Source organism: Asaia sp. A2, assembly GCF_057319415.1.
In genome coordinates this window covers 57,115-114,086 of record NZ_JBXWTO010000007.1, presented here as the reverse complement: position 1 = coordinate 114,086, position 56,972 = coordinate 57,115, and the positions used below count along the sequence as shown (strand labels likewise).

The 56,972-nt window shown below is 60.3% G+C and carries 48 protein-coding genes (2 of these 48 only partly in view); 25 read left to right on the top strand and 23 right to left on the bottom strand.

The genetic code is table 11. From position 1 onward, the window contains the following. The 3 genes in view from ACWNRM_RS07850 to ACWNRM_RS07840 are tightly spaced (at most 2 nt apart) and all read right to left on the bottom strand, a layout consistent with a single transcriptional unit that may run on beyond the window. A protein-coding gene (locus ACWNRM_RS07850) for a DUF4159 domain-containing protein (protein WP_485170287.1) crosses the window boundary here: on the bottom strand, positions 1-2,480 show its 5' portion. 334 nt of this gene lie to the left of the window's left edge; only the first 2,480 of its 2,814 coding nucleotides appear in the window; it begins with the start codon at positions 2,478-2,480; its stop codon lies off the left edge, out of view. After that, complete coding sequence (locus ACWNRM_RS07845) at positions 2,477-3,412, bottom strand: DUF58 domain-containing protein (protein ID WP_485170286.1); 936 nt, start codon at positions 3,410-3,412, stop codon at positions 2,477-2,479. Before ACWNRM_RS07845 ends, ACWNRM_RS07850 begins: the two co-directional genes overlap by 4 nt. Before the next feature lie 2 nt (positions 3,413-3,414). Then, positions 3,415-4,443, bottom strand: coding sequence for an AAA family ATPase (locus tag ACWNRM_RS07840; RefSeq protein WP_485170285.1), 1,029 nt, complete (start codon positions 4,441-4,443; stop codon positions 3,415-3,417). Between the two features lie 221 nt (positions 4,444-4,664). Here ACWNRM_RS07840 and ACWNRM_RS07835 point away from each other — a divergent pair, with 221 nt between their 5' ends. The 3 genes from ACWNRM_RS07835 (at position 4,665) to ACWNRM_RS07825 (ending at position 8,459) form a co-directional block, all read left to right on the top strand. Further along, positions 4,665-5,264, top strand: a complete 600-nt coding sequence (locus tag ACWNRM_RS07835; protein ID WP_485170344.1) for a DUF1285 domain-containing protein — start codon at positions 4,665-4,667, stop codon at positions 5,262-5,264. Between the two features lie 69 nt (positions 5,265-5,333). Then, positions 5,334-6,605: a CCA tRNA nucleotidyltransferase gene (locus ACWNRM_RS07830; RefSeq protein ID WP_485170284.1), complete on the top strand. Its 1,272-nt coding sequence runs from the start codon at positions 5,334-5,336 to the stop codon at positions 6,603-6,605. An 81-nt stretch (positions 6,606-6,686) separates the two neighbouring features. Continuing rightward, positions 6,687-8,459: an ABC transporter ATP-binding protein gene (locus ACWNRM_RS07825; protein WP_485170343.1), complete on the top strand. Its 1,773-nt coding sequence runs from the start codon at positions 6,687-6,689 to the stop codon at positions 8,457-8,459. A 135-nt stretch (positions 8,460-8,594) separates the two neighbouring features. Here ACWNRM_RS07825 and ACWNRM_RS07820 read toward each other — a convergent pair whose 3' ends face one another. The 5 genes from ACWNRM_RS07820 to ACWNRM_RS07800 all read right to left on the bottom strand — a co-directional run bounded on the left by ACWNRM_RS07820 (position 8,595) and on the right by ACWNRM_RS07800 (position 15,157). Beyond that, the gene (locus tag ACWNRM_RS07820; RefSeq protein ID WP_485170283.1) at positions 8,595-9,092 is read right to left on the bottom strand and encodes an RNA pyrophosphohydrolase; all 498 of its coding nucleotides are present in this window, start codon (positions 9,090-9,092) and stop codon (positions 8,595-8,597) included. Positions 9,093-9,173: 81 nt separating this feature from the next. Further along, complete coding sequence (locus tag ACWNRM_RS07815) at positions 9,174-10,715, bottom strand: S41 family peptidase (protein ID WP_485170282.1); 1,542 nt, start codon at positions 10,713-10,715, stop codon at positions 9,174-9,176. Positions 10,716-10,907: 192 nt separating this feature from the next. Continuing rightward, positions 10,908-12,491, bottom strand: coding sequence for a murein hydrolase activator EnvC family protein (locus tag ACWNRM_RS07810; protein WP_485170281.1), 1,584 nt, complete (start codon positions 12,489-12,491; stop codon positions 10,908-10,910). Positions 12,492-12,498: 7 nt separating this feature from the next. After that, a complete protein-coding gene (gpmI, locus tag ACWNRM_RS07805) occupies positions 12,499-14,037 on the bottom strand; it encodes a 2,3-bisphosphoglycerate-independent phosphoglycerate mutase (RefSeq protein WP_485170280.1) in 1,539 nt (512 codons plus the stop codon). Positions 14,038-14,218: 181 nt separating this feature from the next. After that, entirely contained in the window at positions 14,219-15,157 is a 939-nt protein-coding gene (locus tag ACWNRM_RS07800; protein ID WP_485170279.1) for a YncE family protein, read from the bottom strand. A 387-nt stretch (positions 15,158-15,544) separates the two neighbouring features. Between ACWNRM_RS07800 and msrB the strand changes: the two genes are divergently transcribed. Genes msrB through ACWNRM_RS07785 form a run of 3 tightly spaced genes read left to right on the top strand, consistent with a single transcriptional unit; the run spans position 15,545 to position 16,847 of the window. After that, positions 15,545-15,943 carry a peptide-methionine (R)-S-oxide reductase MsrB gene (gene msrB / locus ACWNRM_RS07795; RefSeq protein WP_485170278.1) on the top strand — a complete coding sequence of 133 codons (399 nt, stop codon included), beginning with the start codon at positions 15,545-15,547 and terminating at the stop codon, positions 15,941-15,943. A 32-nt stretch (positions 15,944-15,975) separates the two neighbouring features. After that, on the top strand, positions 15,976-16,617 hold the full coding sequence (upp, locus tag ACWNRM_RS07790; protein ID WP_023978953.1) for a uracil phosphoribosyltransferase: 642 nt from the start codon (positions 15,976-15,978) through the stop codon (positions 16,615-16,617). 2 nt (positions 16,618-16,619) lie between these two features. Continuing rightward, the gene (locus ACWNRM_RS07785; protein ID WP_062164139.1) at positions 16,620-16,847 is read left to right on the top strand and encodes a hypothetical protein; all 228 of its coding nucleotides are present in this window, start codon (positions 16,620-16,622) and stop codon (positions 16,845-16,847) included. A 142-nt stretch (positions 16,848-16,989) separates the two neighbouring features. Here the strand turns inward: ACWNRM_RS07785 and ACWNRM_RS07780 are convergent, their stop codons facing one another. From ACWNRM_RS07780 to ACWNRM_RS07770, 3 genes are all read right to left on the bottom strand, one after another. Continuing rightward, entirely contained in the window at positions 16,990-19,782 is a 2,793-nt protein-coding gene (locus ACWNRM_RS07780; protein WP_485170277.1) for a M16 family metallopeptidase, read from the bottom strand. Between the two features lie 128 nt (positions 19,783-19,910). Continuing rightward, positions 19,911-21,293, bottom strand: coding sequence for a hypothetical protein (locus tag ACWNRM_RS07775; protein ID WP_485170276.1), 1,383 nt, complete (start codon positions 21,291-21,293; stop codon positions 19,911-19,913). Beyond that, the gene (locus ACWNRM_RS07770; RefSeq protein WP_485170275.1) at positions 21,290-22,144 is read right to left on the bottom strand and encodes an ABC transporter ATP-binding protein; all 855 of its coding nucleotides are present in this window, start codon (positions 22,142-22,144) and stop codon (positions 21,290-21,292) included. Before ACWNRM_RS07770 ends, ACWNRM_RS07775 begins: the two co-directional genes overlap by 4 nt. A gap of 297 nt (positions 22,145-22,441) precedes the next feature. Between ACWNRM_RS07770 and ACWNRM_RS07765 the strand changes: the two genes are divergently transcribed. Beyond that, on the top strand, positions 22,442-22,966 hold the full coding sequence (locus tag ACWNRM_RS07765) for a hypothetical protein (protein WP_485170274.1): 525 nt from the start codon (positions 22,442-22,444) through the stop codon (positions 22,964-22,966). Between the two features lie 157 nt (positions 22,967-23,123). On the opposite strand, the gene ACWNRM_RS07760 is transcribed toward ACWNRM_RS07765, so the two are convergent. From ACWNRM_RS07760 to ACWNRM_RS07730, 7 genes are all read right to left on the bottom strand, one after another. Continuing rightward, the gene (locus tag ACWNRM_RS07760; RefSeq protein WP_485170273.1) at positions 23,124-23,549 is read right to left on the bottom strand and encodes a GlcG/HbpS family heme-binding protein; all 426 of its coding nucleotides are present in this window, start codon (positions 23,547-23,549) and stop codon (positions 23,124-23,126) included. A gap of 84 nt (positions 23,550-23,633) precedes the next feature. Beyond that, positions 23,634-24,641 (bottom strand): alpha-ketoacid dehydrogenase subunit beta, encoded by a 1,008-nt coding sequence (locus ACWNRM_RS07755; protein WP_485170272.1) that lies wholly within the window; start codon positions 24,639-24,641, stop codon positions 23,634-23,636. Between the two features lie 14 nt (positions 24,642-24,655). Continuing rightward, a complete protein-coding gene (locus ACWNRM_RS07750; RefSeq protein WP_485170271.1) occupies positions 24,656-25,645 on the bottom strand; it encodes a thiamine pyrophosphate-dependent dehydrogenase E1 component subunit alpha in 990 nt (329 codons plus the stop codon). A 1,064-nt stretch (positions 25,646-26,709) separates the two neighbouring features. After that, positions 26,710-27,240, bottom strand: a complete 531-nt coding sequence (locus ACWNRM_RS07745; RefSeq protein WP_485170270.1) for a hypothetical protein — start codon at positions 27,238-27,240, stop codon at positions 26,710-26,712. Beyond that, on the bottom strand, positions 27,240-28,253 hold the full coding sequence (locus tag ACWNRM_RS07740; protein WP_485170269.1) for an L-threonylcarbamoyladenylate synthase: 1,014 nt from the start codon (positions 28,251-28,253) through the stop codon (positions 27,240-27,242). The genes ACWNRM_RS07745 and ACWNRM_RS07740 overlap by 1 nt, the downstream gene beginning before the upstream one ends. Continuing rightward, positions 28,250-29,056 carry a 3'(2'),5'-bisphosphate nucleotidase CysQ family protein gene (locus ACWNRM_RS07735; protein WP_485170268.1) on the bottom strand — a complete coding sequence of 269 codons (807 nt, stop codon included), beginning with the start codon at positions 29,054-29,056 and terminating at the stop codon, positions 28,250-28,252. The genes ACWNRM_RS07740 and ACWNRM_RS07735 overlap by 4 nt, the downstream gene beginning before the upstream one ends. A 122-nt stretch (positions 29,057-29,178) precedes the next feature. Next, a complete protein-coding gene (locus ACWNRM_RS07730; protein WP_485170267.1) occupies positions 29,179-29,856 on the bottom strand; it encodes an NUDIX domain-containing protein in 678 nt (225 codons plus the stop codon). Positions 29,857-29,921: 65 nt separating this feature from the next. On the opposite strand from ACWNRM_RS07730, the gene ACWNRM_RS07725 reads away from it, so the two are divergent. From ACWNRM_RS07725 to ACWNRM_RS07700, 6 genes are all read left to right on the top strand, one after another. Next, a complete protein-coding gene (locus tag ACWNRM_RS07725) occupies positions 29,922-30,404 on the top strand; it encodes an NADH-quinone oxidoreductase subunit B family protein (protein WP_485170266.1) in 483 nt (160 codons plus the stop codon). Beyond that, a complete protein-coding gene (locus ACWNRM_RS07720; RefSeq protein WP_485170265.1) occupies positions 30,401-31,309 on the top strand; it encodes an NUDIX hydrolase in 909 nt (302 codons plus the stop codon). The genes ACWNRM_RS07725 and ACWNRM_RS07720 overlap by 4 nt, the downstream gene beginning before the upstream one ends. Before the next feature lie 151 nt (positions 31,310-31,460). Beyond that, positions 31,461-32,438, top strand: coding sequence for a quinolinate synthase NadA (gene nadA / locus ACWNRM_RS07715; RefSeq protein ID WP_485170264.1), 978 nt, complete (start codon positions 31,461-31,463; stop codon positions 32,436-32,438). A gap of 11 nt (positions 32,439-32,449) precedes the next feature. Beyond that, entirely contained in the window at positions 32,450-34,024 is a 1,575-nt protein-coding gene (locus tag ACWNRM_RS07710) for an L-aspartate oxidase (RefSeq protein WP_485170263.1), read from the top strand. Beyond that, positions 34,021-34,881 carry a carboxylating nicotinate-nucleotide diphosphorylase gene (nadC, locus tag ACWNRM_RS07705; protein ID WP_031240957.1) on the top strand — a complete coding sequence of 287 codons (861 nt, stop codon included), beginning with the start codon at positions 34,021-34,023 and terminating at the stop codon, positions 34,879-34,881. The genes ACWNRM_RS07710 and nadC overlap by 4 nt, the downstream gene beginning before the upstream one ends. 463 nt (positions 34,882-35,344) lie before the next feature. Continuing rightward, on the top strand, positions 35,345-37,672 hold the full coding sequence (locus ACWNRM_RS07700) for a TonB-dependent receptor (protein WP_485170262.1): 2,328 nt from the start codon (positions 35,345-35,347) through the stop codon (positions 37,670-37,672). Between the two features lie 66 nt (positions 37,673-37,738). Here ACWNRM_RS07700 and ACWNRM_RS07695 read toward each other — a convergent pair whose 3' ends face one another. The 3 genes from ACWNRM_RS07695 to ACWNRM_RS07685 are packed head-to-tail and all read right to left on the bottom strand — an operon-like array spanning position 37,739 to position 40,421. Then, positions 37,739-38,887 (bottom strand): redoxin family protein, encoded by a 1,149-nt coding sequence (locus tag ACWNRM_RS07695; RefSeq protein ID WP_485170261.1) that lies wholly within the window; start codon positions 38,885-38,887, stop codon positions 37,739-37,741. Between the two features lie 48 nt (positions 38,888-38,935). Further along, on the bottom strand, positions 38,936-39,895 hold the full coding sequence (locus ACWNRM_RS07690) for a mannitol dehydrogenase family protein (protein ID WP_485170342.1): 960 nt from the start codon (positions 39,893-39,895) through the stop codon (positions 38,936-38,938). A gap of 52 nt (positions 39,896-39,947) precedes the next feature. Next, positions 39,948-40,421, bottom strand: a complete 474-nt coding sequence (locus ACWNRM_RS07685; protein ID WP_485170260.1) for a mannitol dehydrogenase family protein — start codon at positions 40,419-40,421, stop codon at positions 39,948-39,950. 180 nt (positions 40,422-40,601) lie between these two features. On the opposite strand from ACWNRM_RS07685, the gene ACWNRM_RS07680 reads away from it, so the two are divergent. The 7 genes from ACWNRM_RS07680 to ACWNRM_RS07650 all read left to right on the top strand — a co-directional run bounded on the left by ACWNRM_RS07680 (position 40,602) and on the right by ACWNRM_RS07650 (position 49,031). After that, positions 40,602-41,882, top strand: coding sequence for a TIGR03862 family flavoprotein (locus ACWNRM_RS07680; protein WP_485172187.1), 1,281 nt, complete (start codon positions 40,602-40,604; stop codon positions 41,880-41,882). 100 nt (positions 41,883-41,982) lie between these two features. Further along, a complete protein-coding gene (locus tag ACWNRM_RS07675; protein ID WP_485170258.1) occupies positions 41,983-43,413 on the top strand; it encodes a helicase HerA domain-containing protein in 1,431 nt (476 codons plus the stop codon). A 193-nt stretch (positions 43,414-43,606) separates the two neighbouring features. Next, positions 43,607-43,822: a hypothetical protein gene (locus tag ACWNRM_RS07670; protein ID WP_485170257.1), complete on the top strand. Its 216-nt coding sequence runs from the start codon at positions 43,607-43,609 to the stop codon at positions 43,820-43,822. Between the two features lie 28 nt (positions 43,823-43,850). Then, a complete protein-coding gene (locus ACWNRM_RS07665) occupies positions 43,851-45,722 on the top strand; it encodes a potassium transporter Kup (protein WP_485170256.1) in 1,872 nt (623 codons plus the stop codon). Positions 45,723-45,845: 123 nt separating this feature from the next. Continuing rightward, a complete protein-coding gene (locus ACWNRM_RS07660; RefSeq protein ID WP_485170341.1) occupies positions 45,846-46,160 on the top strand; it encodes a hypothetical protein in 315 nt (104 codons plus the stop codon). 340 nt (positions 46,161-46,500) lie between these two features. Next, positions 46,501-47,688: a glycosyltransferase gene (locus ACWNRM_RS07655; protein WP_485170255.1), complete on the top strand. Its 1,188-nt coding sequence runs from the start codon at positions 46,501-46,503 to the stop codon at positions 47,686-47,688. A gap of 14 nt (positions 47,689-47,702) precedes the next feature. Continuing rightward, the gene (locus ACWNRM_RS07650) at positions 47,703-49,031 is read left to right on the top strand and encodes a lipopolysaccharide biosynthesis protein (protein WP_485170254.1); all 1,329 of its coding nucleotides are present in this window, start codon (positions 47,703-47,705) and stop codon (positions 49,029-49,031) included. A 114-nt stretch (positions 49,032-49,145) separates the two neighbouring features. On the opposite strand, the gene ACWNRM_RS07645 is transcribed toward ACWNRM_RS07650, so the two are convergent. Continuing rightward, positions 49,146-49,424 carry a hypothetical protein gene (locus ACWNRM_RS07645; RefSeq protein WP_485170253.1) on the bottom strand — a complete coding sequence of 93 codons (279 nt, stop codon included), beginning with the start codon at positions 49,422-49,424 and terminating at the stop codon, positions 49,146-49,148. Between the two features lie 355 nt (positions 49,425-49,779). On the opposite strand from ACWNRM_RS07645, the gene ACWNRM_RS07640 reads away from it, so the two are divergent. The 4 genes from ACWNRM_RS07640 (at position 49,780) to ACWNRM_RS07625 (ending at position 55,562) form a co-directional block, all read left to right on the top strand. Then, positions 49,780-51,012, top strand: coding sequence for an MFS transporter (locus ACWNRM_RS07640; protein ID WP_485170252.1), 1,233 nt, complete (start codon positions 49,780-49,782; stop codon positions 51,010-51,012). Positions 51,013-51,024: 12 nt separating this feature from the next. After that, a complete protein-coding gene (locus tag ACWNRM_RS07635) occupies positions 51,025-52,263 on the top strand; it encodes an SLC13 family permease (RefSeq protein WP_485170251.1) in 1,239 nt (412 codons plus the stop codon). 101 nt (positions 52,264-52,364) lie between these two features. After that, positions 52,365-53,843, top strand: coding sequence for a DUF2252 domain-containing protein (locus ACWNRM_RS07630; protein WP_485170250.1), 1,479 nt, complete (start codon positions 52,365-52,367; stop codon positions 53,841-53,843). Between the two features lie 192 nt (positions 53,844-54,035). Next, positions 54,036-55,562 carry a glycoside hydrolase family 32 protein gene (locus tag ACWNRM_RS07625; RefSeq protein ID WP_485170249.1) on the top strand — a complete coding sequence of 509 codons (1,527 nt, stop codon included), beginning with the start codon at positions 54,036-54,038 and terminating at the stop codon, positions 55,560-55,562. Positions 55,563-55,625: 63 nt separating this feature from the next. Here the strand turns inward: ACWNRM_RS07625 and ACWNRM_RS07620 are convergent, their stop codons facing one another. Further along, positions 55,626-56,687: an oxidoreductase gene (locus tag ACWNRM_RS07620; protein ID WP_485170248.1), complete on the bottom strand. Its 1,062-nt coding sequence runs from the start codon at positions 56,685-56,687 to the stop codon at positions 55,626-55,628. Positions 56,688-56,938: 251 nt separating this feature from the next. Here ACWNRM_RS07620 and ACWNRM_RS07615 point away from each other — a divergent pair, with 251 nt between their 5' ends. Next, positions 56,939-56,972, top strand: the beginning of a protein-coding gene (locus ACWNRM_RS07615) for a DMT family transporter (RefSeq protein WP_485170247.1). The gene runs 281 nt beyond the window's last position; only the first 34 of its 315 coding nucleotides appear in the window; it begins with the start codon at positions 56,939-56,941; the stop codon falls past the right edge of the window.

The window sequence follows — 56,972 nt, the reverse complement described above, 5'->3', positions numbered from 1 at the left end:
AGCGGCGGTACCACCAGACCTGCTGTGGCGCGCCGCAGGGCCGAGCGCATCTGCCCTTCATCCTGCGTGGAAAGATCGGAGCCCGTGCCCTGTGTGTCGAGCATGAGAATACCGCCATGCGCCATGAAGCTGTTGAGGGCCGCAGAACGTCTGGAGTCCTCCTGCACATCGTCGGTGATGGGCCAATAGATCAGGGGGTAATAGGCAAGATCGTCCTTGCCGGGGACCAGCCCGTCTGGATGGCCCATCACGGCGGATGAGCGATCGGACGCGTAGTTGGACAGGCCTTGCAGACCCTCACGGGAGGCCTCGTCGATATCGTCATGACCCGTCAGCACATAGCCAAGCCGTGTTTCAAGCGCGGCACCGGGAACGACGCCGTGGGTTACCCCGGCATGTTTCGGGCTCTCGTCATCTTCCTGCGCGGTCGCCGGAGAGGCATACACAGTGCTGAGCAGGATCAGTGCTGACAGGGTGATCCCTGCGCCTTTCGCGCCAGTGCGGTTTCTGCTTCCGGCATGGCCCTGACCCTGACTCTGGCCGCCCCCCAACAGCCCACGCAGCCACAATGCCACAAGGCAGTCAGCCAACAGCATCACCAGAGCCATGCCCAGAAGCCACGGCGCAAGAGGCCGGTCGGGCGAGACATGGTCGGGCGTCAGGCTGCGCCCCATCAGAGGCGCTGCTGCGATCGGGGGCAGATGATCGCCCAGATTGAAGGCCCGTCGCGACAGATGCGGACCATAGTAACCAGGCGGGTGCTGGGCGTCGGGTTGCGTTGTGGCAAGTGTGCCCACGTCGAGGGGGCGGGCGGCTTCGGGCGGCGGAACAAGCTGGCCATTGGCATCGAGCATGGTGAATGGAACAAGCTGGCGCAGGGCCGTCTCGTTCTGCTGGCCGAGCGAGCGCCCAACCAGACGTTCAAGCATGGCAGGAAACAGGCCAGACAGTGGTAGGCTCGACCAGTCTGCGGTGCCGGTAACGTGGAACAGGACCAGCTCTCCCTGTCCGAAGGGGCTTGCCGTCACCAGAGGGGTTCCGTCACTCAGTCGGGCCCAGACATGCGCACCGAGATCGGCGGTGGGTTCAGCCAGAACCTGTCGTGTCACCGTCACCTCATGGGGCAGGGGCAAGCCCTCGAAGGGAGAATGCTCGGCAAAGGCGGCAAGTACCTGTGGCTTGCCCCACGACATCGGGCCGCCAAGCTGGCGCATGCCGCTCATGAGTGGCACCGGCAACAGGGTACGCGCCATATCATGCGCGCTGGCCTGTGCATCGGCCGCCAGAACGGGGCCGGCGAAACGGATCAGCACCCCACCATGACGAACCCATTCTGCCACACGCTGGCGTGTCTGCTCATCGGCGAGGGTGCCATCTGTCGCGATCAGTACCGAGAGCTTCCCTCGCAGCAGGTCATCAGCAGCGCCACGGTGCAATTCACCCACCTGGCTGATGGCCTGAGACAGAAAGAAGCCCTGTCCCGTCAGTGGGGTATCCTGCGTGCCGGGGGTGAGCAGACCGACCGGATGCCGGTGCTCGCCTGCATCGAGCAGGGCAATGGCGGCGGGACCGGGGAGAGGCGTTGCATCGCGTTCAAGCACGAAGCGGGCGGCGCGATTACGCAGAAGCGGGGGCAGAGGCAGGTTCAGCGGCGTGGTCTGACCGGAGGGCAGCGGGAAGATACCGAGCGTGCCACCATTTTCCGACCGTGCCCTGATTTGCAGTCCGCCCGATGCTGTAGCGGGGCAGGACAACCCGCTTGTGGTCGCGGTGAAATTATTGTCGGCAGCGCGATGAACGCTCAGCATCATCGTGTCGCAGCCCGGCCAGCGCATGTCACTCACCGTGCCATTGAAGCTGGCGAGCGCCCTCGCAAGGCTCGTATCGCCGCCTGTCGCCACGCCGTCCGAAATGAAGACCAGATCGGAAGGCGTCAGGGCAGGGCTGTGGCTCAGGGTATCGATCTGGCTCGCTGTGTGGCCATGATCCGTGGGCCATGAATGCGGGGCTAGGGCAAGAAGACGCTCCTCGAAACGCGGGCGATCGCGTGTGGTGAAGGGAGAAGGGGACGCACCATCAGGGTCGGGGGCAGTCAGAACCAGCGTGACGGCGTGTCCTGCGCGAAAGCTGCGCTCGGCCAGGCTGCGCGCTGCGCGAATGCGCTCCTGCCAATGCGGCACGGCGGCCCAGCCATTATCGAGCACCAGAACCAGATCATGCCCACCGCCAGCGCTGACCTCGCGCCCCAGCCAGACGGGCTGCGCCAGACCGAGGACAAGCAGGGCAACGGCGAGTAGGCGCAGCAGGAGCAACCAGAGCGGTGAACGCGCCGTATCGGTGTTTCTGGCTTGCAGGCGGCGCAGGATCTGGAGCGAGGGATAAGCCAGATCCTTCGGCGGCGGTGGGGTCGCCTTCACCAGCCAGTAAAGCAGGGGCAGAGCGATCAGCCCCGCCAGGGCAAGGGGGGTCAGGAAGATCATGGACGCAGGCTTCCCCCGCTCGTATGGCCCCCGCTCAACCTTGCATGCAGGCCCAGAAGGGCGGGCATGAGCGGCTGGTCCGTATGATGAAGGGTAAAGCCGGCGCGATGCGCCTCGGCCAGGGTCGCCAGCTGATCGAGATGGGCCTGCATGGCACGTTCATAGGGCTCCGCCAGAGTTTGGACCGCTGGCAGAACAAGCTGTCCCTCATCCTCAAGGCTGTCAAAGCTGATCCGTCCCGCGTAAGGCAGGCTTCGCTCGGCGGGGTCGAGGATGCAGAGAAGCTCCGTACGGGCTGGTCGGGCTGCAATATCGCGCAGGATCCGGTCCAGGGTTTCGGGGGGCATCAGGAAATCACTGACCAGAACGAGCTGCCCATAGGCGCGCAGCGTGTCGAGCTGGGGCAGGGGCGTCGAGGCGGCAAACGCCAGATTCTGCCCGAGGCGGGAGAGGGAGTGAGGCCCACTGACGGAGCGACCTTGTTCTGGCCCATTGAGCAGCGTCACGCGCTCGCCACCATGCAGCGCGGCGGAGGCCAGCGCCAGAGTGGCAAGCTGGGCCTGCGTGGTCTTGAGCGGCAATTCGGGGCGTGAGCGCCAGTTCATCGAGGGCGAAGGGTCGCACCAGAGGGAGAGGATCTGCGCCCCTTCGGCCTCACGCTCACGGACCCAGAGCTGGTCGCTGCGGGCGGACTGACGCCAGTCGATACGATGCGCCGGTTCATGGTCATGGGCCGGGCGGTATTGCCAGAAATCTTCACCTGCGCCAGCGCGGTGCTGATGATGCACGCCAGCACGCAACTGCCGCCCAATGCGCTCTGCCTCGATGACCAGAGACGGGAGGAGGGCTTCCGCCTCCGGGTATGACCCGGCCTGCGCAGCGGGAGATGGCTTTGCCTCGCTACGCCGCCATTTGCCGAAGAAACCGCTCACGATCAGAGAAGCGCCTCGACAGCCGAGGCAATCAGCGCTTCCACCTTCTGTCCCGCGGCGCGCGCGGGGAAGCTCAGCGCCATACGATGAGCAAGAACCGGCTCTGCCAGTTCCGCCACATCATCGAGGCTGGGCGCCAGACGCCCATCGAGAAGTGCCTGCGCACGGCAGGTCAGCATGAGCGCCTGCGCCGCGCGCGGGCCCGGCCCGTAGAGCAGCGACGTGCCGATCTCGGGCTTGTAGGCTGTCTCGGGGCGCAGACCGCGCACGAGGGTCAGGATGGCTTCGAGGACTTTTTCCCCTACGGGCAGACGCCGCACCAGGGATTGCGCCTCGATCAGATCGGCCGGGGTGAGAAGGGTCGGGGCGCTGGCTGTTACGGCACCAGTCGTCTGGAGCAGCATGTCGCGCTCGGCATCGCGCTCAGGGAAGGTGAGTGCAATACGCAGCATGAAGCGGTCGAGCTGGGCTTCAGGCAGGGGGTAGGTGCCTTCCTGCTCGATGGGGTTCTGTGTTGCGAGAACATGGAAAGGGCGAGGCAGAGGGTGATTTGTGCCTGCCTGGGCCACTTCATATTCCTGCATGGCCTGAAGCAGGGCGGATTGCGTCCGCGGGCTGGCACGGTTGATTTCATCGGCCAGGAGAAGCTGTGTGAAGATTGGCCCGCGGACGAAGCGGAAGAAACGACGGCCGTTTTCGTCCTCGTCGAGAATATCACTGCCCGTAATGTCCGAAGGCATCAGATCCGGCGTGAACTGCACGCGACGTGTATCGAGCCCCAGAACGCGGGCTGCGGTACTGACAAGAAGCGTCTTGCCGAGGCCCGGTGCGCCGATCAAAAGCGCGTGACCCCCGGAGAGGATCGTGACCAGCAGACGGTCGATGACATCGCGCTGACCAAGAACAACCTGGCTTATGGCCTGCCTGACGGCACCCAGCTGGGCGGTCAGTTGCTCGACATAAGCGAGATCAGCCGGGTTTTCATCCGGGCGGTATCCGGCGGGGAAGGAAGAGTGATCGTTCTGGCTCATATTTGCCAATCTGACAGTTCCGGGGGTTTCATCAAGCCATAAGACGACCCAACTTGCAGCAGGAGACCAGATTTTTTGGACCGTGAGCGGAGAGAACCTTGAAGGACGGCGTGGTTAAACAGGCGACAGACGGCGCAGAGCGTTCTGCGACTCATGAAGCCGGGTTCCCGACCCGTGCAGGTTGCGAGGGCCGGTCATCCGCTGGTTTTGTTCCTTCCGGCATGGATCATGCCAACGCGATGCGAGCGGAAGGGATTGCGGGCCCGGGCGCGTCCGATATCGGGCTTGCCCCGCTGGAAAGGATAGGGGGCGAGCAGACCCCCCGTGCCCTGCCTTTTGTCATCCGACGCGACGGGACGTGGCTGTATCGGGGCTCGCCCATACGTCGCAAGGAAATGCTGTGTCTGTTTGGCTCCATGCTGACACGTGACGCCCAGGGGCAGTTCTGGCTCAGAACGCCCACCGAGTCAGGTGTCATACAGGTGGAAGATGCCCCGTTCATCGTGCGGGAACTCGATTTTCGTGGCGGCTGTGGCCGTCAGCAAAATCTGTGCCTGCGCACCAATATGGATGAGCTGCTTTGCGTTGGGCCCGCCCATCCCCTGATTGTCGATTGGGATCATCCGCCATCGGAAGATTGCGCGGCCATACCCTATGTTCAGGTCCGTCGCGGCGAGGGCGACCAGCCCGTGCTCGCCCGGCTGTCGCGCCCGGTCTATTATGAACTCGTGGCCCTTGCTGTGCCCGGTCATGTTGGCTGCCGCCCCTGCATGGGCGTATGGAGTCATAATCGCTTCTTCCCGCTGGCCCCCATGCCCTGACTGGGCTTGGCGTGGGGCGGCGGGCACGAGAGCCGTTTTTTCTTCTGTTCCGGAATCTGATCAACAGCCGTGTCTCATCTGAGCCTTCTCGACAAACTGCCTGATCGTTCGGGCCTCGACCGCCTCTGGCGTATTCTGCCGCAAGCGCGTCTCGTTGGTGGGTCAGTGCGTGATCTGCTCATTGGGCGTGATGCGGTGCATGATCTCGATCTGGCAACCCCGGAGCCCCCTGAGATGGTTCAGGTCCTGTGTGAAACGGCGGGGATCAAGACGATACCGACCGGACTGGCTCATGGCACCGTCACAGCGCTGATCGATCATGTGCCCTATGAAATCACGACATTGCGGCGTGACGTGCAAACGAACGGACGTCATGCCGATGTTGCCTGGACGACAGACTGGCAGGAGGACGCAGCGCGACGCGATTTCACGATCAATGCGCTCTTCTGTGACCGTCATGGCGATATTCATGATTATTTCGGGGGGCTTGAGGACCTCGCGACGCATCATGTGCGCTTTGTGGGCGATGCCGCCCGACGCATTGAGGAAGATGCGCTGCGTATCCTGCGGTTCTTCCGTTTTCAGGCGCGTTTCGGGGGCACCGGTCCGCAGGATCGACCCGATGCGGAAGCGATACGGGCAATCACCAGCCATGCTGCCCTGATTGATGGGCTCTCCGCCGAGCGTGTGACCAGCGAGATACTGCGTATTCTCACAGGACCCAATCTCATGCGCAGCCTGCATCTGATGGCCGATACCGGTATCCTGCCTCGCCTCCTGCCTTCGGCAGACTTGCCGCGTCTGGCCCGCGCACTCGATACCGATGTGCCGCCCGACGGAATCCTGCGTCTTGGGCTGCTTGCGGATACGCCGGATCTGGCCGAGCGGCTTCGGCTGTCGGGCAAACAGGCGCAGCGCCTTGCCCGTATGAGCCCGTCCACCCTGCTGCATGGTTTCGACGCACAAGGGTATGAAACACAGAACCCGTTGATCCTCGCCCCCTCATTGGGTGACCATGAGCTTCGCATGCTGCTGTCCTGTCATGACCGGCAGACATTGACTGACCGCAGCTGGTTTGCACAGGCCGAGGGGATAGCCGATGTCTCTTCGCAAGCATGGAACACATTGAGAGGCAGGCTCGCACAGCTTGAGCGCCCGGTCTTCCCGCTGGCCGGGCGTGATGTGATGGCTGCCGGTGTACGGCCAGGACCGGCAATAGGGGAGACGCTCGCCCATCTGGCGGCCTGGTGGCGCAGCCAGGGCTGCCTGCCTGACCGGGTGGCCTGTCTCGCCGAACTGAAAACGCGCCTGCCTCTTTCGTCGCAGGGCGCAGGGGGGTAAACCGCAGGGATGAAAACAGCGCAGCCTGCAGCCCCGACCCCCTTGCGACGTATCGACCCGCAAGGGACGCAGGGACGTCAGATGATCTTCCGGATCTGGCGCGAGGAAGTCCGTCATCATGTCGGGCGGCTGGCCGCCGTCGTGGTGCTCACGGTTCTGACCGCCGGGCTGACGGCTTTGTATCCGCTCGTCATCAAGCGCGCAGTGGATATGTTTGCGGTGCACGACCCTCGCATCCTCTATCAGGTTCCTGCTCTGGTGGTGCTGGTGACGGGGCTCAAGGCGGCCACGCAATATGGTCAGACCCTGTCTGTGCAGGGGCTCGTTCTGATTGTCATACGCGGTTTGCAGTCACGCATGTTCGGTCATGCCCTCACAGCCGATATCGCCCGTATCGAAAAGGAAGCACCCGCGCAGTGGGCCGCTCGCTTTACCACCGATGCGGTCTCGATCCGTGAGGCCATGATCCGCGCCGTCAATGCGCTGGGAGATGTCGTGACCGTGGTCGGGCTTGTTGCCTCCATGATCTATACCGACTGGGAGCTGAGCCTGATCGCGCTCGTGCTTTATCCGGTGGCTGCCGTGCCGATACAGAAACTTGGCAAGCGTGTCCGTCGCGCCTCGGGGGGTATGCAGGAGCAGATCGGTGAGACGGCGACATTGCTCAATGAGAGCTTTGCGCTGGCCCGTCAGGTGCGCGTGTATCGTATGGAGGATAGCGAAGCACGACGTGTGGATGGGTCGCTGGATCTGCTGCACAACGCCTTCTGGCGGATTTCACGCGGGCGGGCGCGTGTCGATCCTGTGCTTGAGGTGCTGGGGGGCACGGCTATTGCTGCGGTGCTCGGTTTCGCCGGCTGGCGTGCCGCGATGGGTGGCGCGACGCTGGGCGATTTTACGGCCTTCATCGCCGCTCTTTTTGCGGCTTCGCGCCCCTTGCGCGCCCTTGGGTCGCTCAATGCGGCGCTGCAGGAAGGTCTCGGTGGGCTGGAGCGCGTTTTTTCAGTCATTGACGAGCCGCCAGCTGTGGCCGAACGCACGGATGCGCGTCTCCTGCCGCCGGGGCGAGGGCGCCTGGTGTTCGATCAGGCCGGGTTTGTCTATCCCGATGGTCGCACGGGTTTGCGTGGCCTGAGTTTTGATGTGCGACCCGGCTGGACGGTGGCACTGGTCGGGCCGTCAGGGGCCGGTAAATCCACGGCATTGTCGCTCATCCCGAGATTGCATGATGTCAGTGCGGGGCGGATTCTGCTCGACGGGGTGGATCTGCGTGATCTGAAGCTGTCCGAGTTGCGCGACGCCATTGCCTATGTGAGCCAGGACACCACGCTTTTCGACATGTCCGTGCTTGAAAATATTCGCATCGGTCGCCCCACGGCCAGCCGTGCAGAAGTCGAGGCGGCTGCCCTTGCGGCGGCAGTCGATTTTGCCGACACCCTGCCGCAGGGGCTCGATACACGGGTTGGCCCAGGTGGTCAGCGTCTTTCGGGGGGGCAAAGGCAACGTGTGGCGCTGGCGCGCGCGCTGCTGCGTGATCCGCGTCTGCTGCTGCTGGATGAAGCGACAAGCGCGCTGGATTCAGAAAGCGAAGCCAAGGTCCAGGCCACATTGGCCGATCTGCGCCGTGACCGTACCACCATCATTGTGGCGCATCGTCTGTCGACAGTTAAAAGTGCGGACCTGATCATTGTCATGAGCGAAGGCGCGGCCGTTGAGATGGGCACCCATGCCGAGTTGCAGGCGCAGGGCGGACTCTATGCCCGCCTCGTGCGCAACCAGTCGCTCGATCTGGTTGAGGCTGCACCGGAGGTTGTGCCGGAAACTGTCACGCTTGAGATTATCGACGCCCCCTGAAACGCCAGGTGCGAGGCTGATTCGGCTGATGCACCCCATGCTGGATGCCTGAGGCATGCATGATCAGCCGTGCTGCTTTTGAGGCGGCAGAGACACAGGATCAGGGCTCTCAGCGAGATCCCCTGCTGAAAATGATCAGATCCCCTGAACCATCGGCGGGGCCAGAGCCGCCAGGGCGGGTAGGATCTGCTCGTAAAGCGGGCGCTTGAAGCCGAGATTATAGGTTGTCACGTCTTGAGGGCGTACCCATACCCAGCGATCGAACTCGGCAGGTTCCGTGCCATCTCCTGCCAGATCGATGGCGCTGTCGGGCTCGGCCATACGCATGGCAAACCAGCGTTGCGTCTGACCGCGATATCGTCCCCCAAGTGCCTTGCCAATCAGATGAGGGGGCAGGTCATAGGGCAGCCAGCCGGGATAGCTGCCCAGAAGGGTGGCGTGACGAAGCCCGGTCTCCTCACGCAATTCACGATGTGCCGCTTCTTCCGGAGACTCGTTCTCGTCAATCCCACCCTGAGGGCATTGCCAGACATCACGCAGATCGGTCCGTCTGGCGAGGAAGAGGGCGCCCTCGCGGTTGAACAGCATGATGCCCACATTGGGGCGATAGGGAAGCGTGGCCGGATCGATCATGGCGTAGGGCTCAGATGGAGTTGAAGCGTCAAGCGGAAGATATGAAACCGGCCCCTCGAAAGGGGCCGGTGCCAGGAAAGATTAGTGCTGCGTGGAAGAAGAACCCGGAGCAGGGGGCTTCTGATCCTTGCCTGCCGCTTTTTCTCCAGCGGCCTTGTCGTCAGTCGCTTTTTCCGGGGTCTTCGCCTCTGCGGTCTTTGCAGCAGTCTTGTCAGCAGCCGGTTGCCCCAGCGGAAGCGCTTCATCAGGCAGGGATGCCATGGCGCGCACGACACGCAGCCCCTGTTGCAGCTGGAAGTCCGTCGCCGGTTTGGCCGGGTCGAAACGCGGCCAGTTATCCGCGGGGGCGTGGGGGATGCTGGCCGAGATGGAAGGCAGGTCGGTCCGTGTCGGGGCCTTGTTCTTGTTACCACCCGTATTGGTAATGATATGGGCCAGATCGGCTTCACGATAGCCGTAGCCGTCGTCGTCCTTGCTTTCCTTGACCACGATATCGGGCGCGATGCCCAAAGCCTGAATGGAGCGGCCCGATGGCGTGTAGTAACGCGCCGTTGTCAGACGCACGGCACCATGGCCCGGCACGGGGATGAGCGACTGCACGGAGCCCTTGCCGAAGGATTTCTCGCCTACCAGCACGGCGCGGCGATGGTCCTGAAGCGCACCGGCCACGATTTCGGAGGCCGAGGCCGATCCGCCATCAATCAGCACGACAATCGGCAGCTTGCCCGTGATATCGGTGCCTTTGGCATCCCAGCGACGGTTGTTTTCGGCGTGACGCCCACGGATCGAGACGATCTCGCCTTCGGGGATGAAATCATCGCTGACAGCAATGGCCTGATCGAGCTTGCCGCCGGGGTTCAGACGCAGATCGAGCACAAGACCCTGTAGCTTGTTGCCAGACTTTGCCTTCAGCTTGTCATAGGCCTCATGCAGTGCGGTCTCGGTGTCGTCATCGAATTCGGAAATGCGGATATAGCCGATATTGCCATAAAGCGACGAGCGGACGACCTGCACATGCACGACCTCGCGGGTCATGGTGACCTTGAGCGGCTTGGGCTCTTTCGCGCGAATGATGGTCAGGGTGATCTTGGTGCCCGGATCGCCGCGCATCTTGGTCACGGCCTGGTCGAGCGTCAGACCCTCAAGCGACTTGCCATCGACTTCGGTAATGTAATCACCCGGCTTGAGCCCCGCGCGCGAGGCAGGGGTGCCATCGATGGGCGAGACCACACGGATATGGCCGTTCTGCTGCTGAACCTGCACGCCCAGACCGCCAAACTTGCCGCTGATCTGGATCTGCATCTCCTTGAACTGCTTCTCGTTCATGTAGGAGCTGTGGGGATCGAGACCGCCCACCATGCCATCCAGGGCGTTGTTGATAAGGTCCTTGTCGCTGACAGGCTCGACATATTCGGCGCGAACGAGGTCGAGCACGGTTCCGAACAAGGTAAGCAGGCGCAGGGTTTCGCTGTGGTTGTCGGGGTCGGCCGCGACTTCCTTGGCGAAGGCCTTGCTGCTGATCATCTGCCCAAGGCTCGGGGCCATGGCGGCTTCCAACGCCGGACCGGCGGTGATTCCGGCCAGGAATGCCGTTCCGAGCAGCAGACCAGTGCGGAGCTTCATGCAATTCATCCCTTGAATCCGGTACGGAGCCTGAGGTCCGGTGCCGATCCTGTTAGCGTCTGTCTTTCAGCGGAGCCTGAACACCAGAGCCTCCACCGCACTAAGATCTGAAATCTATAGCGATATTAACGCAGTCTGTCGAAACAACACAGAATCGCCAAGAGGGGTTCTGGTGTCCCGTGAGGTTACCCTTCAGAGATAGGGGCCGGGATCGATGATTTTACTTCCCGAGCGCAGTTGCACGAAGAGTGCCCCGCCGCCATCGCCCATGGTGCCGAGCGCAGCATGGCGGCTGATAGTCTGCCCCGTCGAGACCGAAAGCCCGCCCAATCCAGAGAGCACGAAGCGGAAATGACGTCCGCAATCGAGAATGATCATGTTGCCAAATGACCGGAATGGGCCAGCAAAGTCGATCTGTCCGGCACAGGGCGCGCTGACAGGACTTCCGGCGCTTGCCTGATAGGTGATGCCGCTCGCGGGTCCACTCTCGGTCGCCTGGTGCCAGGCAGTGAGTACGCGACCGGCTACAGGGCCATGCCCGCCGCCGCGGGAGACCCCCTTACCGGAACTGCTCAGGGCGCGGGCCTGTGTGCTGAGCGCACGCGCCTTTGCCTGCTGGTTCTGCCTTTCCAGCTCTCTGGCCTCGGCTTCCATTCGTGCCTTAATGCTGGCCTGCGCCTTGTCGATGGCTGTCAGTGCATCCTCAAGCGTCGCGGCTTTTGCCGTTGCCGCGGCGATTTCATCATGGGCCTGACGGGCTCTTGCCTCAGCTTCGGCCTGTTGATGGGTGGCGGTTTCCATCCGGCTGGCGTTGAGATCGCGCAGAGCGGCCAGTTTGCGTCTCGCATTTCCGAGCGCCGTGTTGCGGTCTGCAAGTTCGTGAGCCGTCTGATCCAGGAGCGTTTTCTGGCTGCGCAAATCTTCCGCCTGTCGGGTGGTCAGTCGTGTCAGCCCCGCAATCACGCTCAGGCCCTGAACTGCATCATCAGCCTGCCCCGAGAGAGCCACGACAGACGTGCCGGGATAGCGGGCAAGGCGCAGGGCGACAGGCAGAATGGTCTGGAGGGCGGCGCGGCGTCGGGCAAGCGCCAGACGCTGCTCGTTCTGTCTTACCGTGAGTAAGGCGATATCGGCCGTCAGGGCGTCGATCTGCTTTTGCGTTGCGTCCAGTTCGTTCTCGGCCTGATTGGTCAGGGCAGAGTAACGTCTTGCCTTCTGAGCCTGTAACGCCGCCTCCTGAGCGGCGCGCGCCTGATCCTTGCGGCGGGTCTCGATAAGGGCTGCCTCATTGGCCTGACGGGCCATCAGGGCCTTCTTGTCTGCAATGGCCTTGTCGAGCGCCTTCTGGTTGGCGTTGCCCTGTTTCGTATGGAGTGTCGCCCCCGTTGCTGGCGATAACGCGGCCAGCGCAAACCCAAAGCTCAGCGTCACGCAGCCAAGGCAAAACGCCCTTGTGAAACGTGTTGCGCCAAATGGCACAGCTTCAGGCGCGGCGGCATGATGGGTATCGGCAAGAGAAGAGGCGTCACCTCGTGATGTATCTCGCCCTACGGGGTGCAGAGGCGCGAAGAGGGTGATGGTGCATCGCCAGTCGGAGGAAATCGGAACAGAGAGCGAGTGGGAGGCATCCTGAGGCAAGCCCCCGCTCTGACCTGATGTCTCGCGGGGTGTTTCTCCCCGACGGTCTTCCTGACGGGCAGGATGAACCCGCCCGCCTGTGAAGCGCATTTTACCGAGGGCTGAACAGCCGGTCAGGACGCGGCTCGCGACCGGCATGAAGGGTTCAGCCGTTGATCAGGCACTTGCCGGTCATCTCGGCAGGCTTGGTCAGGTTCATCAGGGTGAGCAATGTGGGAGCCAGATCGGCCAGACGTCCGTCATGGATGGCAGTGACGCCCTTCGCACCATGCAGCAGCACCGGCACCCGGTTGAGGGTGTGGGCCGTATGAGCGCCACCGGTAACCGGGTCGCGCATGGTCTCGCAATTGCCGTGATCGGCCGTGACGATCAGCGCGCCGCCCATCTTGTCGATGGCATCGACAATACGGCCGAGCCCGGTATCCACGGTCTCGCACGCCTTGATGGCGGCTGCCAGCACGCCGGTATGGCCCACCATGTCGGGATTGGCGAAGTTCAGAACGATCAGGTCGAACTTGCCGCTTTCGATGGCAGCCACGGCCTTGTCGGTCAGTTCCGGGGCAGACATTTCCGGCTGCAGGTCATAGGTGGCCACTTTGGGTGAGGGGACCAGAATACGCTCTTCACCGGGCAGAACAGCTTCGCGGCCACCATTGAGGAAGTAGGTGACGTGCGGATATTTCTCGGTCTCGGCCATGCGCAGCTGTGTGCGTCCAGCCTGTGAAACGACATCGCCCAGCAGGTGCTCCATCGATTCCTTGGGGAACATGACGCTCATGAACGGCGCCAGAGCCGAGCTATAGGCGGTCATGCCGCATACAGCGGCAAATTTGATGGTTTTCGAGCGCGCAAAGCCATCGAAATCGGGGAAAACCATCGCATCGAGCAATTCGCGGATGCGGTCGGCACGGAAATTCGCGGACAGGATGCCATCGCCATCCTTCATACCGGCGTAGGACCCGATCACTGTCGGCTCGACGAACTCGTCTGTCACGCCCTGGGCCTGGCTGGCGGGCAGAACGCTCAGCGCGTCATCCGCGTGCTTGCCGGTTGCGGAGACGATCGCATCATAGACGCGGCTGACGCGTTCCCAGCGATTGTCGCGGTCCATGGCGTAATAGCGCCCGCTGACCGTGGCGATGCTTGCGCCAGCCGGGAGGGCGGCAGCGAGAGTGCGGATGAAGCCGTCGCCGGAATCGGGTGCAGTGTCGCGCCCATCGGAGAACACATGCACGGCCACGGGAATACCGGCCTGTGCCACGATTTGGGCGAGCGCAATGACGTGGTCCATATGGGCATGGACGCCGCCCGTGGAAACCAGCCCCATCAGATGGCAGGTGCCTTTGCTGGCCTTGAGCGCGTCGATCAGGGCACACAGGGCAGGGTTGCTGGCCAGCGACCCATCACGCGCGGCGCGGCTGATGCGCGGCAGGTTCTGCATGACGACGCGACCAGCACCGATATTGAGGTGACCGACTTCCGAATTGCCCATCTGCCCTTCCGGCAGGCCAACATCCTCGCCGCACGCCTTCAGATAGGCATGAGGGGAGCTTGCCCAGAGACGGTCGAAATTCGGCGTATTGGCCAGAGCTACGGCGTTGTCCTCGCGGGTGGCGCTATCGCCGAAACCGTCGAGGATGACGAGCATGACCGGGCGCGGCACGCTGGAAGGGGATGCGGACATGAGTAGTCTCCTGCAATTTTGCGCCCATGATGACGCATTTTGCGTGCTCTGCGAACTCTCCCCCGGCGGGTTCACGCCATTTTCTGGCTAAGAATGCTGTGAGTGGCGAATGGTGGCCACCCTGTCGGTATCCGCGTGCTGATGCATCAGGGCAGGGTGGCTCATCATGAGTCGCGCCCCGTCAGCGCCGGGGAATCAGAAAGACACCGGTTGTGGAGGATTGATGGCGCAGGATCACGGCCTCACCGCTTGCGATGTCAATACGACGTATGCTGCCGCCCAGATCACTGACAAAAGCCGTTTTCTCCTGCGGATCGATGGCCAGTCCGATTCCTTCTTCCAGCCCACGGAAGATGACCCTGTGATTGCACAGGCTATCGGCAGTCACCTCGGCCACATTGAGGCTGTTCCCGTCTGGCGGCGCGCCACGATCCGTCCAGTAGAGACGGTGCGAAGCCGGGCAGAAATGCAGGTCGATAGGCTCAGGCAGGTGATCGGCCAGAAGGGTCACATCGTCACGTGAAGCAGGATCGGCCCCTTCGGGCAGGGCGAGCGCCATACGGAAGATGCGCCCCTTGCCTCCCTTGGGTGGCCCCTTCTGGGTCCAGTAGAGGTGGTTGCGCTCAGGGTCGAGCGTAATGCCCACGCAATGGCGTGTGATATCGCGTGTGTCTCTTGGGTAGGTGCCGTTCTGAAGCAGAACCTGCAAATCGGCGCCATCGAAACGGCTGCGCATGATGCGCATGCCCTCGCGATCGCACCAGTAGAGCCACCCCGCCTGCGGGTCCGCCGCGAGCTGTTTGGGCGTGACGACAAGCCCGTGTCCAACCAGAACCTCATGAGCGCTGCCATCATGACGGGCACGTTCTATGGTGCCATCGGCCACATTGTAATCGGCGCCCATATTGGTCCAGTAGATATGTGTCCGGTCGAGCCAGATGCCGTCGGGTGTGCCCCAGCGCGCATCGCACCGTGAGACGACAACACCTGTTTCCGTGAGAAGCGCCGTGATCTGGGGCGGATCGGTTTCCAGCGTGTAAAGCACGTCATAGGCAGCGAGCGGGCCAGCCCCGGTTTCTTCTGCGCTGTCTGTGTGAGAGTGCGGGGTGTTGCGGCTCATGATGCCTACTCCTTGCTGATGGCACCATTGAAACCCTGCATGCCGTGCCCGCCAAGACGCGTTTGCGCGATCACCGTTTGCATCCCCCGCTTCTGGGCCAATGGAGCAAGGGCAGGCTTGGGTAGCTTGCGAAAACATTCGCCAGTGGCCCCGAAGGTGGTCTGCGAGGGGATAGTTACATGGCGGCATCATGGCCCGCAGGCGGATGATACCGCCCATCCCTCAGCGAACCTGCCCCGCAGCCTTGAGCCGGAAGGGCGGTCATCAAAGTAACTGTAAGGGCGGTTGGGTGAAACACTCTGGAAGCGGCGCGTTGAGACGCCATATCCTGTGGGCCCGAGCGAGATTTTTTCCGCATGGCCGATGATTAGCAAAGGAAGCGTCCTGATGACCGACAACACCCGAGAGAGCAGCGCAATGCCCAGCTGTGGCCTGCCCCTGAGCGCCGAGCAACATCGCGTCCTGCGTGAGCATGGCACCGAACGCCCGGGCTCAAGCCCGTTGAATGATGAGAAGCGAGAGGGTGTCTATTATTGTGCAGGCTGCGGCGAGGCGCTGTTTGATTCAGATACCAAATATGAGAGCGGAAGCGGCTGGCCGTCCTTTTTCCAGCCGCGCGACGGCATGACCGAAACAACGGTCGACAAGACACATGGCATGACCCGCATCGAGGTACACTGCGCCAAGTGCAAGGGGCATCTTGGCCATGTGTTTCCAGACGGGCCAAAGCCGACAGGGCTGCGTTTTTGCATGAATGGTGTGGCGTTGCGCTTTGAACCAAGCTGACAGCGCAACGAATTCACGCTAAGGAACGCCTCATGACTGCCCTTCCTTCCTCCCTGGTCGTGCTTGACCACCCGCTCGTGCAACACAAGCTGACGCGCCTGCGCCAGGCGTCGACCTCGACTGCGGGCTTCAGGCGGCTGACGCGCGAGCTCAGCCTTCTGATGTGCTACGAGGCGACGCGCGACCTCAGCACCGAACCGGTCGAGATCGAGACGCCCCTGGAGCGCATGGAAGGCCGTCAGCTTTCCGGCAAGAAGCTTTGCTTCGTGTCCATCCTGCGTGCAGGCAATGGCATCCTCGACGGGATGCTGGACCTGATCCCGGCAGCCCGCGTTGGCCATGTCGGGCTTTATCGCGACCACGACACGCTTGAAGCCGTCGAATATTACATGAAGCTGCCCGAGGACGTGGCCGATCGCGAATGTATCGTGGTCGATCCGATGCTGGCGACGGGCCATAGCGCCGCAGCAGCCATCGATCGCATCAAGGCCAGCGGCGTGCGCAAGATCATCTTTGTCTGCCTTCTGGCCGCGCCCGAGGGGGTGATCTGCCTGAATGAACGCCATCCCGATGTGCGTATCGTGACCTGCGCCGTGGATCGTGGGCTGGATGAAAAAGGGTATATCCGCCCCGGGCTCGGTGATGCAGGCGATCGTCTTTTCGGGACACGCTGAGCATGACGGGCGAAGATATCGATGAATGGCTCGATAGCTGGATCGAAGCCCACCACCAGAACTGGGGTGAGCCCTCGCAGGCTGTCGCGGCCTGTCTGGCCGACGCCGAAAAAAGCGGCATCAGCCCGCGTGATCTGAACGACGCGGCCAATGGTGATCTGGAGACCTATCTTCAGGAAGAAGCCGAAGCGATTGCCGAAGCATCAGATGAAGCGCCCGAAGGCTTTTGACAGCATCCTTATTGAGTTCCTGAACCTGCCCGATCCGGGCAGGTTTTTTTTATCTTCTGCCCCGCCGTACACAGGTAGAGCGAACGTGATGGCCCTCTCCCACCGGTGATGAGCGGGGGAAGAGGGCAAGGGAAACAGGATCTTATTTCCCTGTGCTCTTGATCGGTGCGGGGCCGCGGATCATCTGCACCATGTCCTGCGGTCTCGCCCAGCGATGAAAGGCGTCCTGAACCTGTGCGGGCTTCATGTCATAAACGGCCTGAGCGCGCTTATCGGGCTCGTCCAGCGACAGATCCAGACCGATCAGTGAGAGATACTGCCCGGCAATGCCCCCGAAGCTGGCCCGTTCCATCGGAATGGCCCGCAGGATCGAGGCCTTGGCGTTCAGCAACTCATCATCGGTCACGGGATGGGTCTGCATATCGCGGACGTTACGCAGGGCAGCATCGCGTGCCCTGAGGGTCTTGTCGGGATCGGAACCGTAGGTGATCACGAACGCGCCGCGATTGACCGACCAGCCGAAATCACTCCCGGTTGTATAGACCATACCGGTGCGCACGCGCAGATCCTGCATGAGACGCGAGGAGAAGCCGGAACCGAGAATCTCGTTGCCGACCTCAAGCGCATAGCGGTCCGGGTTATGAATGCCGCCGGGAACGGTCTGGGCGAGATAGACAGAATCTTGCACGCGGCCCGGATCATCAATGACGGCCTGAGACGGCTTGTTCAGCGGGCGGTCGGGCAGATCGACGGCGGGTTTGGGGCCGGTTGCCTTCCATCCTGCAAAGGCCTTCTCGACCGCATCGCGCGCCTTTTCAGGGGTGATGTCACCGATGACGAAGATACTCGTCAGATCGGGACGATAGGCCGCCTTGTAGAAATTCTGCACGTCAGCAAGCGTGATGGAGGACAGTGTCTGCGGGGTGGTTTCACGCAGCGACGGATCGTTTGCCGGTGCAAGGGCTCTGGTCAGGGCACGCTGGAAACGATAGCCGGGCGATTGCATCACCCCGGCCTGCGACGCTACCGCCTGCTGCTTGAGAATGGCAAAGGCCTGCGCCGGAAAAGCCGGATGGAGCTCCATCTCGGCCAGAAGCGAGAGCGTCTTCTCGAAATTGGGTGTGAGCGTGCTGAGAGAGAAGGAGGTGCCCCCATCGGCATCGGAAGCCAGATCATCCAGCGCCGCTGCCATGGCAAGGCGATCATGGGTCTTGCTGCCATAAAGGAACAGATCGCCCGTCAAACCGGCCACACCGTCCTTGCCCTTGGGCTGTTGCAGGTCGTTGTTATGGCGGATGCTGCCATAAAGCACGATGGTATGGCTGACATGCTCGGGCTGGACCAGCAGGGTGATGCCGTTGCTGAGCGTGTAACGTGTCGGCTGGGCAAGCGGCTTGGGGGCTGGCAGATCGGCCAGTGCTGTCGCGGCCCAGTCGGGCAGGGCAATGTTCTTGCCCGGTGGCGGCAGGAGGGATTCGGGCCCCTTGTTGCTGCTGATATTCGGCGATTTCCCTCCCGAAGGGGTCAGGATACCAGTTACGGCGTGGTCTGGGTCGAGGATGGTTGCCGCAAGCGCATTTACCATCTGGGGTGTTACGGCGTTGTAGGCTTTCACCAGTTCGGCAGGGGATTCCAGGCCATTATAGGCGAGGGCGCTGGCCCAGCTCTGGGTCAGATCGGTTACGCTGTTAGCGTTGTATTCGAGCGCGGCGATTTCCTTGCGCTTGGCGGCTTCGACGAGTTCGGCAGGCACACCCTTGCTGCGCAGGGTTGAGAGGATCGCGCGTATCTCGCCCAGAAGGGCCTCGGGGTTCTGCCCCTTGGGGAAGGCGGCAAGCGCATTGCCGACCCCTGCCTGCTTGCGGGCATTATAGGAGAATTCGGTCGCCAGCGCCTTGCCTTGCGGCACGAGCGCAAAAAGCGCGCCGCGCTGGCTGCCAAGCACATCGGCCAGGATCTGTGCCGTTGCCGCATCGGGGCTGCCGGCACCGGGCATACGAAAGCCGATGCTCAATATGCCCGTGGCATAATCGCTGTCTAGCGTGATGGTGCGGGGCTTGACCGGGGCCGGGGTGATGACCGGGCGCGCAGGCAGCTTGCCCGCCGGAATGGCACCGAACTGCGCTTTTACCTTCTCGAGCGTGGTTTTGGGATCGACATCCCCCACGATCAGCAGGATGGCGTTATTGGGCTGGTACCAGCTGTCATAGAAGCCGCGCAGCAGTTTGGCATCGGTCTTGTCGAAAGACTCGCGTGTGCCAAGGGCGTCATGCTCGTAGGGCGTGCCTGCGAAAAGGGCAAGGTTTTGCTGGATGGTAAAGCGCTCGAACGGCATCGACACATCACGCGCGACTTCCTGCTCGATAGCACCGCGCTCATGCGACCAGTCAGCGTCGCTCAGCAGGACGTTGCGCATACGATCGGCTTCGATCTTGAGCAGCACATCCAGATAATGAGACGGGGCCTGGAAGTAATACTGGGTTGTATCCTCGGTGGTGAAGGCGTTGCTCACATTGCCGATACGGGCGCTGACCGTTGAAAGCTGGTCACGACTCAGCCCTTTCGACCCGTTGAACATCATGTGCTCGAGCGCATGAGCGGTACCGGGAAAGCCAGCCGGAGCAGAAGCGGAGCCCGCGAGGTAGATCACCTGTGTCTGAACAACAGGCGCCAGACGATCGGGCACGATGACTACCCGCAGACCGTTGCCGAGTGTCTCGCGCACTGCGCTGTCCATTGCCGTCGCGCCATGCGGGGTTGGTGTCCCCTCGGTGCGGCTCGCAGATGTCCCGCTCGGGGAGGCGCCGGTAGCAGCGCCCTGCTGGACCGTCGCTTCGGCAGCCATCGAGGGTGCTGAAACCGGAACAAACAGCGTCGGGGCAACGAGCAGGCTGGAGGCCAGAAGCGCCTTACGCAGTGGGGGCAGTACGGACATTCATAACTCCCTTGGGGTCTCGTTCAGTCAGGCGAATAGACATGGAATGATACTATGTAACGGACGCAGCGTAACAGCTTGACTTGAACTGTCTATGCCGCGTGATGGGCGTTTGGTGGGGCACCCGGTCAGCGTGGCGGTTCTAACGGCCAGTCCTGCCGAGCCAGCGCATGCGGCGTTATGCTGTAGAGCAGGGCCACGACAGCGATGGCGCCCAGGGGCAGCAGTCCACGCCACCAGACAGCACTCTCGATCATCAAAGCTGTGCAGGCCTGAAGCACGATGACAACGCCGCTGATCGTGAGAACCATATTGACGGCAGGTCGGTTCAGGCGGGTGGAGAGCAGGCCGAAACAGGGCACGCATACGGTCCCCACGAGAAGAACACCCGCAGCAAGTCCCCATGTCAGGCAATGAAGGAGGGGAAGGTTTTTGCCATACCAGCTCACCAGCCCGAGCCACAGGCCGGACACGCCACCGGCAAAGATGGCCGTCATGAGGTGGAGCTGAAGCAGCTTGCGGGTAAAGGCGGCCTTGTCGCCAAAGGGGCAAAGGGCAACGAGAAAGGGCCAGTCCGTGCGCTTCTGGAATTTCTGGCACAGACCCATGGCCACCAAAAGCATGGCCTGCCGGGCATAGCCGGGCAGACCGTGGCGGAATGCGTGGGCTGTCGGAAAATGTCCGGCCATCATCAGAAGCATAACAGCGTTCAAGGCGGCGAAAATCAGGGTGCAGCCAATCGGGACAAGGCCGACGATCACAGGTCGTGTTGTCAGGAGCTGATCTGGCAGCGGGATATACGGCAGGAAGCCCGGCCGCCACATGAGGCAGGAAATGACAGGCTGCAGCAGCCTTGGGAAATGACCCCGACCGGTAAAGCTGGTTTCCGGCAGCGGGTCCAGACGGTAATCGCGAAACCGGTATTCGTACAGGGCAACGCCCAGACCAGTCAGGAGCACCCCGAGCGCCACGGGCCAGGGGGCTGTTAGGACGAGGAGCTGGATTTTCGGGACGAGCATCAGAATGAACCCGATACGCGAGACAATACGACGCATGATGCGCGTGGCGCGACGCATCGATTTGGGGCCTGTCTGATCTGCGCCCGACCACAGGGCCAGAGCCAATGCCACGACGGAAAGCGTGTTGAGGAGTTGGGCCCCCATCAAAAGGGGCGGGGCGCAGAGAACGGTGAAGGCGATGGCGACAACCACGTGGACTGCGTAGTATTCACCTTGTTGCAGGCGAGGCAGCATGAACGTGACGGGTGAGCGTATCTGGCGCCAGTAATGGGTGTTGACGGAACTGAACGCACTCAGCAGCAAGACCCACCATGCGGACATGACAAGGTTGACGAGCACCGGCAGGCCATCGACATGCGGTGGCGCCAGACGGAGCCAGACCGCTATACTATAGCATATGACGGCATAAAGCAGTCCGAGCAGAACCATGGGGTTTTCGCGCAGGAAAATCGGTGAGGCGTAGAGCCTCATGGCACGCAGGGTATCCCTCATCGCGTCAGCGCCAGAAAGAAGGCTTCCAGATCGCCGGGTAGCCTTGGCAGGCCAAGGGCCTCATGGGCGGGTGTCCAGCCTTCAACCCAGACACTTCCGTCAGGAAGATCGACAAGAACGCGAAGTCCGTGATGCGCATCGGGCCATTGGGCGAGATGGCGGATATGGCTGTTGAATTTGCAGGAATCGACCGCACTGATGATCTGACCCTTGCTGAGCTTCACAAAGCGATCACAGATCCGTTCGAGATCGGAGATGATATGCGATGAGAGCAGCACCGTCGCGCCGCGCTGCTTCACGGTTTCGGCCAGCAACTCGATGAAATCGTGACGGGCGAGAGGATCGAGGCTGGCAACGGGTTCATCCAGCACGATAAGATCGGGTGAAAAGCGCAAGGCTAGCACGATGGCCAGACGCTGTCTTTCGCCCCCTGAGAGAGCCGAGATACGGGATTTCGGATCGAGGCTGGCCCATTGCGACCAGCGTTCATCCTCGCGTGACTGCGTTGCACTGCCTGCGTCTGCTCGTGGTTGGCTGTTGTGGAAGGCTGCCAGATAATCGAGCAATTCCTGAACGCGGAACCAGGTGAGGCCGGTCATTGTCTGCGGAACGAAGCCGATCCGCTCACGAAGTGTTGGGGTGAGGGAATCCGCTGTCTGGCCCCAGACCGTGATCGAACCGGAATCCGGTTGCAGCAAGCCAAGCAGGCAGCCAATCAGGGTGGTCTTGCCTGCACCATTCGGGCCTAGCAGAGCCGTAATACTGCCTTGCTCCAGATTAAGAGAGACCTGATCCAGAACGCGCTTTGCGCCATAGTTTTTGGAAAGGCCCTCTATCACAACTGGAAACATAACGATCCGGCCACCCTGTATAGCGTCGATTGACTGCGATCATGTTCCATATTGTTCCGTTAGAAAACCGATAAATCGATTCTATAAGGCCGTTTTAGCGAAAATTCAGCGTTGTGCACACGGGCTTTATCTTGAGAGCAGGCAACCTCCGCTGGCTTCCGCGCAGAGATTCCCTTTTCGGTACTCATGGCGCTGAGTGACGCATGGGAGGGCGCTTTTCCCCCTTGGGCCGTAGCCTTGCACAGTGCGGTGCAGAAAACAGATGCGCTTGTCGGAGTGGCGCGGTAAGTCAGCGTCATGTCTTTTGTCGAACGCGTCAATCAGGCCGATCTCTGGCTACTCGATAAGGTCTTTCAACCTGTATCGGACAGGTTGCCAGAACGGCTTTCTGCTGCCGAACTGGGGATGAGCCTCCAGCTTGGCGCGATCCTGTTCTTTCTGGCAGCCATTGCCATTCTGATCTTTACGGGTGCCACATCTCTCAGCGGGTCGATGTTCAACATCCTCAACTGGGTGCTGTTCGTTTGCTTCTACATGGCGATCCAGCGCATGCGCCCGCTGGTACGCGCCGGTCAGGCCAATCCGCTGCGCAGCTTCCTGCTGGGCATGAGGCCGCTCGGTATTGTCTGGCTTGGGGTATCCCTGTGGAATGGCGTGTCTGGCAGTGGCCTGATCATGCTGGTTGATCTGTTCATCAACATCACCAACCTGATTTTTGTGATCGGGCTCTATTTTGTCTCCTGCCAGCCACGCCCTCCTGCGCGCCGCACAAGCAAGAGCCGTGCCCATCTGACCCCCATCATGGGCGGTTTGCAGGACTGAGAGCTCTCTGGGAAATTCAATGTGGGGGCAGGGCGTGGGACGCACAAGAAGATCATTGGCTGCAAGCGCCGTATTGCGGTCGACACAGATGGCCGTCCGCGCCTAGATTATTATATTGCCATATTTATGTTATTTGCAAAATGTTTTGAATAACACTCTACAAATCAAATCCTGACACTCGCAATGCATGCTCGACTATATTCTGGTCTTCTGTGTAACTCCCGCCTGAAATTCCAACCGCGCCTAGCTTAATGCCATTGATGAACAGTGGATATCCACCGCCAACCGGAACAAATCGTGGAGTCTGCGCAATCGGTGCAAGCTTCGGGTCCGCGATGAGGTCATTCAGGACGTGAGTCGGTAAACCGAATGAACTTGCGGTCCAAGCTTTATTGATGGCCATTTCGACAGGTAAAAAGTGTGCCCTATCCATGCGTTTAAATGCGGTAAGATGTCCACCATTATCGACAACGGCGATTGAAATACTGATTCCTTGGCGGCGAGCTTCATCAAAAGCCGCAGAGCAAAGCTTTTCTGCGCCTTGTTCCGTAATCTCTTTTGAATTGTAAAAATTTTCGGTCATTGTTGTATAAGTTCCTATATGTGGAATCACTCAGGTATAAATATGTGGATTTGTGATATTACTCAACAAATCCACAATAAATTTTTATCCTTTGAATGTTTTTAGAATAACATCCTGTATTTGTTCAACACTGGGTAGATAGAGTTTTTCCAGTTTTGGTGAAAAGGGTACTGGCGTGTGTGGAGCGCTAAGCATCCCGGGAGCAGATTTGAGATCCGAGAAATTACGATTTGTCACCTGTGCGATAATATCTGTCGCGATATTGCACCTCGGATAGGCTTCATCGACAGCAACAAGGCGTCCGGTCTTACTCACAGAGCGTCGTACGGTCTCCAAATCAAGCGGTGACAAGGAACGTAAGTCTATTACCTCGACATCGAGGCCTTGTTCGGACAGCGTTTCGGCTGCCGCAAGAGAACGCTGTACCATCTGACCGTAGGTGACTACCGAGACATCTCGTCCTTCACGCGCAATTCTGGCCTGACCGAAGGGAACAGTATACGCTTCATGCGGCACTTCACCTTCTACACCGTAAAGATTTTTAGGTTCACAGAAGATCACCGGGTCATCGTCGCGAATGGCCTGGATCATGAGGCCTTTTGCATCGTATGGTGTGCTGGGACATACGACTTTCAGTCCCGGAATATGGGTGAAGATTGAAGTAAGCATCTGGGAGTGTTGTGCGGCACCGTTAATGCCTCCCCCTACCATCGTTCGCATTACGAACGGCGTTTTGGCTTTACCTCCAAACATATACCTGAATTTGGCAGCCTGATTCAGTAACTGGTCAAAACACACCCCCATAAAATCGATGAAAGGCAGTTCTGCCACTGGGCGAAAGCCACATACCGCAGCACCGATAGCAGCGCCCATATAGGCCATTTCGGTCGGAGGCACATCGATGACACGGTCGCCATGCTTTGAGTAGAGTCCCTGGGTTACCCCCAAAACGCCACCCCAGCAATCAGTCTCACCACCGGTGCCAATGCCTCCGGCTGCGTCTTGTCCAAGAACGAGAACAGTTGGATCAAGCGTCATTTCCTGATCGAGAGCTTCGTTGATTGCCGCTTTTAAAGTAATTTTCCTGGTCATATTTATCTCTTTAATCAATATGTTACATAAACATCGGAATAAAGGGCGATATCGTCCGGCTCAGGAGCATTTAAGGCCTCACTGACTGCCTTCGAAATCAGTGCGTCAACTTCTCTGTCGATATTTTCCAGATCGGATGCGTCGATGCCTTTTGCTGCAACATTTTTTCTGAATATTGCCAGACAATCGTGATCATCTTTGGCCTTCTCGACTTCGCCTGCTGGGCGATAAGTCTGCTGATCACCTTCAAAATGTCCGTAGAAGCGGACGTTTTTACATTCAAGCAGTACAGGACCTCTGCCTGACCGCATTTCGGCAACAAGCTCGCCAGCAGCTTTGTATACAGCGAAAAAATCCAAGCCATCGACCGTTACGCTTTTCATACCAAAACCTTTGGCGCGGTCTTCATAACTTGTGACAGACGTAGTTCTGTTTTGCGGAGTTGTCTGGGCATAACCGTTGTTTTCAACAACGAACATAACCGGCAGCTCCCAGACTGCAGCAAGATTCATGCTTTCAAGCACAGCGCCTTGGTTGACCCCGCCATCACCACCAAAACTGACAGCGACACCGCGATCCCCGCGTAATTTTGACGCCAGGGCAGCACCGCATACCAGCGGGGCACCTGCGCCAAGAATACCATTGGCGCCCATCATACCCTTGCTGAGATCCGCAATGTGCATGGAGCCGCCCTTGCCATTGCAAACGCCCCCTACCTTGCCATAAATTTCCTTCATCATGGCAATCACGTCGACGCCTTTGGCAATACAATGCCCATGTCCGCGATGTGTGCTGGCAATATTATCGCTATCCATCAAATGCGATAAAATACCTACTGCGGTTGCCTCCTGACCTGCATACAGATGTGCAAATCCCGGAATCTCGCCATTTTTATAATCGGAATGAATACGGTCCTCGAAACTTCTGATCGTCTTCATCCGGCGATAGGCTTCGAGGATCATCTCATATCCCGGATCATTCGGATTTTCTGTTATCTCACTCATATAATTTGCTCCAGAAATTGAATGGCCACCTGTGAGTTATGCGGACTTCACGTGCTGGAGAGTTAGATGAATATTCCCAAAAACTTGCAGTTTTTTCTCTATGAGGATTCTGGGGTCTGTTAGATTTTGAGATGATCTGCATCGGCAGCGATGCAGGCCATGGAGAAGCAGGAAGCGGGGGTTTTCTCGTATCGGGTGGCAATACCTCTCCACTCTTTAAGGCGAGCCCATGAATTTTCGACCAGGTGGCGGTGTCGATAGGCCCATTGGGGGCACGAAAGGGAAGGCTCGTTTCGTTTGGTCGGAATGACCGCTCGCAAGCCTCTGCTCTACAGATCCTCATGAAACCGGTTTGAGACGTATCCCCGGTCACAGACGACATAGCGTGGCACAGCACGCCATGCGTTCAGAAATGCCATGGTAGACGGCAGTTCGTGCGCCTGCCCCTGGGTCAGGGTGAATGACAGGGCTTTTCTGCGCCCGCCGGCCGCTAGGCAGACCTTGCTGCCAAAGCCTCCGCCCGAGCGGCCAGGTGCCTGACAATGGCTCCGGTCTTTTCAAAATCTCCCTTTTGGGCGGCCCCTATTGCCTCGTGATGTGCCCTGATGTTCGTGCTGTCGAGAAAGGCCACGCCCAGGGCTGGATCCCCGTCGTTCGTCCGCTCGAAAAGCGTCTCCCACACACAGAGCTTCGCCTTGCGGATGAAAAGCCGAGCTGTAGTCCACCAGGGGCCGCGTCCTGCAGGAATGGATCGCCGTTTCGCGCCGTTCTGATGGCGCCAGCAGAGCGTCGACATCATCAGGCGCAGGTTGCGTGGCGGTGTTTTGCCTTCGGATCGCACCTCCTCAATCGAAGGCTCCCAAACGCCCCGCGTATCATCAGAAATCACGGATTGCATCATGCTCATCAAGAAGAGCTATACAGACCTACTGTAGCTTCAGGGCCTCACAGGCCCTAGTCCGTCCCATCTGCGCGTTTGGCAAGAGGCGCAATAACTCGGGGTGGTGATCGCGACCTGAGGTAACGTAGTTCTGCTCCGCTTTGGGCAACTGCGTCCGCGAAGACTAGCGCAGGAAGACCGATCGATCGACACGGGGGACATCCACTATGGAATGGATGAACTGCGTGCTGGCGATTCCGATAAGAATGCCGACAGCGAATCCGCACCAGATCAAGGTGCTGGAAAAGGGCTTGCGCGCATCGCGTGCCAGTAGCTTGGACTGGATTTCAGCACGGGATTGCTGGGTCTGATACAGCTCTGACCGCACGGATTCGAGACGGGCACGTGAGTTGCGCAGCTCAAGGTCCATCTGACGCAGATTGTTGGTAAGCGTCACAATCTGCTGCCTTGCCGCCAGCACGTCAGGGCCGTTCTCCGCCTTGGTGGTTCGTGGTCTGGGCTTGGCGCGTGGTGGCGGGTTGGGCGCAATGGCGACAAAGAGATTCTTGAGGGCGCCGCCTGTCGTACCGCTCTTGCGCGCACGCGAGCGCAGCGCATTGAGCGCGGCGATGGACTGCCCTTCCTGTTCTTCAAGAACCAGAGCGAGGATATCCGAGAGAACCTTGAGTTCCTTGGGGTCGAACGAGCCGGACATCAGCCGATCATGCTCTCCAGATCATCGTCGTCATCACCCGACGCCGTCGGTCGAGGGCTGGCAGCGCGGCGCAACCGGTCCATGATGGCGAGACCAAGACCCTGGCGGGGCACCGGCATGGCGGCGATGGTCTTGAGGCCACGCCTTTGCCCCTCGCCATCCAGGAAGCGCAACCCGGCAAAGAGGCGTGAAGCGGCCTCCTCAAGGTCGCTGCGCTCGCTGAGGTTGTAAACCAGCCCCGCGCCGCTCAGGGCCGGGCCGAAGGCCAGGAGCGCCTCATGCTCATCCACGCTCTCGGCGCTCAGACGGACCGGTAGGCCGGGCGCATAATGCGAGGCAAGCATGCCGGGGGAGGAGGGAAGCTTGGTGGCGTAATCGTCAGGATTGCGGATCGTGCCGCATACGGCTTCAAGCTGTTCCAGCGTGATGCCGCCCGGACGCAGCAGGAAAGGTACCTCGCGAGAGAGGTCGATGACGGTGCTTTCGAGCCCGACCGAGCAGGGGCCGGAATCGAGAATGGCATCGATACGACCATGCATGTTGCGCAGCACATGAAAGGCATCGGACGGGCTGACACGCCCCGACGGGTTGGCCGAAGGGGCTGCCACCGGCTGGCCGACAGCCTGAAGCAGCGCCAGAGCGGTCTTGCCGCGTGGAACGCGTACCGCGATGGTTGGCAGACCGGCCGTCGCCAGATCGCAGATGGTCGAGCCGCTCTTGCGCGGCAGAATCATGGTGAGGGGCCCCGGCCAGAAGATCTCGGCCAGGCGGCGGGCCATGTCGTTGGCCTCGACATGCTCGAAAGCAGCTTCAGCGCTGGCGAAATGACTGATGAGCGGGTTGAACCGCGGCCGGTTCTTGGCGGCAAAGATGTGGGCCACGGCAGCGTTGGACGTGGCCAGCGCGCCCAGACCGTAAACCGTCTCGGTCCCGAAAGCCACGAGCTTGCTCTCAAGCAAGAGTGTCGCAGCGCGCTGGATGGCGTCAGGATCGGCCTTGAGAATTTCTGTCATGCATCCTGCCCTTGTGTGACGTGGCGTCCGGTGCAGAGGAAGGGCGGATTGAACCAGCCCGGTTTGCCGTAGCGCAGGGGGGTGCCTGTTTCATCAAGCACATGGCCGCCTGCGGCTTCGACAATGGCCTGCGGGGCGGCCGTGTCCCATTCCATAGTCGGGCCAAGGCGGGGGTAGAAATCGGCTGCACCCTCTGCGACACGCGCGAATTTGGCGGCCGAGCCGATATTGCCTAGCGTTCCGATTTTTCGCCCGGCAAGCCATTCCTTGAGGCGCGGGTCATCGGCGTAGTGACGCGAAGCCAGGATACGCAGCCCGTTTTCGGGCGGCACGACCGCAGCAATAGGGGTCGTCCCGTTGCTGTCACGACGCCAGGCACCTTGCCCCACGAGGCCGGTATAGAGTTGCCCGTAAGCGGGAAGGGCCATCGCCCCGAGAACTGCCCGGTTACGATAGATCAGCCCGATATTGACCGTGAAGTCGTCACGTCCTGCGGCGAATTCGCGCGTGCCATCAAGCGGGTCGACAAGCCAGTAGATTTCACCTGGCTCCGCAAAGGCACCACTGGCGATTTCCTCCTCGCCAATAGCCGGTATATCAGGGCGAGCGGCACGCAGCCCTGCCAGAATATGACGCTCAGCCGCCTGATCCGCTTCGGTTACCGGCGATTTATCCGCCTTGATGATCGTCTCGAAGCCCCGGTCGCGAATTTCGTTGATAAGTGTGGCGGCCTCATCGGCCAGGCGAGCGGCGAGGGCAAGCAGGGCTTCAGCATCAGGGGGAAGGGCTTCGGTCTGGGTCATGGATCCGGCTTACCCGAAGTTCTGGATATCGTCATGAGCAAAAAGAGGCGCTGATGCGTTGTTTTGCGCATCGCTGTTATCCGGCATGGACTTTGCCTCGGCACGCTCCGCGTGTCGGTGTGTCAGCCGTGCGGGTGGGCGCCATACAGGTGGAAGGCCAGCAGAAGCTTGGCGTCCTGCTGCGGGAGGGTCGGTATGGCGTCAAGGGGTAACACGCGAAGTCTGATATGCTCGTGCTCGCTCTCCAGCCCCGTTGCGCGATTGTCGAGAGTGGCCAGTTCCGACGGCTCCAGATCGATTTCCAGCGCATAAAGCGTGAGATGTTCGTCACAACCACCGGGTGAAAGCGTGACGGTGCCGAGCGAGATCAGGTCCTGTTCCGCAAGCGTCAGTGTGATGCCCGTCTCCTCCGCAAACTCGCGCAGCGCCGTGCTCTGTACTGTGCCGTCATCGACCATTCCGGCGGGCAGGGAGAGGGACTCTGCGATGGCTATCGGGAGGCGGGGCTCGCAGGTAAGCACGGTTCTCGGCGGGTGATCGGGATGACGCAGCACTACAAGAATACCGACGGAGTCCCCACGCAGGAAGGCATAGCGGGGTACGGAAATCCCCTCATGACGGGCCTGCGCCTCGGCGAAGACAAAGCCGATCCGGCTGCCGAACTTCACGGCGTCACGGATTGTGAGGGAGGATACCTCGAATTCGCGTTCCACGCCCGCGATCCAGCGACGCACATGGGGTGCGTTGGCAATGGCGTCATGCCAGTCTTGTGGAATATGAGACGCAAAGGCCAGAACCATGCGGGGTTTTTCCTTGAGCCGGTTTATGGTTTTACTCACAACGAACCAGATGACCGGAACTGTCCATGATTTTTCTGCGCGCCCTGCTGGACGCCAATAAATGGCGGCCCCGTGATTCCCTGCCACCCGCGCCGCGTCCACTCACGCTTCATATCGTGGCGGGTGGTGGCTGCGATGGCTGTCGTATCGAGGCGCAGGCCCTTCAGGGTGCGGCCTATGATCTGACCCGTCACGACATCCGTTTTGTCGATACACCCCATGACGCCGAGCTTCTGTTCGTCACCGGCGTTGTGACGCGCGCCATGCTGCCCGGGCTTCAGGCACGCTGGGAGGCCATGCCGGGGCCAAAGGGCATTGTGGCGATCGGCGATTGTGCACTCGGCGTCGGGCCGTTCGGGGTGAATTACGCCGTGCTGGGCGGTATCATGGAGGCGGGTCTGACCGGTGTGCGACAATGTGATGTGGCCCTGCGTGGCTGCCCGCCCAGCCCGGCGGAAATCCTGCGTGCCCTGCTTCTGCTGACGACCGGACGGGTTGTGAAGGCATGAGTAACATTGAGACCGAACTGGTGGCGGTGCTGCTTGCGGTGCAGGACGAACAGCCTCTTGTGCTGACACTCGATCAGGGGCGCAACCTGCCTTCCGGGCCGCTGGAAACGGCGCATCGCTCCTTGCAGCGTGGCATGCGCCTCTGGGTCGAGCAGCAGACGCAATGTCACCTTGGCCATATCGAGCAGCTTTATACCTTTGCTGAGGCGTCGGGCGGTGAAGCGGGATCGGCGGATGCAGGGCAGGCCAGCGGAGACGCGCCGCGTCTCATACGTATTTCCTATATGGGGCTGACCCGTCTGGAGGATGCGCAGGAAGGCTGGCGCGGGCTGTACGAATATTTCCCGTGGGAGAATTTGCGGGGTAGCGGCGCGGAACTGATCGAGGGCGAAATCGGTCGGGCGCTCCAAAACTGGGCCGGGCGCGATCCGGCAAGGCAATGGCGCTGCGCCGAGACCTTCGGGCTTGAAGGGCAGCCCTGGAATGATGAGCTGGTTCTGCACCGCTATGAGCTGCTGTGGGAGGCCGATCTTCTGCCTGAATCGCGCAGGCCCGGCGCCTGGGTGGTACCCGGCCGTGCCATGCCGTCGGATCGTCGGCGCATCCTCGCGACTGCCCTGGCGCGTCTGCGGGCCAAGATACGCTATCGCCCCGTGGTGTTCGAGCTCATGCCCGAGACCTTCACCCTCTGGCAGTTGCAGCGCACGGTCGAGGCCATTGCGGGAAGACCGCTGCACAAGCAGAATTTCAGGCGGCTGATCCTGGCCCAGGACCTCGTGGAAGAGACGGGCGAGGCGGAAAACCAACCCCAGGGACGCCCCGCACGGCTCTATCGCTTCAGGCGCGAGGTGATCGGTGCCCGACAGCTTATGGGTTCCAAATTGCCGATTGCCCGGTCAGTATGATCTCCGATGGCCTTCCTCCGCGCTTTTTCGACAATCACGGCTTTGTGGCTTTGAAAACATCGGGGAGGCACCCAATGTATGGGGCTCAACAGTTTTGCCCCTATTATGCTCATATAGAGCATAACTAAGCGGAGAGGATCCGATGGATCAGATGACCCTCGTCAGAGATCGTGGCGATGCCCTGTATGAACCCGTTTCGCGGCTGATGGCGCGGGAGGACTGGGAACGTAATTTCGAGGATGATATCCGGGCGATCCTGCGGCTGAAGCGCGAACGCAATGCGGTCATTCTCGCGCATAATTATCAGACCCCGGAAATCTTCCACTGCATCTCCGATATCCGCGGTGACAGTCTTGCGCTCGCCCGGGAGGCCCAGCGCTGTGAGGAGCAGGTAATCGTGATGGCCGGCGTTCACTTCATGGCTGAAACGGCCAAGCTGATGAACCCGGAGAAGACGGTACTCATACCGGACTCGATGGCGGGTTGCTCGCTGGCGGAATCCATCACGGCTGAGAATGTCCGGGCGCTCAAGGCGGCTTATCCCGGTGTTCCCGTCGTGACCTATGTGAACAGTTCGGTTGCCGTCAAGGCGGAGACCGATATCTGCTGCACGTCCGGCAATGCCAAGAAGGTGGTCGAGAGCCTTGGTGTGCCGCGTGTCATCATGATCCCTGACGAGTTTCTGGCGAAGAACATCCAGAACGAGACCGGCATCGAGATGCTCACCTGGCCTGGCCATTGCGAGGTTCATGAGCGTTTCACGCCCCTCGAGATCAGGCAGTACCGGCGTATGCATCCCGGTGTCGTGGTGCTGGCCCATCCGGAGTGCCCGCCCGAGGTTGTGGCGGAAGCCGATTATGCAGGCTCGACGGCGGGGATGATGGAATTCGTGGCGGTCAGGCAGCCCGCCAAGGTGCTGCTGGTCACGGAATGCTCCATGAGCGACAACCTCGCAGCGCTCAACCCGGCGGTCGAGTTCGTTCGCCCGTGCAATCTCTGCCCGCATATGAAACGCATCACGCTGCCCGCCATTCGTCGTGCGCTGGAGACCATGCAGGAGGAAGTGACCATTCCCGATGCGCTCTTCCCGCAGGCCAGGCGTGCGGTCGAGCGAATGCTGGCGGTCTGAGGGCCTGAGCCATGATGACACTCACCCGTTTTGCAGGCTGGCCCGTCATTGCGGGTGCAGGTCTTGCGGGGCTCTCGGCGGCCCTGCATCTTGACCGGCCCTGCGTGGTGCTCAGCCCGTCACCTCTGGGGACGGAAGCAGCCAGCATGCTGGCGCAGGGTGGCCTTGCAGCGGCCATCGGTCATGATGATGACGTGGCGCTTCACATGCGCGACACGCTCGATGCCGGTGACGGGCTGTGTGACCCCCGTGCCGTCGAGGCCATCATCGGGGCTGGCCCCTCTGCAATAGCGACCCTGCTCGACTGGGGGGTGGCGTTCACCCGTACCGGTGGCAGCGATCTGGACCTGCATCTGGAGGCGGCCCATTCGCGCGCGCGCATCGCGCATGTGAGTGGTGATGGCAGCGGTGCAGGCATCATGCAGGCGCTCATGGCGCGGGTCAAAGCCTCTCAGCGCATTGTGGTGCTCGATGGGGTGACGCTCGATCATCTGCATATCGTTGATGGGCAGGTTCGCGGTGTGTGGCTCAATACGGGTCAGTTCATTCCAACCAATCACTGCATCCTGGCCTGTGGCGGGGCAGGGGCGCTCTATGTCGGTGCAACGAGCCCTGCCAGCAATACGGGGCGGGGTCTGGCAGCCGCCGCGCGGGCCGGGGCCCGGTTGGCCGATATGGAATTTGTCCAGTTTCATCCCACTGCCCTCGATGTCGAGACAGGAGGGGGACGCTCGCCTCTTATCAGCGAAGCCGTGCGGGGGGCGGGAGCGGTGCTCGTGGATGAAACCGGCAACCGCTTTACGGACGAGCTGCAATCCCGTGATCGCGTATCACGGGCGATTGCGCGCCACCGTGCACTGGGGCATCGCGTGTTTCTCGATGCGCGATATAGCGGGCCGCATGCGCGGGGCAACCGGCATGGTGCCGGGCAGGCGACGGGCTTGAGGCAGGTCTTTTCACGCCAGTTTCCGGGCATTGCGCGCATCTGCGCCCAGCACGGTATCGATCCTGATCGTGAGCCTATTCCGGTAAGGCCAGCGGTTCATTATCACATGGGCGGTGTGGCCACAGATCTGCATGGCCGGGCCAGCCTCGCGGGGCTATGGGCCTGCGGCGAGGTCGCCTGCACCGGGTTGCACGGTGCGAACAGGCTGGCCAGTAATTCACTGCTTGAGGCGTTTGTGATGGGGCGGGCCGTGGCGTGGGATGTGAACAATGCCACGCGCGAGCGTCATTCCTGCCAGAATCCCACAGAGCCCACGCGCTTTGGGGCGGCGAGTTTTGGGCCGCGCATGGATAAGGGGGCAGGGATCCTGCGGGATCATGACGGGCTGGAGGGTCTGTCGGCCTTTCTCACCCCGCTTGCCGCGCGCGATGACCATGCTCTGGTTGGTGCTGCCATCGCCAAAGCTGCCTTACGCCGCAAGGAGAGCCGTGGAAGCCACTGGCGACTTGATGGAGACGAAGCGCCGCAGACCGGGCGTTTCCAGTTTACCCTTGCCGAAATCGGTCTTGGACAGGGCGATATCGCCGCAGCAGGTTCGCCCCCTATGACCCATGCGCAGAGGAGCTTCGTGCACGCATGACAATTTTCATTCCTCCCTTGCCCGATCTGTTGTGGGAACCTGTCATACGGGCCGGTCTGGCCGAGGATTTCGGCACCGGGGGTGATGCCACGTCACAGGCCATTGTCCGGCCCGGTCAACGCCTGCGCGCGGTGTTCCGCGCCCGTCATGAAGGCGTTATGGCTGGAATGGCGGGTGTCAGGTTGGCATTTTCCCTGCTTGACCCGAACGCGAATTTCACAGCGCTCAAGGAGGATGGATGCCGCATTCTGCCACGTGACATCCTTGCCGAGATCGAGGGGCCTGCGGAGATCGTTCTGGGGGGAGAGCGCACAGCGCTGAATCTGCTCTCCCATCTGAGCGGTATCGCAACCGCAACGCGTCAGGTTGTAGACGCCATCCACGGTACGAAAGCCCGTGTTTGCTGTACGCGCAAGACCCTGCCGGGTCTGAGAGCCATTCAGAAATATGCGGTCAAGGCAGGGGGCGGGAGCAATCATCGCTATCGTCTCGATGATGCGATCCTGATCAAGGATAATCATATTGCCTTATGCGGAGGGGTGGCTTCGGCGCTCAAATCCGCAAGGCAGCGCGCGGGGCATCTGATGGCGATTGCCCTTGAGGTGGATACGCTCGACCAACTTGAAACGGCCCTCTCGACGGGCGGGGCGAATGTCTATCTGCTCGACAATATGGGGCCCGACATGCTTCGGCGCGCCGTGGAGATGGTGAAGGGCCGCGCCCTGACAGAAGCCTCCGGTGGCATTACGCCTGACACGGCGCCAGCCATTGCGGCTTCAGGGGTGGATGTGCTCTCGCTCGGCTGGTTGACCCATAGCGTCAAGGCTCTGGATATCGGGCTTGATATCGATCTGTAACGATGTCTCCTCGTCCTGCTCCCTCCTGTCTCCTGCGCAGCGGGGAGGAGGTTTGCTTGCCGATGGTTTATCAGGGTGACTCATGAGAAAGCACCATCCAGCATAGAACTGTTTGCGTCCTGATCTGCCTGGCCTTGCTTCCCAATACGGTTGACCTGAGAAACGGCGTCTGCAGTTTTCTGAGTTGAGGCGCTTCTTGACGGTGTTCCGTGTGGGCGCGAGTTGGGCAAAGCCACCACTCGGAGGTATTGGCTTATCCAGCTTGCCACTCTGGCCGCGTGGCCTATATGCACCAGACCCAAACAGAAACGTTCCATATCCGACACATTACGACTTGATTTCGTCTTGTATACCTGCTTGTGTGCGTGCAGATATAAAACTGCAATCAGGGCTCATGAGACATAACTTTATGTCTTTTAAGTAATCAATTGGAAAACTTTCGGAAATTGGGATGAGGGTCTCGATGGCGTATGTCTTGGGTCGTGGAAAACTGAAAATCGGGCTGGCGATCTGCCTGGCCTCGGCCACCTGTCTGTCGCAAAATCTTGCTTTTGCATCCGCCGGTGCACCGGCTTCAGCCGGGACCCCGCGTCATGGTAGCCCGAAGCATATGGTGGCCCGGTCTGGCCAGACAGCAACGGCACCCGTGCCGCACGCGGGTCGCAAGAAGGCCGTCGAGGCTAGGGGCGAGGAGCAGATATCGGTCACGACCTCACGCCAGGCCCTCAATGGCGGTGGGGGCATGATGCGCATCGAGCACGCGCCGCGTAACGTGCAAACCGTCGATCACGAATATATCTCCATGCGTAACCCATCGAGCACGGCGCTCGATCTGATTCAGAACCTTCCCAGCGTCAGCATCAGCACGCCCGATCCCTATGGCATGCAGGGTGGTCAGATCCAGACACGCGGTCTGACTGATCTCGATATGGCGCTTCTGGTCGATGGCGCGCCCGCGGCGGCGGCCAAATACATCACCGAGAATGTGGATACCGAGAACGTCGAATCCGTCTCGCTGACGCCCGGCAGTTCCGAGACCGCGTTGCCTGTGATGTCGGCGGCCAGCGGAACGATGAACGAGACCACCCATACGCCTGACAAGAAGTTTGGCGGTCTGGTCGATTTTTCCTATGGCACGAACAACCTGTCGCGCGAGTTCATCCGGCTGGAAACCGGCGAGATCGGCCATAGCGGCGTGCGCGGCTATGTCTCGTTTTCAAACACCCACACACGCAGCTGGATGGGGGCGGGTATCAATGACCGCCGTCACGTTGATTTCGGCCTGAACAAGCAGTGGAAGAATGGCTCGTTCGCCAAGGCCTTTGTCTCGTGGAACTGGGAAGACTTCACGATCGACAATTATCCGACCCAGCAGGAATTCTACAAATACAAGCATACGGGTGAAGGCTACGGCCGCTCGGCGAATTCGAACAACATCAACTACTGGAAAAACAATACCGATTACTGGAATCAGGTCTATCTTTCTGCTCCGATCCATATTGTCCTGACGCGCCGCATCGCCTTCGATCTTCAGCCTTATTACAACCTTGGACGGGGCTGGGATGCGTCACCAGGTGGCACCGTGACGCAGAATGACGGCACCACCCGCAACGTGACCAGCTACTTCCTGCAGGGAGCGACCGAGCGCCGCGGGGCGACCGCAAAGCTCGGCATTGATGTGGATCGCCACAACCATGTGTCCTTCGGCTACTGGTACGAAAACAACTACACCCAGCAATCCTACCCAACCAGCTACACGCAGGATAACGGTGCTGCCCCGAGCCCCAACTGGGCAGCCTATCGGATCGACGCGGGCGATCAGCAGAATGCCGGTACGGAAATCCACAGCCTGTTTGTCGAGGATCATGCCAAATATCTGAACGACAAGCTTGATATTCAGGCTGGGTTCAAATTCGTCATGTCCAATACCTGGAACAAGGATCTGTACGGGCGCATGTCTAATAACCGGACCGCCCCTTTGCCGCAGCTTTCTGTTGGCTATACCATCGACGAGCACAGCCAGATCTACCTGAATGCAGAAGGGGATTACCGTCAGCCGAGCGCCGTGGATCTGGGATGGCTCTATACCAGCGTACCGATTCCGAAAAACCAGTATTCCATCAAGGAAGAGCTGGGTTATCGCTATCATGATCAGCACATCATCGTTGATGCGTCATTCTTCAACTACAATGTCACCAACCGTATCGTGAACCAGTATCTGGGCATGAACCAGTTCAAGCCGTTCTCGATCGGTAACCAGCATATGCGCGGTTTCGATTTCATGATCTCGGGCCGCCCGATTCACGGATTCAGCCCCTATGCCTCGGTCGAATATCTCCACGCTGTTCAGGACAGCAATGTGTTCGACCCCTATACAAATGTCATGCTGAACTCGAAGGGTACGCAGGCCATCATGGCGCCGCGTGTGCTCGCGAATTTCGGTCTGACCTACAAATATGCCGGGTTCTTTGGCAATGCGAGCCTCCATTACACGGGCCCGCAATCCGTCAGTGTCGCGGGCGATCAGCGCATGCCCGGCTTCGTCACGAACACGATTTCACTGGGCTATCGCTTCAAGCCAGTCGGTATCGCCCAGTCGCCGACCATCAAGCTGAACTTCGCCAATGTAACGGGCTCGATTGTGCGAACGGGAGCCATGGGTGCGATCTATAGCGCGAAGGATCCGAGCACAGTCTATAGCGGCAGCCTTGCGCCCTATACCGGCTACGGCAATTCCTTCATGACGGCCGCGCGCTTCACCATGACAGGAACGGTCTCCACCAGTTTCTGAGCGGATCTCGCTCAAGACAGAACCATCGAAAACGCCCCAGCCGAAGCGCGGGGCGTTTTTTGCAGGTCAGCCGAAGGTGAAGGAGAATGCTTCGACACCGGGTGACAAAAACTCGATGCGAAACAGGTGGTCGCCTACATTGTTCTCACCCTGGCGGATGAGCTGATAGAGACGCTGGCCGCTCACCGTTCCCATGCCGTCGGCATCGCAATCTGTACCGTGCATGGCACCCGGAGGCTGGCCATCAAGGGTGACACGAAACCTGACGGGTTTGCCGTCTTTCGCCGGGCCGAGCACAAGGTGCAGGTCACGGGCATGGAAGCGAAAGGTAATTGAACCCCCCGGCTTGTTGAGGCGGGCGGCTTCAGGCCCGATCGTCCAGTTCCCGCTCAGGCCCCATTCATTGAGGGCGGGGCTGTTTTCGATGACATAATCATTGGGTGAGTCCTGAACGGCGCCCCCGGTCGAGATGAAATGACTGGCGCGTTCATAACCGATATAGGTTTCGGGGGAGCCGATAGCAGAGAGATCGGCTTCGGATTGCTCGCCTGTTCCCACAGGATGAACAAGGTCATCTGGCACGTTCTTGGCGCCATTATCGCGCAGCATGGCCTGTATCTGATGTTCGGAGCGGTCGTAATCACCTTCACCGAAATGATGGGCCTGTATCTTGCCATCCCCTTCAACGAAATAGGCGGCAGGCCAGTACTCGTTGTTGAAGCCGTTCCAGATGGCGCGGTCGTTATCGACGGCTACCGGGAAGGTGATGTGGAAGCGCGCGACTGCTTTCTCGATGTTTTCGAGGTTTTTCTCGAACGCGAATTCAGGCGCATGAACGCCGATCACGACAAGCCCGTAAGGTTTGTACTTATTGGCCCAGGCCTCGACATAAGGCATTTCGCGCAGGCAGTTGATGCAGGAATAGGTCCAGAAATCGACCAGAACCACCTTGCCCTTGAGCGCCTGCGCCGTGAGCGGCGCAGAGTTCAGCCAGTTGGTGGCGCCACTCAGTGAGTCGAGCGGGGCCGCTCTTGCTCCTGTAATGGCCCCCTCAAACGCCAAGGCGAAGCACAGGCCGCCCAGGGCGAGACGCATTCCTGCAAGGTGGGGAACAGCTGGCAGAACCGACCCGAACCGGAACCGGGCTGCTTTGGGCGGCGAAATCGCAGGCTGAGTTGAGAGAGGCCGGAAAATACCGGAAGCGCGCTGAGCCATGAACGGGCCTTTTCGGGCAGGGGCAACGTGCTTCCGGGGCCTGTCAGGTCAGTTGCCGGAACCCATCGCTGCGAGAAGTTCAGCGAGAACGGCGGGGGTTCCTTTCTGTTCCATTCTCTCTGCCATTTCACGTATGAGGCTACGATGCGCTTCGCTCAGGGTGAAGCTTTCAAACACCGTCATGCTGAAAACGCTCTCCCAGGACAGGGCGCGCTCGCGCTGGGTGTCACTTATGGCGGGTTCAAACGGGGCAAAGCTCGTGCCGGCATCGGTGCGGCCGCGCAGGTAGCGAATGAAGCAGGCCAACACGAAAGCGATGCGCTGTATGTCAGCCCCTTTTTCAACCAGCACGTTCCATGTCGGCGCGAGAAAGACGGGCAATTTGCTGCCGCCGTCACCCGTGATGCGAGCCAGCCTGTCGCCCACGGCCGGATTGCTGAAACGGGCCACGATCAGGTCACGATAATCGGGCAGGGACATACCGGCAGGCGCGGTAAGATGCGGGATGACGTCCAGCGTCATGAAACGATCGACAAGAGCATGAATGCCCGGATCGGTGATCGCATCGCGCACGGTGTCGAGCCCCGCAAGCTGGCCGGGATAGGCCAGCATGGAGTGCGAGGCATTGAGCATACGCACCTTGGCCAGCTCGTAGGGATGCACGTCAGGGACAAGCTGCGCGCCGACCTTTTCGAGTTCGGGGCGCCCGTTGACGAAGTGATCCTCAATGACCCATTGCGCGAATTCTTCCGAGATCACGGGCAGCTGGTCGATCACCCCACATTCCGCATTGACCCGTTCGGCGTCTTCCTTGAGCACGGCTGGCGTGATTCGATCGACCATTGAACTCGGGAACGAGACTTCCTGGGCGATCCAGGCTGCCAGAGCGGGGTCAAGCGCCTTGGCATGGGCCAGAACGGACCGGCGCGTTACCACGCCATTATCGCGCAGGTTATCGCAGGACAATACGGTGAAAGGCGCAATGCCCGCCTCACGGCGACGGCGCAGCCCTTCGACAATGAAGCCGAAAGCCGATTCCGGTTTGGCCGGGTTCGCCAGTTCACGTTGGGTCAGGGGGGGCCTCCAGGCGGTAGGTGCCCGTAGCTTGATCCTGATTATAGCCGCCTTCCGTGATGGTCATGGAGACGATGCGCGTTGCAGGATCGGCAATGCGGGCCAGAACGGCCTCAGGGTCAGCCGGGGCGAAAAGATAGGCGATCATGCTGCCGATCACCTGATGGCGGGTCTTTCCGTCAGGGGCGTAGCGGGTCAGCGTGTACAGGTCGTTCTGCGCCGGAAATGCCTCCAGCTTGAGGCGCTCGGTGGCGTCATCAATCAGCCCGACGCCGCAGAAGGCCCAATGGCTGTTGCCCGGCTCGTGCAGAAGCTTGTCCATGTACCAAAGCTGATGGGCGCGATGGAAATTGCCCACGCTCAGATGCACGATCCCGGCTGTCAGGGCGTCGCGGTCATAGGAGAAAGTCTCGACACTGGATGGCAGGGCCGGGAGAGTTGCTGTGGAAAGAGCAATCATGAGCTATCCTGGGTGTGATCTTACGCGATCACGACAATGGCGTCGGGGTCGTCCTGCCCCGGATGGAAAAATGCCGGAACAGTCCGGGCATGGCCTCGTTCGGCCACGCAATCTGTAGTGCAGCGCGCCGGATGATGTGGCGGTTCCCCTATATCCCTCAAGCGATAAAACGGACTGTCTATGGCACTATTTGGTGAGGAGGATTACACCGCCCCGATGACGAACAGGAAAACGATTGCCGTAATTGGCGCGGGCCCGGCCGGACTTGCCGCCGCCGAGCGGATTTCGGCGGCCGGGCACGATGTGGTGGTCTATGACCATATGCCAAGCCCCGCCCGTAAGTTCCTGATGGCCGGGCGCAGTGGGCTGAACCTCACCCATGCCGAAGATCTCTCCCTGTTCCGGACGCGCTATGGTGAAGCCGAGGCATGGCTGACGCCGTTCATTGAGCGCTTTCCTCCGCAGGCGCTGCGCGACTGGGCCGACGGGCTGGGGCAAAGCTGTTTTACGGGCAGCAGCGGTCGCGTTTTTCCTCATGCCATGAAGGCCTCACCGCTCTTGCGGGCGTGGCTCGGGCGTCTGGCAGCGCAGAACGTGCGGCTTGCTCTGCGCTACCGCTGGACCGGATGGGACGCACAGGGACAGCTGCTATTTTCGACACCAGAGGGCGTGGCCAGCGCCTGCCCGGACGCTGTCGTTCTGGCGCTCGGTGGTGCATCATGGTCTCGCCTGGGGAGTGATGGCGGATGGGTCGAGTACCTGCCCCCCGAGAGCGTTGCTCCGCTCCAGCCAGCCAATTGCGGCTTTCAGACGTGCTGTCCTGCGGCCTTTCACGAGCGCTTTCACGGTGAGGTGCTCCATTCGGTCGTCATCAGTGGGGCGGGCGTGCAGGCACGGGGTGATGTGACCATCACGCAGCGCGGCATCGAGGGAGCGCCCGTCTATCGCGTGTCGGCGGCATGGCGCGACGCGCTGGCGGAGAGGGCGCCGCTCGACATCAGGATCGATTTCCGCCCCGGCCTGACCCGTGACGCACTCGCCCAGCGTCTGGACAAATTCCGTGCGCGGGAGAGCCAGGCGAACAGGCTGCGTCGCCTTGGCCTTTCCGCACCCGCCCGCTGGCTGCTGCGCGAGGCGTTTGAGGGGAGGGTGCAACCCGCAGGGTCCTGCGATGAAAATCAGGGGAAAGGGGCCGCTGACGGGCTGGCCGCGCTGATCAAATCCTGCCCGCTAGGGCTGAGCGGCACAGATGCCCTTGACCGGGCTATTTCCACATCGGGCGGTGTGCGGCGCGATGCCGTGAACCAGGCGCTGATGCTCATGGCGCGGCCAGGCGTGTTCGTGGCAGGAGAGATGCTGGACTGGGAAGCGCCAACGGGCGGCTATCTGCTCCAGGCCTGTTTCGCCACCGGTCGGGCGGCAGGCGAGGGGGTACTGTCGTGGCTGGAGGCGGGGCCCTAGAGTCAGCGCAAATTTTTAAGCCCCAAGCGAAGGGTAAAACCAGCTCTCATGCCTCGGCGAATGGCTGACTTTAGAGGCAAGTTGCGCTAGGGAGACCCCCATGAGCGTATCGATTACCATGGGTCGTGGCCGCGACGGCGCGGATGTCCAGCTGGACCTGACTGAACTTCTCGCAACCCGCCTGTTGGTGCAGGGCAATTCGGGTTCGGGAAAGTCGCATCTGCTGCGTCGCCTGCTTGAACAGACGGCAACGCTTGTCCAGCAGGTCATCGTCGATCCCGAGGGTGATTTCGTGACACTGGCCGATAAATACGGCCACCTCGTGATTGATGCATCGGAACAGACAGAGGCCACACTCCGCGCTGCCGGTGAGCGCGCGCGTGCCCACAGGGCATCGGTTGTGCTCAATCTGGAATCGGTCGAGGCAGAAATGCAGCTTCGGGCGGCAGGGTCGTTCCTCAACGGCATGTTCGAGGCGCCACGCGCGCACTGGTATCCGGTGCTGGTGGTCGTGGATGAGGCGCAGCTTTTCGCGCCCGTCGCGAGTGGTGACACCTCCGATGAGGCGCGACGTCTGTCCCTTGGGGCAATGACCAACCTCATGTGTCGTGGGCGAAAGCGTGGTCTGGCCGGGGTGATCGCGACGCAGCGTCTGGCGAAGCTCGCCAAGAACGTGGCGGCTGAGGCCTCCAATTTCCTTATGGGCCGCACCTTCCTCGATATCGACATGCTTCGCGCGGCCGATCTTCTGGGGATGGAGCGCCGTACGGCGGAGGGGTTCCGTGATCTGGCGCGCGGCCAGTTCATGGCGCTTGGCCCGGCGCTGAGCCGCAGGCCGCTCATGGTCACGATCGGCACGGTCGAGACGGCCAGTCACGCAACAGGGCCGGTCCTGACCCCGTTCGAGGCACGCCCCGCCGAGGATAATTACAGCCTTATTCTCGAACCTGTTGTGGAAGCGACGCCCCGCCCGCGTGAGCGGCGTACGCCGGCGCCCGATCTCTTGGCGCAGCTTGACGCCTATTCCGCCGCTGCGCCGGTCGAGGAGGTCGCGCCGGAAATCGAAGCTGCGCCAGAACTGCTCTGGCGTCTGGTCGAGGCCGTGATTGCCGAGACAGATTCGGCCTATCGCCCGCTGGCCACGCTCTATCAGGATTTCCAGCTGCGCGCCCGCATCGAGCGGCTCAATCGCAATGTGCTGGATCTTGGCGCCTTTCGCCTGCTGCTTGCCAGCGTGCGCTCCGGGGCAAGCTTCGAGCAGGCGCAGGAAGAGACTTGGCAGCAGGCGCTCGATATAGCCCGGGCCGTGCCTGAAGATGTGCAGGGTGTCGTGCTTCTCCTCGCACGTGCCGCACTGGACGGGTCGCCGTGCCCCGGTGATGAGGCCATAGCCGAGGCCTATGGCACACATTCGCTCGGCAGGGCGCGTCGGCAGCTTGCCTATCTGGAGGAACGCCAGATCATCGTGGTGCAGGACATGCCTGCGGGGCGTCGCATCGCTTTCATCGGGCATGGCTGGCAGACCGGCTGAAGGTGTAACAGCCGGACACCGCCCCACCGGGTGTGGCGGAATGCTGGTGTCACAATGCGAGGGGGGCGTCCTGCGTTGGATAACAAAATCGTATCCTGCCTCAGCAGACGCGCGCTGCAACCGTGCAGTGTATGGTGTCGTTTGAGTGGAGAACGCGATTTGTAACCGGTCCTGAAAGGTTCTGGATAAAATTATGACAAACGATGAACTGATCGCCCTCGTAGCGCTTAATGGTGCGGATGCAACCTACGACGGCCGTCTCTCTGGCTACGACATTACCGTGCCGGTGCATATCCAGGGGGGCGACGGGCACTACATCATCAAGCATCTCGTCAAACCCATGTATTTCTCGGGTGCGATGATCATCGACGTCAAACTTCTGGATCCCGACGCGCCTCGCCACGAGTGATCGCGGGGTCTCTTGCACGGGGAGCCGTATGGCCGAAGAACACAGAAAGGTGCTGCCAGGCGCACTGGCAGCCCTTGGTATCGTTTTTGGTGATATCGGCACCAGCCCACTCTACACCCTCCAGACCGTCCTGAACGACACAGGCTCCACCGACCGGGTCACCCTGCTCGGAGGGTTTTCCCTGCTTGTCTGGACGATGATCATGGTGGTTGCCGTCAAATATGCGACCGTGGTCATGGGGGCGGATAACCGGGGGGAGGGCGGTATCCTTGCCCTGTTCTCGCTCGTAGGCGGCTCGTTCGGCAAACATTGGTACGCACGCGGTACACTGCTCGCAGCGGCCGGACTGTTCGGTGCGGCGCTGCTTTATGGTGATGGCGCCATTACCCCGGCCATTTCGGTACTCAGCGCCATTGAGGGCATTGGCGTTGTCACGAAATCGCTCCAGCCTTACATCCTGCCCATCGCCACCGTCATCCTTTTTGGCATCTTCGCCATACAACCACTGGGGACAGCGCGTATCAGTGCCGTGTTCGGCCCGATCATGCTGGTCTGGTTTCTGGCCCTTGGTGGGATTGGCCTCTTCTCCCTGCTGCATGATCCCTCCGTACTGGTGGGGCTCAACCCGCTTTACGGTCTGCGGTTTCTGTATGAGCACGGTGCGAATAGCCTGATCATTCTTGGGGCAGTTTTTCTCTCGGTAACGGGTGCTGAAGCGCTCTATGCCGATATGAGCCATGTGGGCCGGCCCAGCGTACGCCTTGCCCTTGCGGTGATTGTGCTGCCCATGCTGGTGCTGAGCTATGCTGGTCAGACAGCTTTTCTGGTCAGCCACCCGCAGGTAAAGGATAATCCCTTCTTTGCGGCTATGCCGCATGGCCTTGTGCTGCCCATGGTGATTCTGGCGACCTTTGCCACGATCATCGCCAGTCAGGCTATCATCACCGGCGCCTTCACGCTCACGCGTCAGGCCATGCAGCTTGGCTGGTTTCCAAGCCTGAACATTCGCCAGACTTCGGATGAGGAGTACGGGCAGATCTATGTGTCCGTCGTGAACTGGGCGCTGATGATCGTCACACTGCTGATCGCCTTGAGCTTCAAGAGTTCGGACGCCTTGTCCGGCGCCTATGGCACGGCAGTGTCCACCACCATGCTCATGACAACCCTGCTCATTTTCGATGTCATGCGCGAACGCTGGTCATGGCCCCTCTGGAAGGCTGTACCGATCGCACTGTGCTTTGCGGTGATTGACATTGCGTTTTTCGTTGCCAATCTGCTCAAGATCGACAAGGGCGGCTATGTGCCATTGCTTATCGGGCTGATCATCTATGTGATCATGACCACGTGGCGTCGCGGTATTACCCTCCTGCGCGCTGGCCTTGCTCCCTTGGGTGAGCGTTCGGACAAGGTGTTGCAGAAGCTGCGCGACGGAGAACTGATCCGCACACCCGGCGCAGCCGTATTCCTCTCGCGCTATGAGACGGCTCTGCCACCCATCGTGATGCGCCACGTTGCCGACTTCCATTGCCTGCCCGAGCATGTCGTCATTTTGAATGTGAAATTCGATACAGTGCCCCGTGTGCCAGCCGATGAACGCATGTCGGTCAAGGATGTTGGTCACGGGATATGGACCGTGAACGTCAGCTTTGGTTTTGTGGAGATACCGAACCTCTACTATGTGCTCGGTCAGGCGAAGGAGGCCGGGTGCGCTCTCGATCTGGAGAAGGTCGTTTTCTTTGCGGGCGATGATGATGTGGTGCCTGATCTCAAGACGCCCAAGATGGTCTCGCCGCGTCGTATCCTTTTCGGCTTTCTCTACCGCAACGCTGTGCGGGCCTCTGACCGCTTTACTTTGCCACGCGAACGATTGATCGAGATTGGCCATCAGGTCGAGATCTGACCTGACATGTTTGCGACCCTTCAGCAATGAAGGGCGTTACGCTCACCTTGCCCGGTTTCAGCAGTGCGACAGGGCCAGACTGGAAGGAATAGTATCATGCGTCATCTCCTTGGCTGCACGTTCATGGCAGCAAGTCTCGTCATCACGCTCCCGCAGGCCATGGCTGAGCCGGGCGGCTGCCTGAAATATGGCGCAGCGGGCGCCGTGGGCGGCCATCTGGTCAATCATGGTGTGCTTGGTGCCGTGGGCGGATGCGCAACGGGAATGTATCGCCGTCATGAGTACCGCAAGGAAGCCAAGGAGAAGGCAGCGGCTTATGACAAGGAGCATCCGGGCGCCAAGGGCAGCTATGAGGAAAAGGCCACGGCTTACGACGTCGAACATTCGACGCAGCCGGGAAAATCCGCTCCGTCCGACGCCCCGCCGTCGAAGAACTGAAGCTGTCTTCAGCAAACCCGGCTGATGAAAGGCCTCTCGTCATCGAGCTGGTGCTTTCATTGGTTGCGCGTCATCAACCGAAGCGCCGACTGGTGCGCGAGCGCTCGTACCGCTTGGGCGCATTTCGGTGTCCCGGGCGGAGGGGCTGAACAACACAAAATCCGAAGCCCCGGCAAAGCATCATTTCCTGATGTGCTGCCGGGGTTTTTTATGGGCACATCTACTGCGTCTGGCGACAAACGCTAATTAATCGGTAACCTCAAAGTAACGCATTGTATCTTGTGTCAAACTATGACAATCAGGCTCCAATATCCCAGTTTCGCGGATCAGCACGCCCGTCATGTCTGTCACACTGCCTTTTCGCCCCCCTGCGGCACAGCAGCCTCTTTCGCGTATCGGCATTGTCCTGCGTGATTTCCGTCTCGGCGGTAGTGAGCGCGTGGCCATCGGCCTTGCCAATTTCTGGGCCTCCTGCGGCCTGGAGGTTGTCATCATGGCCGGGCGGGGGACCGGACCGTTGCGCGCGCTCGTTTCGAGGGATGTGGCGATCGTGGATTTCGCCATCACCGCACGGCTGAATGATACGGCTCTGGTCTGGATGCTCGCATGGCGAGCCCGATATCGTGCGGCCGGCTTTGCTTTCGATGCCGTCTACATACCGGGGAACAGCCATTGGCCGGTCGTGCCCCTGTTGGCGACACTGACGCGCGAAAAGCGTCCGTTCATTCTGGCGCAGGTCAGTTCGCCTGTCTGTCGCGAAGGCCGCTCTCCTGCGGCACAGTCGCGCTACGACCGTCGCATGCGTACCCTGTTACGCTACGCTGATCGGGTCACAACGCTCAGTCATGATCTGGCGCAGCAGACGCGTGAAATCCTGAGAGGAACACCGGTCGATGTGGTCCCGCTTCCGGCGCTGTGGGATGAGGCACCCCCGGCACCGGTGCCGACTGACAGCAAGACCATTCTGGCGGCCGGACGTCTTACCGCCATCAAGGGATTTGACGGCCTGATACGGGCTTTTTGCCTCGTGCTCGTGCGCCACCCTCAGGCAAAGCTCGTGATCTGCGGCGAGGGCGAAGCGCGCGCCGAGCTGGAAGCCCTCATTGAGCAACTCGACCTGTCAGGCCGGGTATCGCTTTGCGGCTATGTGCCCTCCATACGGGAAGCCCTTACGGAATCGCGGGTTTTTGCCCTGACGTCCCATTGCGAGAGCTTTGGTGCGGTGCTGATCGAGGCTCTGGCTGCCGGACGTCAGGTTGTCGCGACAGACTGCTCCCCCGCGGTGAGCACATTCATCACGAGCCGTTCTGCGGGGCGGATCGTACCCACCCGTGACGAAGGGGCTCTGGCCAACGCTCTGGCCGATGTGCTGGACGAGGCACCGACCCAGCCCGCGGACCTGACCCCTCTGGTGGATCGCTTTCATGTCTCGCATGGAGGGCGGCTTTTCCTTGCGCTCATGCAGCCGCGACAGACGATCAGTCCGGGGCTGGCAGGGCAGGGCTTTGACAAAACGGTCCGCGCGTAATCTGTTGCCTGATCATGGGTTCTGAACAACGCTCGGCGCTACACCGTATTTTCAGCAATACTGGCTTTCTGGTTTCCAGCCGCATCATCAATGCGCTGTGCAGTTTTGCCTATGTGGCATGGGCTGCGCACACGCTGGGCCTGAAAACCTTTGGTGTGCTGCTTTTGATCACCACCTTCGTCATGCTCGTTTCAGACATGACGCACCTTCAGTCATGGCAAACGCTGCTGCATTATGGCGCTGCGTCATATGAGGCACGGGATCGCAGGCGTTTCATGCCCATACTGGGCTATTGCATGCGCTCGGACATGCTCAGCGGTCTCGCGGGGCTGCTTGGCGGTCTGATTGTGATTGCCGTGGCGGGCACGCATTTTCTGGGCTGGTCGGACGCGGTCAAGCGTGATGCCTCATGGATGATGCTCACGGTCGCCTTCATGAATACGGGGTGGTCCACGGGGCTGATCCGGCTGAGCAACCGTTTCGGGCTGGCAGCCCTGTTCGATTTCGTTTCGACCTGTGTTCGTACGATTGGTTATCTGATCGGCTATCTGCTTCATGCCTCGCTGGAGTTCTTCCTGTTCGTCTGGTTCCTGCATCAGGCTGCCCTGTTTGTCGTGACGAGCCTTGGTGGGTTTATCCTTCTGCGCCGTCATATGGGGCGGGATATCGGGTTCTTCTCCTGTCTTTTCTGTGCCGCCGATATTATTGGTATCTGGGGGTTTACCATCAGGGTCAGCGTCAATCAGATCCTTGATGCTGTGTTCCGACAGGGTGGTACGCTCATCATCGGCGCCGTGCTCGGTGCGCGTGATGTCGCGATTTATCGCGTGACCAAGCAGATATGCGATGGTCTTGCCAAACCGGCTCAGATGATGATTCCGAGCCTGTACCCGGAATTCGTGCGGTTTCGCGATAGCCAGAACTGGCAGGCCTTGCGCCATGTCACGCGACGCCTGGCACTGGTGATTATCGGGTTTTCGATACTGGCAGTGCTTGTGGCGCTGTTCGGGGGCAAGGCGATCCTGCATCTCATGCTGCATGACAGTTTTGCCCATGAGCGCCTCATCATTCTTCTCATGGTATGCAGCGCCCTGCTTGAGGTGTGCATCATTCCGCTCGAGACATTGCTGACCGTTATGGGGCGGCTTGCGATCATCCTGAAATATCGGCTTGCCGTCATGGTGCTCTATTTTGTCGTGCTGGCGGGCCTCATGTCAGTCATCGGTGTGACAGGGGCGGCTCTGGCCAGCGTAGCGTGCTCAGTGATGATTTTTGCTCTCTGCCTGTTCCTTGCGGCGCGCTGGATCTCCCCGCGCTGGGCTGAACGTTACGGCGTGGTCTGAGGGAGCCGTTACCCAAGCGCTCGGTAGATTCGTGACGGGTTTACTGAGGGGGCTTCGGAACGTTGGAGCATGATGCGGCCACGTATACGGTTGAGTGTCTTATATCCCCAACCGCTATCGACAGTCTTCCCCCGACCGGTCCAGTGCCAGAAACAGCAGAGCAGCGATGCCAAGGCACGCAGGGGTGATCGACGCGCCGCCATATTCGTGTCCCTCTTCGATATCGCGCACGATGCCGAATGCCCAGTGATGATCGGGGAAGACGAATAATCCGACATGCGAAGGCCAGAAGCAGCGCATCAGCCCGACCGACATAAAGGCAAGGCACATCAACCAGGAGAGCAGCCGTATTGCGTGCAGATCGGGGCGCGATCTCGCGATGGTAAATTGCACGATTTTCTCCTGCTTTCATGCGTTCTATCCGGGGCGTCAGCAGCGGTCGGGAAACTTGCCAGCGGATGTTCGGAACATCTCGCAGGGGCGACCGTTCACGCAAGATGTTTCTCCTTCGCGATAATCTGACAGCCATGCAGAGATCACCCGTTACTGCCGATCAAGCTGCTGGAGAAAGGCAGTGTCGCGTGAAGGACCATGACTGTCTCTCTCAAGCGCTTGGCAGGTCAAGGGCGATAATATAATGGCCCGACCAAAGTAATTGGTCGATCAATTCTTTTATTAATATAATTATGGTGGTAGTGAAGACGTGAAAGAGGCACAGGCGGACAGGGCGCCGGCAGAGGCCGGGTCGATGCGGGGTCCTTCGGCCAGCAGTCGGGCCGGGTTGGATGCAACCAACTTTTTTCTGGCCGATGTGCAGGACGGTGTCGGTCCATACCTGACCGTCTATCTCGCCAGTGCACGACACTGGCAGGCGGGGCCGATTGGCGTTGCCATGGCCATGACAGGGCTCGCCACGGCGCTTTGCCAGATTCCTGCGGGGCTGATGGTGGACTCGATCCGCTATAAACGCGCTCTCGTGGCAATCTCTGCGGTGATAACGGCCCTGAGCTGCATCCTGATCATTGCAGTACCCGGCATGGCCCCTGTTCTGGCAGCGCAGATCATGATGGGAGCGGCTGCCGCGGTCATACCGCCGGCGCTTGCGGCCATTTCACTGGGGCTTGTGGGGCGTCGCCGCTTGCCCGGTCGTATCAGTCGCAACCAGGGTATCAACCATTTCGGTTCCTTCGCCTCAGCTGCACTTGCGGGGCTCTGCGGACAATACTGGGGATTGAACTGGATTTTCTATCTGGTTTGCGGCTCTGCTCTGGCCAGTGCTCTGGCGCTTCTGCTCATACGACCGGGTGAGATTGACCAGAAGGTCGCACGTGGCAGCGAGGATGACTCAAACGAACCGCCTGTCGCTATCGGCTCTCTCATAAGCCAGCGTCCCGTCTGGGTGTTTCTTTGCTCCATCGTGTTGTTCCACCTGGGCAATGCCGCCATGCTGCCTTTTGCCGGTCAGGTCATGGCCAAAAGTCACCCGGGTTCCGAAACGGTTACGTTGAGCGCGTGCGTGATCGTCGCTCAGTTCGTGATGATGCTCGTGGCCTGGGGCGTTGGGCGCGCAATGGCACGAGGCATCGGGCGCAAGCCCATCTTCCTGCTCGCTTATGCCATCCTGCCGATACGCGGCTTGCTGTTCACGTGGTTCGACGCGCCGGGGGCCATCATTGCCATTCAGGTGCTGGATGGTATCGCGGCCGGGATCTTCGGCGTGATTGCCATCATCATCGCGGCTGATCTGACGCATGGAACGGGGCGGTTCAACTTCCTGCAGGGCATGGTGGCGCTGAGCGTCGGCATCGGTGGTGGGCTGAGCAATCTGATTGGCGGATACATCGTGCAGCTCGAAGGTTATCACGCCGGCTTTCTCTCGCTCACGGTCATTGCTGTATTGGCGCTGGTATTTTTCCTGACGCTCATGCCCGAAACACGTGACCCGGATGAACAGGGCGTACGTGCTGCCGTGGCAGCCTGAGGAACAACCGCCATGGAGGCGCTTATCCTGTGGGGGGCCTGTCTTTTCGCTGTAGCGGGATTACTGCTACGGCCGTGGCAATTGCCCGAGGCGCTCTGGACGTCACTCGCCGCCGTAACCCTGCCGCTTGCAGGGATTCTCCCTTGGCATGATGCTGGCCGGGCAATCGCCTCGGGCAAGGAAGTGTATCTGTTTCTGCTGGGCATGATGCTGCTGAGCGAAGTGGCACGGCAGGAGAAGCTGTTCGACTGGCTGGCGGCCTTCGCGCTGAGCCGGGCGAGCCGTTCCGGGCAAAGACTGTTCTTGCTCATCTTTGCTGTCGCAATCGTCACAACGGCCTTTCTTTCCAATGATGCCACGATCATCCTGCTGACACCGCCCGTTATTGCCGTCGCCAGCAAGGCCAGGATCGATCCTTATCCTTCGCTCCTGGCCTGCGCCTTTGTCGCCAACGCGGCGAGCTTTCTCCTTCCAATCAGCAATCCGGCCAATCTTGTACTTTATGGAGGGGCACCCCCCGGCCTCGTGCCCTGGCTGGGGCGTTTTCTCGTGCCATCCTGTATGGCAATCGGGATCAGCTTTGTGATGCTTTTCTGGATGATGCGACACAGGATAAAGGTCGAGTTCGACCAGTCGGAACCGTTGCCAGAGCTGGATACGACGGCGCGCTTCAGTGCGCTGGCCCTGTTCGTCATCACGCTGCTGCTGACCCTCGTTTCGTTCATGCATGGTTCGCTGGGCTGGGCCACAGCTGCGGGAGGGGTGGCGCTTTATGCCGTGATAACGCTGCGCCGCCGCCAGTCTCCTCTGCCCGGGCTCAGCGCAATCTCCTGGTCGGTTTTCCCGCTGGTTGCCAGTCTCTTCGTGCTTGTCGCAGCCGTTGAGCAGAGTGATGTTATCGCCTCGCTTGTCCGGTTCATTCTCGCCTGTGGTCACGGTACCGAGGCCGTCATGGTGACGGGCTTTGGCATGGCCATTCTGAGCAATATCATCAACAACCTGCCCTCCGGCCTGATGGCCGCCCAGCTTGCCCCGATGCTCTCATCGCATGCGAGCGCCTTTCAGGATGCGTTGTTGATCGGTGTGGATCTGGGGCCGAACATGACGCTGAGCGGATCTCTGGCAACGGTGCTCTGGCTGATTATCCTGCGCAAGCACGATCTTGAAATGAGCTATGGGCGCTTCATGCGTTTTGGCATGGCGCTGACCGTACCCGCCCTGATTGCCGCTTTGCTTGTTCTAATGATCTGAGCGCAGGTGTTTCGCCCCCGGAAGCGTGACAGGCGGATTGTATCATTGGATGTCATCTGGAAAACTGGAGGCTCCCTGACCGATACGAGGCTGATTTTCGCATGGCTGAACTTTCGCAACCGCCCGCTTCCATCGCCACATCCGTTTTAGAGACACGCGATACCCGTCACGAGGTAGGGCAGGGCCTCCGAAAAACCGTGCCCCGCAGCGCCCACGCCGCATGGGAGCCGCCTTCGGATCGGGTCGACCCGGTTGATCTGCTTATCAGGCAGGGTGAGAGCCGTATCCAGAACCTGCTGCCAATCCGATATGAGCGTATGCGTGTGTCTCCGTTTGCTTTCATGCGAGGGAGCGCCATCGTCATGGCCGCCGATCTGGCCCATACTGTCGCCAGCGGGCCGTATGTGCAAAGCTGTGGTGATTGCCATATGGCCAATTTCGGGGCCTATGCTTCGGCTGATGGTATAGCCGTTTTTGACATCAACGATTTTGACGAGACCTGTCCTGCCCCGTTCGAGTGGGACATCAAGCGTCTCGCTACGTCGCTGGTTCTTGCAAGCGCGGAGGCAGGGGCGGCTGACAGGCAGGCGCGGCATAACGCTTTTCTGGCGGTGCGGACCTATCAGGATGAGATGGCCCGGCTTGCGCCGATGAGCCCGCTGGAAATCTGGTCCGACCGGATCGATCTTGCAGCCGCCATAGCCGATTTTTCCGACAAGCATACACGCAAGGGCGTGCGTGAGCGTCTGGAAGCGCGGCTTGAGAGCGCGCGCAACCATTTCGGTCTGGTCTCATTTGACAAGAACACACCCAGCCTGCGTGTCAAACCGCCGCTGGTGGTGCGTCTGCCTGACGAGGACGAGACCATCCACCAGGCCTTCGCACGTTACATCGCCACCCAGCCCCCTGAACGCGCGGTACTGCTGTCGCGCTACCGGCTGAAGGATGTGCTGTTCAAGGTTGTAGGGGTGGGGAGTGTCGGCACTTATTGTGCCATCGGTCTGTTTGCCACGGCCGATGGCGAAACCCTGCTGCTGCAGATCAAGGAGGCGCAGGCATCAGTGCTCGCGGCTTATTGCGAGGGGCCTCACTACGATAATCAGGGGCAACGCGTGGTGGAGGGCCAGCGCCTGATGCAGGCTTCTTCAGACAGGTTCCTCGGCTGGACCCATACAACGAGCACGAAGCGCTCGCGTCATGCGCCTGATGGCTCGAACAGGCAGTTCTATGTGCGGCGCCTCAAGGATAGTCGTCTTGCCGCTATCGGTGCGGATGTGGCGCAGGAGGGGCTGGATGATTATGCCGCCTTGTGCGGCAGGGCGCTGGCACGTGCTCATGCGCGTTCGGGCGATGTGGCGAAGATTGCGGGTTATCTGGGCAGCAGCGACAGCTTTGCCGTAGCGATAGCCGATTTTGCCGAGGCTTACGCCGGCCAGACGCGCAAGGACTGGGAAGATTTCAACGCGGCGATCGATGCAGGCAGGCTTAGCGTAACTGGCGAAACGAAAGACCGGAAAAAGAGCCGGGGCGCGGGGCAGGACACCAGGCGGCGTGCGGGGCGAGGCAGAAGCGCGCAGTAGCCCATTAACAGTCGGTCAGAGGCAGGCTGAGACGAGCGGAAACACCGGGCCGACCTGTTGGCTGGCTCGGTATCAAGCTGCGTCTATTTCATGAATTATTGACAAATTGGCATTTTGCCACTATTTATGTTTTGTCCCTAACTGAAAAGGGGCTGTTTTCATAAATAATCTTCAACAAGATCTTGGAAAAACATGACTGACCGGAAAACCGAATGTTCCGTCGCTCTGGCGGGCAAGCTGTATCGACCCTCAGTTCATTTCACGCCTCCCACGGGCTTCATGAACGATCCGAACGGACTCGTTTTCGATGGCACGCAATATCATCTTTATTATCAGCATAACCCTGACGCCGCGTATTCAGCCACTATCTGCTGGGGCCATGCCACAAGCACGGATCTGCTGAACTGGAAAGACCAGCCAATCGCTGTACCTGATACGGTTGACGGTCAGGCCTATACAGGTTGTGCCGTACTCGATCGTGACAATCGGTCGGGCCTGTTCGCCAATGCCCATGGCACCAACATCGCAGCGATTTACACGCGTTCCCTGCCGACACGACAGAGCCAGTATCTCGCAATCAGTGACAATAACGGCCAGAGCTTCGAGGAATATGCGGGTAATCCCGTTCTCGATATCGGCAGTCCAAATTTTCGCGACCCCCAGGTGATCTTTCACGAGCCCACGCAGAAATGGGTGATGGTCATTGCCGAGGTCGATCATCATCGCATCGGCTTTTATGCCTCGAATGACCTGATCCACTGGACGCATCTCAGCCATTTTGGCCCCGCGGGACTGCCAACCGTCAATTACGAGTGTCCCAACCTCATTCAGGTAAAGGACGAGACCGGCGCAATGCGCTGGGTGCTGTTTGTCTCCATCAATCCAGGCAGCCCGATGGGGGGTAGCGTCACGCAGTACTTCATCGGTGATTTCGATGGCGCGGTGTTTACACCCTGCGATGCGATCCTCCGTCTGACCGATTTCGCCAAGGATGCCTATGCCCTGCAGGTGTGGAGTAATATGCCGGATTCCGAGGCGGTCAATATCGCCTGGATGGGGAACTGGCAGTACTGTCAGGAGCTTCCGACGCAGGATTGGCGTGGCGCGATGTCGCTGCCGCGCAGCATGAGCATCATACAGGACACCAACGGCTATCCGCGCCTTGTGCAGAAGCCACGCGGCGTGGAAAAACTTCGCCTTCCGTTCCTGAGCGAGGCGAACCGTTATCTTGCCGTGTCAACGCGTCGGGAAATCCCTCTCCCGGTGGGCAAGGCCATCGAGATTGTCATTCGCCTGACCGCCGATGAATATCGCCAGACTGAACCGGGTCAGAATGGCCCTGTAATCAATCGCTTCGAACTGGCTTTCGCCAATGAAGAGGGCGAGAAGCTGTCGATTGGTTACGATGTGCCCTCCACGCAGATCTGGCTGGACCGCAGCAAGCTGCGCGGGTTCGACCATCCGTTCTTCACGGGGCGTTTCGCCGCGCCAGTCAACACGGCCTATTATCCCGATGCCCGCAGTGTTGACCTGCATCTGTTCCTTGATGGCTGCGCCTTTGAACTCTACGCCAATGAGTATCTGGAAACGGCGACGGCGCTCGTTTACCCGGCCAGACCGCTCGACCGCCTGCGGCTCGTGACCGAGGGGACGGGGTTCACGATCGAGACGCTTGAGATCCATACGCTCGACAAGACGATGTGCCGCGCGACGCTCTGAAGTCTCGCAAGGGGCAGAGGGTCGTCTTGCCCCCCCCTGCTTCTACAGCTCACCCCTGAGCGGTCAGTAAGCTGCCTTCTCCTCCTCCGTCAGGGGGAGGGGAACAGCCCGTTTCTCCCGAGCCGACTGGGCCGCTGCCTCGATCACTGCCATGACGGCGAGCGCTTCGATTGGCCTGATCGGGTTTGCGCCCTCGCCTGACAGGGCCTTTGCTAGGCGGCGATATAACGCGCGCTGGTCACCCGGCAGGGCGTCGGTTTCATGAAAGCTCGTTTCATCGGTGTGGATCTGCAGGCGATCCGGGTCCTGTCCCCAGTCATTATCGCCCGGCTTCATCCCCGCACGAAGCTGCCCTTCCTGTGGATCGCCAAGTGTCTTGATCAGGGTGCCGCCCGTGCCATGCACACGAAAGCGGACGGCCCCGCCCGCCGCCAGTGAACCCGTATGGAGGATGACCCGTGTCGGGCCATATTCCAGAATGATATGAGCCCAGTCATCACTGAGGGCGCCGTCACGCTGGAGGGCAATGGAGGCCTGAACCTGCTCGGGCAGACCGAAAATCTGAAGGGCCTGATCAACAAGATGCGGGCCGATATCGAACAGGACACCCGCACCAGCGCCTTTCCCCTCGCGCCAGCGATCCCTCACCTGAGGGCGGAACCGATCGATGGTCGATTCAAAATGACGGACCTGCCCAATGACACCCTTCTCCAATGCAGCGCGGATTGTGAGGAAATCACTGTCCCACCGGCGGTTGTGAAAGACGCAGAGTTCGCGCCCATGATGTTCTGCCGTTGCGATAATCTGTCGCGCCTCATCGAGTGACAGGGCGAAGGGCTTTTCCAGCAGGACGTGTTTGCCCGCAGCCAGGGCAGCACAGGCCAGCGGGAAATGCGTATCATTGGGGGTGGCGATCACCACCAGATCAATCGCCGGATCGGCAAAAGCGGCCTGCGGATCGTCATAGACGCGGCAGTCAGGGTGGTCTGCGCGGACCTCATCTGCCCGGCTCGACACGATGCCATACAGGTTCCATTCGGGCAGGGAGTCGATGAAAGGCGCGTGGAAAACACGGCTCACGTAACCATATCCGACCAGTGCCGCCTGCGTGATGCGTGCTGCCATGAGAATTTCCTCCCCTTGTGTCATCGATCTGTTTTCCGGTTCCGGCATACGGTCAAGCGCCTGAAATCTCGATAGGCTGCCGGCTGTCTCGGTGAGTTAATCGCCATGGCACGACGCGAGTTGTCCCGTCGTGCCGATTTGAACTCTGTCTTCAGCCAGATTATGATGACCCCAGCAGCGACGACGTTCCTGCCTCCATGCGAGCTTCAAGACCGGGACGGCCCGGCGAAACCCGTTTCTGGAGGTCCGTCATGGCGTGGATCGCGCTTTTTCTTGCCGGTATGT

What these genes read in the sequence shown, in the direction of transcription:
- ACWNRM_RS07840 (WP_485170285.1), bottom strand. Translation starts at nt 4,443, where the DNA reads ATGAGCCAGAACGATCACTCTTCCTTCCCCGCCGGATACCGCCCGGAT.
- ACWNRM_RS07835 (WP_485170344.1), top strand. Translation starts at nt 4,665, where the DNA reads ATGGATCATGCCAACGCGATGCGAGCGGAAGGGATTGCGGGCCCGGGC.
- ACWNRM_RS07825 (WP_485170343.1), top strand. Translation starts at nt 6,687, where the DNA reads ATGATCTTCCGGATCTGGCGCGAGGAAGTCCGTCATCATGTCGGGCGG.
- ACWNRM_RS07820 (WP_485170283.1), bottom strand. Translation starts at nt 9,092, where the DNA reads ATGATCGATCCGGCCACGCTTCCCTATCGCCCCAATGTGGGCATCATG.
- ACWNRM_RS07815 (WP_485170282.1), bottom strand. Translation starts at nt 10,715, where the DNA reads ATGAAGCTCCGCACTGGTCTGCTGCTCGGAACGGCATTCCTGGCCGGA.
- ACWNRM_RS07810 (WP_485170281.1), bottom strand. Translation starts at nt 12,491, where the DNA reads ATGCCGGTCGCGAGCCGCGTCCTGACCGGCTGTTCAGCCCTCGGTAAA.
- gpmI (WP_485170280.1), bottom strand. Translation starts at nt 14,037, where the DNA reads ATGTCCGCATCCCCTTCCAGCGTGCCGCGCCCGGTCATGCTCGTCATC.
- ACWNRM_RS07800 (WP_485170279.1), bottom strand. Translation starts at nt 15,157, where the DNA reads ATGAGCCGCAACACCCCGCACTCTCACACAGACAGCGCAGAAGAAACC.
- msrB (WP_485170278.1), top strand. Translation starts at nt 15,545, where the DNA reads ATGACCGACAACACCCGAGAGAGCAGCGCAATGCCCAGCTGTGGCCTG.
- upp (WP_023978953.1), top strand. Translation starts at nt 15,976, where the DNA reads ATGACTGCCCTTCCTTCCTCCCTGGTCGTGCTTGACCACCCGCTCGTG.
- ACWNRM_RS07785 (WP_062164139.1), top strand. Translation starts at nt 16,620, where the DNA reads ATGACGGGCGAAGATATCGATGAATGGCTCGATAGCTGGATCGAAGCC.
- ACWNRM_RS07780 (WP_485170277.1), bottom strand. Translation starts at nt 19,782, where the DNA reads ATGTCCGTACTGCCCCCACTGCGTAAGGCGCTTCTGGCCTCCAGCCTG.
- ACWNRM_RS07775 (WP_485170276.1), bottom strand. Translation starts at nt 21,293, where the DNA reads ATGAGGGATACCCTGCGTGCCATGAGGCTCTACGCCTCACCGATTTTC.
- ACWNRM_RS07770 (WP_485170275.1), bottom strand. Translation starts at nt 22,144, where the DNA reads ATGTTTCCAGTTGTGATAGAGGGCCTTTCCAAAAACTATGGCGCAAAG.
- ACWNRM_RS07765 (WP_485170274.1), top strand. Translation starts at nt 22,442, where the DNA reads ATGTCTTTTGTCGAACGCGTCAATCAGGCCGATCTCTGGCTACTCGAT.
- ACWNRM_RS07760 (WP_485170273.1), bottom strand. Translation starts at nt 23,549, where the DNA reads ATGACCGAAAATTTTTACAATTCAAAAGAGATTACGGAACAAGGCGCA.
- ACWNRM_RS07755 (WP_485170272.1), bottom strand. Translation starts at nt 24,641, where the DNA reads ATGACCAGGAAAATTACTTTAAAAGCGGCAATCAACGAAGCTCTCGAT.
- ACWNRM_RS07750 (WP_485170271.1), bottom strand. Translation starts at nt 25,645, where the DNA reads ATGAGTGAGATAACAGAAAATCCGAATGATCCGGGATATGAGATGATC.
- ACWNRM_RS07745 (WP_485170270.1), bottom strand. Translation starts at nt 27,240, where the DNA reads ATGTCCGGCTCGTTCGACCCCAAGGAACTCAAGGTTCTCTCGGATATC.
- ACWNRM_RS07740 (WP_485170269.1), bottom strand. Translation starts at nt 28,253, where the DNA reads ATGACAGAAATTCTCAAGGCCGATCCTGACGCCATCCAGCGCGCTGCG.
- ACWNRM_RS07735 (WP_485170268.1), bottom strand. Translation starts at nt 29,056, where the DNA reads ATGACCCAGACCGAAGCCCTTCCCCCTGATGCTGAAGCCCTGCTTGCC.
- ACWNRM_RS07730 (WP_485170267.1), bottom strand. Translation starts at nt 29,856, where the DNA reads ATGGTTCTGGCCTTTGCGTCTCATATTCCACAAGACTGGCATGACGCC.
- ACWNRM_RS07725 (WP_485170266.1), top strand. Translation starts at nt 29,922, where the DNA reads ATGATTTTTCTGCGCGCCCTGCTGGACGCCAATAAATGGCGGCCCCGT.
- ACWNRM_RS07720 (WP_485170265.1), top strand. Translation starts at nt 30,401, where the DNA reads ATGAGTAACATTGAGACCGAACTGGTGGCGGTGCTGCTTGCGGTGCAG.
- nadA (WP_485170264.1), top strand. Translation starts at nt 31,461, where the DNA reads ATGACCCTCGTCAGAGATCGTGGCGATGCCCTGTATGAACCCGTTTCG.
- ACWNRM_RS07710 (WP_485170263.1), top strand. Translation starts at nt 32,450, where the DNA reads ATGATGACACTCACCCGTTTTGCAGGCTGGCCCGTCATTGCGGGTGCA.
- nadC (WP_031240957.1), top strand. Translation starts at nt 34,021, where the DNA reads ATGACAATTTTCATTCCTCCCTTGCCCGATCTGTTGTGGGAACCTGTC.
- ACWNRM_RS07700 (WP_485170262.1), top strand. Translation starts at nt 35,345, where the DNA reads ATGGCGTATGTCTTGGGTCGTGGAAAACTGAAAATCGGGCTGGCGATC.
- ACWNRM_RS07695 (WP_485170261.1), bottom strand. Translation starts at nt 38,887, where the DNA reads ATGGCTCAGCGCGCTTCCGGTATTTTCCGGCCTCTCTCAACTCAGCCT.
- ACWNRM_RS07685 (WP_485170260.1), bottom strand. Translation starts at nt 40,421, where the DNA reads ATGATTGCTCTTTCCACAGCAACTCTCCCGGCCCTGCCATCCAGTGTC.
- ACWNRM_RS07680 (WP_485172187.1), top strand. Translation starts at nt 40,602, where the DNA reads ATGGCACTATTTGGTGAGGAGGATTACACCGCCCCGATGACGAACAGG.
- ACWNRM_RS07675 (WP_485170258.1), top strand. Translation starts at nt 41,983, where the DNA reads ATGAGCGTATCGATTACCATGGGTCGTGGCCGCGACGGCGCGGATGTC.
- ACWNRM_RS07670 (WP_485170257.1), top strand. Translation starts at nt 43,607, where the DNA reads ATGACAAACGATGAACTGATCGCCCTCGTAGCGCTTAATGGTGCGGAT.
- ACWNRM_RS07665 (WP_485170256.1), top strand. Translation starts at nt 43,851, where the DNA reads ATGGCCGAAGAACACAGAAAGGTGCTGCCAGGCGCACTGGCAGCCCTT.
- ACWNRM_RS07660 (WP_485170341.1), top strand. Translation starts at nt 45,846, where the DNA reads ATGGCAGCAAGTCTCGTCATCACGCTCCCGCAGGCCATGGCTGAGCCG.
- ACWNRM_RS07655 (WP_485170255.1), top strand. Translation starts at nt 46,501, where the DNA reads ATGTCTGTCACACTGCCTTTTCGCCCCCCTGCGGCACAGCAGCCTCTT.
- ACWNRM_RS07650 (WP_485170254.1), top strand. Translation starts at nt 47,703, where the DNA reads ATGGGTTCTGAACAACGCTCGGCGCTACACCGTATTTTCAGCAATACT.
- ACWNRM_RS07640 (WP_485170252.1), top strand. Translation starts at nt 49,780, where the DNA reads ATGCGGGGTCCTTCGGCCAGCAGTCGGGCCGGGTTGGATGCAACCAAC.
- ACWNRM_RS07635 (WP_485170251.1), top strand. Translation starts at nt 51,025, where the DNA reads ATGGAGGCGCTTATCCTGTGGGGGGCCTGTCTTTTCGCTGTAGCGGGA.
- ACWNRM_RS07630 (WP_485170250.1), top strand. Translation starts at nt 52,365, where the DNA reads ATGGCTGAACTTTCGCAACCGCCCGCTTCCATCGCCACATCCGTTTTA.
- ACWNRM_RS07625 (WP_485170249.1), top strand. Translation starts at nt 54,036, where the DNA reads ATGACTGACCGGAAAACCGAATGTTCCGTCGCTCTGGCGGGCAAGCTG.
- ACWNRM_RS07620 (WP_485170248.1), bottom strand. Translation starts at nt 56,687, where the DNA reads ATGGCAGCACGCATCACGCAGGCGGCACTGGTCGGATATGGTTACGTG.